We start from the raw sequence: 42,221 nt of genomic DNA on the forward strand, positions 1-42,221 counted from the left end.
CTTTCTTATATTAGGATGAAAGAGCGCTAAAGCGCAACAACATACCTCAAATCAAAAAGGTACGTAGTTGCGCTTCAGCGCTCTTTCTTATATTAGGATGAAAGAGCGCTAAAGCGCAACTACATACCTCAAATCAAAAAGGTACGTAGTTGCGCTTCAGCGCTCTTTCTTATATTAGGATGAAAGAGCGCTAAAGCGCAACTACATACCTAGAAGAGTCCTGGTGTTTCTAAAATCGGCTTGAGCTACGAATGCGTCCGTTGTAATTAACTGTGATTCTGCCATGTTGGGAAACAGTCACAACTGTCTCTACCGTATAGACAGACGAACCGGGTTTGTAACCTTGAAAAGTAAATGTCCAAGTACCATCACCATTGTCAACAAAAGGCGATTCGGCTGATGCGCCGTGCATCGATGCTTCGGCTCGATATTCGCCCAAACCGCCGTTAGTATTCTCTGCTGCTTGACGGGCTAGGTTTTTCGCTCGATTCAGTTCGATATTATTGGAAGTAACTGTAATATCCGTGAATTCACTTTGAGAAGAGCGAAGGGGATTGCTGAAGGCGGGGGAGACTCCCACAGTTAAGGTTGAGAGTGCTAGCAAACAAGCAAGTCGGGTGGTTAGTTTCATAATACAAACTCATTTATAGTTTGTAAACTCTACGGGACTTGCGCTAACTGGCCCGGAATAGAGAAGACGGCGAATTCCATTCGCCCGATTTTCTTCAACCCGCGGAGGCGGGTTTTGTTTGTGTAGACGCGAATTCCATTCGCCCGGTTTTCCTTAAACATATTTTAGGGTGAATTAATTAATTTTTAATTTTCACTTTGGACTCGGCGGGTGTTTCCCCGTCGTTTAAATAGCGGTAACTCATCTTAGAAATATCCCGAATCAATGTTTGAGCTGGCTTCTCGGTTTCCGGCGGATGCTTCACCATCACCGCTACTAAATAACGCTTGCCGTTTGGCAAATCTACCATCCCCGCATCGGCTAGCATTGTATTAATGTTGCCGGTTTTGTGAGCAATCACTGCTCCTTCGCCCAAGCCTCTCGGTAGCAAAGAATCGTTTTTGGTTTGGCGCATGATTTGCAAAATACGATCGCGCGATTTGACAGAAACCAAATTTCCGCGATCGACTTGAGCTATAATATTTATCAAATCCTTCGGGCTGCTAGTATTCGTTCCCTCCAAATCTGGCAACTTATTGTGCAGCACCGTCGCCCTCAATCCCCAGTTGGCAAATTGCTGATTTAAAACCTCCGCACCTCCCAGCAACTCAACCATCATATTTGTCGCGGTATTGTCGCTGACAACAATCATCTTTTTCGCAACTTCCAAAGCCGAATATTTTTCACCCGGTGCGTCGTCTTGCATATCCCCAGAACCGCCGACAATGTGTTCCGGTTTCAGCGTCAGCACCTGATCTAACTGGATTTTGCCCTCATCTACTGCTTGGAAAAAAGCTACTAAGATTGGCACTTTTATCGTGCTCGCTGAAGCAAAAGGAGCATCGCCGTTAAAATTTACATAGCTTCCTGTATCTAAATCAACTAGAAATATTCCCGCTGTCAAAGTGGCATTTTCCGTTGCTATCACCTGAACTTCTGTTTTCAAAGCTGCTATTTCTTGATTCAATTGCAATGCTTCTGGGGTGGCTGGTGCAGCAACTGCGCTATCGGCTGGGTTTTTCTGGCCTGCGGGGGTTTCCTGTGTCGCTACGCCCGATCGACTCACAGCATTCACCACTGACAGCAGCGTACCGCAAATCACCGCCATCCCAACTCCCAAAATCAGCAACCGAGTAGCATATACCAACGGTGGCACGTTCCCAGTTGCAGAGCGTTTGCCCGGTCTCTGATTCGCTTGCGGGCGCGGTTTCGGCACGGGGGCTTTTTTGACCTTGGGGGCTGTTACCGGGTCTGGAATGCTCTCTGGTGGTGCGCTGGCTCGACTTTTACGGGCTGGGGGGGGAGTTGTCGTTTCGGGTTCGCTGATGGGATTGCTGGCCCGAGTGCTGACAGGGGAATTTGGTTCGGGAAAAGCGAACATATCGACAGCAGCGAGGCCTTTTTTGCGAGGTTGGCGGCTCTTCGCCTCCCCAATTTTGGTGGTTTTAGCGGTTTTGGGTTTTCTGGGATTAATTGCTGATTGGGGATTGGACAAAAAGTCCTGCGCGCTCAATTCTGCGGGGGTAGGTGCGGGAGATTTTGCTCTACTTCTGCTGCGGCTTGTTTGCGGTGGGAAAGTCGCAGTTTCTGATGTGGGAATTTCCCCATTGCTGTTTTGCGGTTGGGGAGGGCGGCGACGGCTGGATTTGCCAGACTCGGTTGAAGCGCCGGATTGAGGCGGCTGCGGGCCGGAGTTGGCAGAGGCTATCGAGGACATCACTGATAATATCGATCGTTTGGGAAACCGCTCTGCCACGTCTTACTCCTTCTGCACTGTAAATTTCAAGTTTAAGATTTTTTAGCTTAACAGCCAATCGATTTTAGATTTTAGATTTTAGATTTTAGATTTTAGATTTACTCCACACGCACCCCTGCACCCAATTGTCACCCAAGAAACCGGGTTTCTTGACTAAAAACCTACGCTTTAAGGTAATTTCCCGGCAAGAAACCCGGTTTCTAATACCACGACACCTAGCTATCCGTTGGATTTTCCGGCAACGCCCCATCCAGAGTATCAGAAACTGGCGATCGCGGATAACTTTTCAATCCCCATTCTGTTTGACGAATCGCGCCCCGCAGCATGGCGACTTCATCCACTGTCGGATAAGCCCTGTTGTACAAACGCCGAAATTTTTCCATCCGACTTGCTGCTGTGTGCGGCTGCAAATATCCAATTTTCAGCAGCAGCCCTTCTAGTTGCTGGTAGTATCCCTCCAACTGTTCCAACGGAACACTGTTGGGGAGAGGGGGAGAGGGGGGGATTGGGAGAGGGGGGGATTGGGAGAGGGGGAGAGGGGGGGATTGGGAAAATATTCCCTCTTCCTGATTCCTTGTATCCGTTACATCCGTTACAGAATCTGTTGCCGAACTTCCCTCTTCCTTCTTCCCTCTTCCTTCTTCCTTCTTCCTTCGGAAATCTTCTTCCCGATACAATTCATAGCAGCAAATAGCTACGGCTTGAGCGAGATTTAAGGAAGTGTAAGCATCGCTGCTGGGAATCCGAATCAAGCGCTGGGCGCGGTTTAATTCGGCGTTAGTCAATCCACAATCTTCTCGACCAAAAATTAGGGCGCTGGGGGCTTCTAGCAACCAAGGTAAAGCATCTGCTGGTGATTCTAGCGGCATTGGGTGCGATCGACCATCATCTCCTGTCGTTGCGATCGCCCTGACACATCCTACCAAAGCAGCCGGCAAACTCTCAACTACTATCGCCGTTTCTAGTATTGAGGCGGCGCGCACAGCCATCAACCGGGCTTCTTCCCCTAAATAATCGCACTGGGGATTCACCAAAATTAATTGGTGCAAACCCATATTTTTCATCACGCGGGCCACAGAACCCACATTTAAGGGCCCTGCGGGTTCGACTAAGACGATTCGGATGTTGGCATGGGGCATTGGTAATTGGTAATTGGTAATTGGTAATTGGTAATTGGTAATTGGTAATTGGTAATTGGTAATTGGTAATTGGGCATTGGCTATTAGAAAAATCACTAACAAGTAACAAGTAACCAGTAACCATTCCCGATTCCCGATTCCCGATTCCCGATTCCCGATTCCCGATTCCCGATTCCCGATTCCCCATTCCCTCAAATAATTAAGAAAGACTATAGTTAATTTACCTACTGTCAAAATTAGCATGGCAAAGCAACGATTGAAGTCCGATTTACCGACTAAGATGTGTCCGGTGTGCGATCGACCTTTTACTTGGCGCAAAAAATGGGCCGACTGCTGGGATGAGGTGAAATACTGCTCGGATCGCTGTCGCCGCCGCCGTAATAGCACAGAAAATTAAGAATGTCTTGCCATTTGCCAAACTGAGGCTAAGATTGCAAAGGAAAAATTTCACGGTTAGAAGTATGGCATCGCAACAGGTGCAACCAAAGCTAGTTATTCACGGCGGTGCCGGTAGTTGTCTGCAAAGCAAGGGCGGAATTGAAGCGGTGCGGAAGTCGCTTTACGATGTTTTGGAGGCAGTGTATCCGCTGCTGAAAAATGGCGCAAGTGCCGTAGATGCAGTAGTGCAGGGCTGTCGGTTGTTGGAAGATGACCCGCGATTTAATGCGGGTACGGGTTCTGTGGTACAGTCGGACGGGCAAATTCGGATGAGTGCTTCGCTGATGGACGGTTTGGCGCAGCGTTTCAGTGGCACGATTAATGTGGCTCGCGTTCAAAATCCGATCGAACTTGCTCAATTTTTGCAGACTTCGGACGATCGCGTACTCTCAGATTACGGTGCGGCGGAATTGCTGCGAGAACTTCACTTACCGATTTACGATCCGATGACGGATTTGCGCTTGCACGAGTGGATGCAGGAACGCCAAGGCAATTTTAACAGAGCAATGGCTAATGTGGTCGCGGAACCTGCGGGTGTTGGCACCATCGGCGTTGTAGCTTTGGATACTCAGGGACGCTTGGCTGCTGGAACTTCGACTGGCGGCAAGGGTTTTGAGCGCATCGGGCGGGTTAGCGACTCCGCAATGCCTGCGGGAAATTATGCGACGGGCAATGCGGCGGTTAGCTGTACGGGTATCGGCGAGCACATCATGGATGAGTGTTTGGCGGCGCGAATTGTGATTCGGGTAACGGATGGTTTGAGTTTGAAAGCTGCTTTTGAGCGTTCTTTTGCGGAAGCTGACGATCGCAAACGGGATTTTGGTGCGATCGGGATTGATGCTAATGGTGCGATCGCGATCGGCAAAACTAGCGAGATCATTCTCGGTGCTTTTCACAACGGTACGGAAATGGGCGATACTTTGGAAACAAAGAAGGGAACGTTAGTTTTTGTTGCTTAAATTTGCATAGAAGCGGTGGTTTAGATTCCCGACTTCGCAGGAGTTGTCGGGAATCTCGATCGGCGTTAGTTTAATATCATATCCGGTAGCCTCGTTCCGATTCGGACTTGATATTAAAACGAACGGTAGCTATCCCGTAACGAGCCAAAAACTTCACCCCAAAGTCAGGATTCCCGCCGCCAAATCTACCACTAACCGTTTAGTTTTCAGCCATTCCATCCCGATGATAATTTCTGGTATCTCATCTCCTGCTACCACAGGAATATTAAATTCTTGACCGTCAATTTGCACAGTGCCGATATAAATATTAAAAGTACCTTCTCCTCGTGCAGTCTTCATGGGGTATTCATCATCTACAAGCAGCCAATTAAAATCTAAATCTTGGCTGTTTATCGCCAACCAACCGCTGAATCCCGTATCTAGAAGCGCATCCGCAAATATGACTTCCCCATCAGCCGCTACCAAACTTATTTCAAAAAATAGTTGATTTGTCTCTTCATCAAACTTTCCTTGAATCATAAAATACTGCCACAAACTCCGGTCTCATTCAAGCGCCGAACAACCATTAGTTTTTGGGGAGAATTTGTTAACAGCTTCCCAAAAGCGACGAGTTGATCTTTCTCAACAAAATATTCGCCACTATCAGGATCGATAACAACGTACCAATTGTAGTGAGTCGCCATGAGTTCGTCGCGGACTCGTTCAAAAATCGGGCGACAGCGCTGCCACCGCACTTGGCTTTCAGCTTTTTGTTTTGCTTTCTCTTCGGGAGAAATTGGAGTTTTTTTGTATTTGTCAGAGATGTGGCGGGGTTTCCATCCGGCAGGTGCTGTTATCATAGTTTTTTGTATTGGCTCTGAATCTAGTTTAGCAAAAATCGCCGACTCATTCCGGCTCCAGACTCAGAAATTAAGCGAATTTTTTCCTGCAATCTGGCAAAAACTACTGGGAGCATCTCAGTTTTGCAAGAAGCATTTTTTCTTCACAGTGCTGTCCCCGCTCGCGTGCGTATAAAAGCACGCGAGCGGGGACAGCACTGTAAATGCAAAACTGAGATGCTCCCAAACTACTTCACCGTCACTTTTCCTTGAGCAATTTGCTCAGTACCGCTAGCAATTTTTTGTCTGAGTGCTGCCAGACGCTGCTGTTTCAATGCGCGATTTCTTTCTTCTAGCAGTGGTAATGCTTCGCTAATTAGTTCTTGAACGCTGTCATAGTTGCCAGCTTGTAATTGCGATCGCACGTAATTTTCTTGTTCGGGTTTTAGGGTAACGTTCATTGTCTGGGCCCCTCTAAAAAACCTTAAATCAATTATACTATAATAATTTAATCATCACCATTCACCTCAACGATCTTAAATTCGCAACTGCCAAACTTTAACTGTACCATTATCGCTACCGCTAACCAGAGTGTCGCCCAACTGCCCGATCGCCACCGCCGACACCGGGCCCGAATGTCCTTCCAAAGCGTGCAGCAATTGGCCGCGCAAATTCCAAAGCCTAACAGTACCGTCAAAACAGCCCACAGCAAAATATTTCCCGTCGGGGCTAATGGCGGCGGCGGAAGTGATGCGAATTCCGGTTTGCACCGAATGCAATAATTCGCCTGTTTCCAAATTCCACAGGGCGATCGTTTTGTTGGAATGACAGACTAGAATTTGGCTGTCTGGAGTAATTGCTACATAATTTTCGCTACCAAATGTTCGCCGCACTTCTCCCCCCGGTAATTCCCACAAAGTGACGGTAGCGCGACAGAAACCGCTGGTTGCATTCAGCCCGCTGGCTATTAACATTTTGCCGTTGGGACTCAGGGCGATCGCACTTATGTCATCTCCTTGATAGCCTTTCAAAACTTGCAGCAGTTGGCCGCTGTTGAGGTGTTGCAGCTTGACAGTGCCACAGGTGGTGCCGATCGCCAAAATTTGCCAGTCGGGACTCACAGCGACAGATTCGTGGCGGTGTACGTCTGCTAAACGCTTCATCTGTTCTCCATTTTGCAGGTTCCACAGTTTGACTGTACCCGCGCGCGATCGCGTCAGCAGCGTTTTGCTAGCGGGGCTGAAAGCAACTAGCAACACGGCGGTTGAATGTCCGCAAATAGTCCGCAGCAGTTCCCCGCTGTGCAAACTCCAAACTTTCACTGTACTGTCGTGAGAACCGGTTGCTAGTAATTGTCCGTCGGGACTGATCGCAGCCGAGAGAATGCTGTCTGAATGGTGGAGAGTGGCTTTTAAGACTGCGCCGGATGAGGTTTTTGGTTGTTTTTTATACCCGGCTATTACCAGCCAGTCGATCGCATCCCTCCAATTTTTGAGCGCATTTCGGGGTCGATTTGTCAATATTTCTATGTATCGGTACAAGGTTTTGGATAAGTCAACCTCTACACCCTTGATTTGTTTGTTAAGAAGTACCGCCATCTCGGCGGGGCTGTAACCGCACAGCAAGCCGCACAAGTGCCTTTTTTCCACGGGTGTCAGCCCTCTCCGGGTGTGGGGGGCGAATTCTAGTTTGGCATTGGCTAAGTCGCTGTAGAGCTTTTCGATGTCCCAGTCGTAGGTAGCCCGTGTAAAAGGTTCTTCGGGTCGATCGAGGTTTGAGGGTGTCATTTGTGGCAGTCGCGATCGAGTTCCTAGTCAAATTCCTAACCAAAATCCTAACATTCGCTGTGCGCGATCGGACTGGATTCACCACTAATCTATTTTTAACACAGCAAACAGCCAAAAGAGTTTCGGGTTGAAAATGCGTTTCAATCCTTACCTTTACAGTTTGCAAAACAACTATACATCAAGCGGAGAAATAGAAAATGTCTGGAATTGCGATCGGCTTATTTTTTGCTCTAGGTTTAGTTTTAAGTAGTGCTTTACTTGCTGGTTCCATTTGCTGGATTATTTTTTTATATAAAGAATTGGAGCAATCCAAAAATCAGAAAGACATTTTTCATGCAGCTTGTTGTAGTGCCAATGTATTTATTTGCAGGCTTCCAGTTCGTTTCAAATCTTGCAAGTTCTGTTGGGCCGATGCTTGGTATGTTCATGCCTGGAGCTAGCGAACAGTCACCCTCTCCTTTTCCTTCTGATTTCAACGCTGGTGCATCACCAAGTCAAGAGCAATCTCCTGCTTCTGAGCCTAGTTTTGGTACTGTTGGCGGTCAACAATATGACTTCAATCAATCGATGCAGCTTGGGAAATTAGCCTATGCAAAGGGAGATTATCAAACAGCTTTAATCAATTTTAACAGAGCTGCACAAGCGAATCCCGGCGATGCTGAGGCCCTCAAGGGTGTTGAAGATACCAAAAAGGCGATCGCCCAATCAAATAGCAAATAATCCACATCAACATTCACTTAACATTAACTCAACACAAAATCATGAAACAAACATCAGACAAACTAGAATTCGGTATTTGGAGGTTTGTCTTCTGGCAGTTTTTTCCTTTATTTATTTGCTGTCGTTGGTTTGCTATTGGTGATATTTGTCGAGATAGAAACCATTGCCTTTGATAAAAGTCTCGGTCATCTGACTATCAAGCGGCATAAACCACTGATTGCCAAAACGAAACTTATCAAACACCTGCTTCAAGATATTTCAGGCGTGGAAATACAGGAGATGTCGAGCAGTGAGAGCAATACCTATCGTGTATGTCTGGTGTTGAACTCAGGTAAGAGACGTGTTCCTCTAACTTCTAGTTTCAGCACTGGTTTAGGAAGCAAGCACAAAACAGCCGAAGTCATTGCGACATTCTTGAATATTAGAAATTATGGTCTTGACGGCTTTCCCACAGATAACTCTAACGAACTCAAATGGGACACTATAGAAGAGGAAATTACCCACTGGAAAACAGCAATTAAAAGTGATCCTAATGATGCTGATGCTCGCATGAAATTGGGATTAGCTTTGATGGTTCAAGATGCAACCAACAATAAAGAACAAGCAATGGGCTATCTCAAAGAGGCCGAGGCTTTGTTCAAAGCTCAAGGCTATGACGAGGAAGCAATGCAGGCTGCTCAACTTTACGGTGTGGCTTATTGGGGAATGATGGGAAAGCGAGGTTCAGATTATCAAGATTGATGCACTTAGACTCAACAAACTGATGTTTCCCCACCCACCAGCAACTCAAGAATCATCTCCGGGTACTCAGCCATCTCCTCGACTTGATGCAGCATCTGTACCCGGTAACAAAGATGAATTTAAAAAATTAATAAAACTTGGCTATGTCTGCTACGCGCAAAGAGACTATCAAACGGCTTTAATCAATTTTAACAGAGCTTTGCAGGTGCTTCCGGGCGATGCTTATGCTGTCAAGGCTGTTGGCAATACCAAGATGGCGCTCGTCGGCCGCCGGACTAAATAATCCGTGCATAACAAATTGCGTACAGCAGAGAAATCAGTAATTTAGATCGTTCTCAAAAATAACAGGATAAGCTTATGAAAGTTCTCAAGCAAACACCAACTAAACTAATAATTCAAAACTCTAGCATCTGGGACGGTTTAGTCTTAATTTCTCCCTTCATTATAATTGGATTATTGCAGATCATCTTGGCATCCAACTGGATCGGTGGAGGCATATTTCTGTTATTCTCCCTGTGTTTGTTGGATGGCGCGATATCTGAAATTTATATCTTTGATAAAACTTTGGGGAAAATGACCGTTAAACGACGGGGTTTGTCGCTTAATCATGTTGTCGAACGATCGATTCGCGATATTTGTGCAGTCGAATTAGCCGAAATAGAAGATGGCGAGGGAAATTATAGCTACTATGTTGAGTTATTGATGTTGGGGTGCGATCGCATTTGTTTGAGAAGCAATTCAGTAACAGAACAATGCCAAATGGCTGACTTAATCCGCAGCTATGTCTCGACGTGCGATCGCAGTCATAGCACTGAAGCAATATCTTTGCCAAGCAAGTGCACCCGAGGCATTGTCAAATAATTTGTGCATGATAAAATGGACACAATAGAGAAAATACCTATTCAAGCTTTTGTGTCATCAAAAAAATGAACTCATGAAAAAACTCAAGGGAACGCCTTTTAATGAACTAAAAATTACAAGATCTAACATCTGGCTGGACTTGTTATCTAGCTTGCCCTTCATTCTCATTGGATTGTGGCTGGCTTTTAATGCAACAAATACAACTCTAAGTTGCCAACGCATAGAATCTAAACAAGGCAATTGTAAACTCACAGGATGGAGCTTTTTGGGTTCAAATATTCAAGAAATATCTCTGGATAATTTAGTGGGAGGCAAAGTTACCACAGGTAGGAAGCGTAGCACCAGAGTTGAACTGTTAACCAAATCGGGGGAAATTCCGTTTACGGATGGCTACACTGCTTGGGGGGATAAAAATGATATTGCTAATAAAATCAATGATTTTGTTGCAAATCCCGATCGCAAATCGTTGAATGTAAGTCAAGACGATCGTTGGTTTCTATGGACATTAGGGAGCATATGTGTGGTGACGGGGGTATTAGAATATGTTTGGAAGCGCGAAAAATTAAATCTATAGCTTTGATAAAACTTTCGGTAAAATGACTGTTGAACAACGGGGTTGGTGGGTGAATAATTTTACCGGATACTTCTATTGCGAGATTTATGAGTAGAAGTAGGTACTGGAAAATATAAAAATTAACGTATTCGCTACTATAGCCTTTATCAAAAAAGTGAGGTATACCCTGTTTGGCCTGTTTGCCCAATGCCCTATTTGGCCTGTTTGGCCAATGCCCATGAGTACCTCATCTTTCTGAGAAAGGCTATATTTCGTAATTTCGTAGAAAAACCCGTTTCTAGGCTGAATTTTCAAGAATACAATTATGACTTTTATGAAGTTAATCAATGACATTTATGAATTGACCTGAAAAGAAAACTGTTGCATAATTGTAGTTAAGAGCTTTGCTATAGAAATCATATAATAACGAAAGTTCTTAGTCCCTAGTCTGGTAATTTTTGTAACCCCGTCAATCACTTACATTGGAGATTATACCTAACATGAAAGTTATTAAAAAAAACGAACATCTTCTAATGCTTAATAATTTATGGGAAATGATTTATAGTGCGATATCTCCTACCATATGGGTGACGGGATTTTCAGGAATACCTTTATTTATGATGTTCTTGATTATGGCATCTACTGGAGTGGAAAGACTTTCCTGCAAAAAGATTGAGCCAAAAAGCGCAAATTGCGAACTCAGTAGGTCAACTTTTATGGGATTAAATAAAGGCGAAGTAACCTCGATAGATCAAGTTCAGGGAGCTAGATTTGAGACAAGCAAGACCACCGATAGTGATGGCAAACCCATGACTGTGAACAATGTATTTTTGGTAAGCAAGGAATGGGAGTTTTTGTTGACAAATCAAAGTGCCAAGGATGCAAATTCGTTTAATAAATATATACAAACCTCGACCGGAGTGTTGGTGATAGAAACAGACAATCGGTTATTTGGTTTTGGAATAATGCTTTTTCCCAGTTTGTTTTTAGTTATTGGTTTTAGGGTATTTTCTGGTGTATTGCGTTATTTTATTGTTGAAACTTACATTTTTGATAAAGATGCAAGTACCTTAACTCTTAAGAAAAAAGGAATATGGGTGAAGGAAGTTGCCGAACGATCGCTCAGCGAAATTTCGGAGGTTAAATTAGAAACAATATACGGCGAAAACAGTATGTTATGGGAGGTTTGTTTGCTAATGAATGAGGGCGATCGCCTATCTTTAGGCAGTAGCTCAAATCAGAAAGAGCAACAAAAAATGGCTGATTCGATTCGCAGCCACCTCAATGGTTGATCCCTCTGAATATATACATAGACTTCAAGAGCAATCTGGAAAATTTTGCAGACTATCAATTAATTAAACGGGAGTGGATACCGATGATGAAAATAATTGAAAAAACCGAACATCTTCTCAAGCTTAAAAATGGATTAAGTTTGTCTGGTTTGCTATTTCCTACTGTATGGGTTACAGGATTTTCAGGAATACCCTTGTTAATGATATTTATCACGATGTCCTCTTCTGGAGTGGAAAGACTTTCGTGCACAAAAATTGAGCCAAAAATCGTAAGTTGCGAAATGAGTACATCAAGTTTTATGGGATTAGTTAAAGGGGAATTAGAGTCCATCCAACAAGTCAAGGAGGCTAGAGTTGACAAAATAGAGACTACTGATAGCGATGGGAATTCAACTTTCAAACAGAATGTATTTCTGGCAACTAACCAAGGAGATGTTTATCTACCGTACCAAACTGTTAAGGATGCAGAGTTGTTCAATAAATATATACAAACCTCTGTCAGTAAATTAGTAATAGAAAAAGATAATCGGCTAGCAAATTTCGGCTCGATACTTTTTCAGGGCAGCTTTGTCGTTATTGGTTTCGCTGCAATATATTTTGTGTTCCATAATTTATTCAGTGTTGAAACTTATATTTTTGATAAAAATGCAAGTATCCTAACTATTAAAAAAAGGGGGATAAGGGTGAATGAAGTGACCGAAAAATCGCTCAGTGAAATTTCTGAAGTCGAATTAAAAACAGTTCACGTACACAAAACAGAACATATGGACAGCTATACCTGGTACGATGTGCATTTGCTAATGAATGTGGGAGATAGCCTATGTTTAAGCGGTGGCTTGAATCGGGAAGAGCAACAAAAAATGGCTGACTTGATTTGCAGCTATTTGGACAAGCGATCGCACTAAATGAATGCACCTGCGACTTTAAGTACGCGCGGCGCAGCTATCCCTCTTGGCTGAATCGCCCAAATCAATAATTAACGATACTTAGGTAGGCGCCAATAAACTTTACATTCTGTTACATTATAAAGTTTTCTTCATTTTTGTTTGCCATTACTTCCTGTACGATCGCGCTAGAAAGCTAACGTTTCACTCCCAATGAGATAATTAATATTTTTTAATATTCCTGTCCTTAAATCACGGAAAGCTATCTGAAACGCAGCCGCAGGTGAACTCGCGACATTTGTTGTCGGTTAGACATTTTAGTGCTAGCCTATTAGCAAGATAAAAAGGGTTATCCTATAGGATCGCTTCCAATAATATATAACTTAACAATTTGACGTAGCCTGGTCGGGAAGTCGATCTGTAACATCAGTTTTGGATTTAAAAGGTGAAGTAAATGAAAATAATCAAGTACACAGCAACGGAACTAATAATTCAGACTAAAAGCATATTAGATTTTTGGTTCCCTAGTTGTTTATTAATGACATTTGGACTGATCGGGCTGACTTTTGACTATCATGCAGCAACTTTGAGCTGCCAGCGATCGCACGAAAAACAAGGAAATTGTCAGTTGGTGCGATCGCACTTACTGGGATCGAACATCCAAGAAATTCAGCTTGCTGCTTTGCAGGGAGCTAAAGTAGAAAGATTTGGCTCCAAAAGCAGAGTTGTACTTGTGACGAATGTTGGCGATGTTCCTTTTAGTGCTAACTCGACTAACTGGGGGAATAAAGACGCTGCTGCTTCGGACATCAATTTTTATCTTAAAAATGCAAAATCTCGCTTGCTGCGCTTAAGCCAAGACGATCGCTGGTTGGGATGGACAGGAGGCATATTTTTGCTCGCAGGAGTCGGAGTCATCGCCTTGGGAAATAAAGAAACCTACAGCTTCGATGGAACTTCCAACACCTTGACTGTTAAACGGCGGGGTTTGTTGGCCCGTAAAGTAATTAAACGCTCTCTGTTCGAGATTTATGGGGTGGAAGTCGATCGCACAAAAGATCGGGATCATGATGTTTGGTACCAAGTTAGACTGTTAGTTAGTGGAGGAGATCGCATATCCCTTCCCCACACTATGAGCCCTTACAAGCAAGTAGAAATCGCCAAAGCGATTAACAACTACCTCCACGCGCGATCGCACGAAAGTATTTGTAGTGATGATTGCAGTCAGAGTGAAAATTCTGTCGGCTAAAGTCTTCACTACAAACCTAGTTATTTGTTTCCATCTTTCAACTTCCAACCTGGTTTGACAACTTGGCGGGAACGGGCAATTACTAAACAATCATTCGGCACATCTTCCGTCACCGCAGAACCTGCGGCCACAGTCACATCTTCCCCCACAGTTATCGGTGCAACTAGCACGCTGTTTGCACCGATTTTAGTACGATCGCCTATTTGAGTTTTGTGCTTATTTTTGCCGTCGTAATTGGCGGTAATTGTCCCAGCGCCGATGTTGACTTTTTCTCCCAAAGTCGCGTCGCCTAAATAAGACAAGTGAGCGACATTAGTTCGATCGCCAATTTGAGTATTTTTCAATTCTACAAAATTGCCCACGCGACAGTTGGCGCCTATTTGCGCGTGTCCCCGCAGGTGTGCGTAGGGGCCAATTCGCGAATTTTCTGCCACAATACTGTCAGAAATTACTGAATAAAGCACAGTCACGTTTTCCTTGATTTGACTGTTTTCAATCAAACTACCGGGCCCGATGCGACTCCCAGAGGCGATCGAAGTTTTACCCCGCAAGTGAGTTTGCGGTTCAATTACGACATCCGACTGCAACTCTACGGTATCGTCGATCGTGATGCTGTTGGCATCGATCAGCGTCACGCCCGCTTTCATCCACTTATCCTTTACCCGCGCTTGCAAAATATCGGAAGCTGTGGCTAAATGTTTGCGATCGTTAATTCCCAAGATTTCTTGATAATCTTCAACATCCACCGCCATCACGGGAGAGAGAATACTTACCGTATCAGTTAGGTAATATTCTTTTTGGTCATTGTCTGCTTTCAAATCTGGCAAAATTTTCTCTAAATGCGGCCAGTGAAAACAATAAACACCTGCATTGATTCGCTGGTTTTGCTTTTGAGTTGTTGTACAATCGCGGTCTTCGACAATTTGCTGGACTAAGTTTTGACTGTCAGTAAATACTCGCCCATATCCTTGAGGATTCGGCAAATTAGCTGTCAATATAGTAGCAGAGTTTTGGTGCTGTTGGTGAATTGCCATCAATTGTTTGATAGTTTCTGCCCTCAGCAAAGGTACATCCCCATTTAATACCAGCAAATCTCCTGGAAATCCCTTTAAGTGAGGCAGCAATTGCTGGATGGCGTGACCGGTTCCCAATTGTTCGGTTTGTTCGACAAATTCTAGGGGAGGAAATTGAGAATTGTCCGATTTTTCATGAGCTTCCATCAGAGATTGTTTAACGAGTTCACCTCGATAACCGACTATGACAAGTCGCCGGGAAATTTCTATTTCTTGACAACTTTGGAGGACTCGCTCAACTAGCGATCGACCACCCAATTCGTGGAGAACTTTGGGCAAGTCAGATTTCATGCGCGTGCCGCGTCCAGCAGCTAAAATTGCTATTGCTATCATTGTGCGATCGAGCTATTTGCTATAAAAAATTGACTAAATGATGATATCACTCGCTGTCCGTCGATGGCACTGCGATCGCACAATTTTTTAATCTCCAATCTCGAATCCGGGCGCGGCAAGTCTTTTTGCAGCCTGATGTCGGTTTGAGGGGCGATGCTTGCGGTATCTTGGAGTTGCGCGCCCGAGATCGAATTTCTGAGGGCTGAAGTCCGAACGATCAAACCTGAGTTCGTTTCGTAGTAAGGACTTCAGTCCTTCCCCAAGAGATGCGAGGGGGAGCGAGGGTGATAATTTGCATCTTTGAGCTTGAATTTACCGAGATAGATTATACTATTCGTTGAATTTCAGTTATGGTGTTTTTAACTCAAAAAAACTATTAGTTGCTTCTTCCTCCTTCCTTCTTCCTTCTTCCGACTTTCTTCTTCCTTCTTCCTTCTTCCTTCTTCCTTCTTCCTTCTTCCTTCCTTTCTGCATTATCAGGTGTCCAGCTATGACAGAGCTTAATTTTCAGGAACTTGCCAAGCAGGGAAATCCACAGGCGATCGCATCTTGGCTCAACAGCCAGTTGCCATCTGAAGGGATCGCAGCCTCCGCGAATCTCGACGGCGACTGTTTGGATGTAATTCTGGAGGCAGAGCAACTACCGATAGAAGATACATTAGTTGATTTTGTCCGTGAAAAACTGACGGATTTGCAGCCGAATTCGATTCGCAAAGTGAAGGTTGAGGGGCGAGAAAGCGGTGAGATTGGGGCTGCTTGGAGTCAAGAGTTTAGTTTGGAGAGCAGCATTTTGGAACCACAAAGCTTTGCGGGAGAATCTGTCCCTAATATTGCGGTTGCTAATGTTGCTAATATGGACGATCGCACAGAAAGAGAGAGTACAGATATGGATGAGGAGAAATCGCCGGAATTGGCTGCATTTGAGAACCGATTGCGATCGACTTTCATTGTCGTCGGGCTGGTAACGGGTTTGTTGGCGATCGCCGTGGTGGCATTTGTCAGTAAGATGTTAAACGAGCCGCCAGCAACTGCTCTGAAGAATCCAGATGAAACTGCCAATGTAGCAAGAGTACCGGATACCTTTCGAGAAGCCGTTAACAGCGCCCTCAAAGCAGCAGAGTTAGGGCGATCGGCAAAAACGAAGGAAGATTGGACGATCGTTGTCGATCGCTGGCAAGAAGCGGTATCGTTGATGAGAAGAGTACCCGTGTCCAGCGCCAACCACGAACTAGCTCAGACAAAAGTAATCGAGTATCAAAAATATCTGCTTTACGCTCAAGAATCAGCAGTAAATCCACCTCCCCCAGAGCCAACTCCCGCAACAGCCGAAAAAGCAACTTCTAAGAAAGCCAATTCCGAAAAAGCCGAACCGGAGAAAGCAACTTCTAAGAAAGCCAATTCCGAAAAAGAAAGCTCCGAAAAACCTAATCCTAAGAAAGCTAATTCCGAAAAAGCCGAACCGGAGAAAGCAAATCCTTCTCGATAAATTAGGTACGTTGTTGCGCTTGGGCGCTCTTTCTTATATATATGTAAGAGCGCTGAAGCGCAACTACATACCTAAAAATTAGCCTAGATCTTCCAAAAAGCCGAACCGGAGAACGAAAGGTACGTTGTTGCGCTTGGGCGCTCTTTCCTATATATCTTAAAGAGCGCTGAAGCGCAACTACATACCTAAGAATTAGCCTAGATTAAGCGCTCTTTCCTATATATCTCAAAGAGCGCTAAAGCGCAACTACATACCTAAGAATTAGCCGAGATTAAGCGCTCTTTCCTATATATCTCAAAGAGCGCTGAAGCGCAACTACATACCTAAGAATTAGCCTAGTTCAAGCGCTCTTTCCTATATATCTCAAAGAGCAATTAGCCGAGATATTCTGCTTTCTTGGGTATTTATGAATTACCGAGAGATGTCCTAGCACAAATTTGAATAGTTATGAATGACAATAATTTAATCGTTTCCCCTGAATGGTTGGCCGCCAATACCGAAAATCCGCAAGTGGTAATTGTAGACTGTCGGTTTGCTCTCGCCGATCGAAAATTGGGACAAAAACAATATCAAGAAAGTCACATTCCCGGATCTTTCTATTTAGATTTAAACGAAGATCTGGCGAGTGTAGTTGGCACCCACGGCGGCAGACACCCGCTGCCCAATATTGCAGAATTAGCTAATAAATTCAGCGCTATCGGCATTAATTCCTCAGAAACTTTAGTCGTGGCTTATGACGATTCGCGACTAGCTTTTGCGTCTCGCTTGTGGTGGCTGATGCGATACATGGGACACAGCAAAGTCGCTTTGTTAGACGGCGGTTTCAGTGCTTGGAAAGCGGCGGGATATCCGGTAACAGATACTTGGACAGAAACCCGCGATGGTAAATTTGTAGTGCAATTGCAGCCGAATATGGCGGTTGATATCGAGGCTGTAAAAGAGCGAAAAGACTTGCCGGAGACAGTTTTGGTTGATTCGCGAGAAAGTGAGAGATACGAGGGCTTGCGGGAGCCGATCGACCCTATTGCAGGCCACATTCCGGGTGCTGTCAACTACCCTTGGCAAGGAGTGACCGAGGAAACTGGAAAAGTGCGATCGATCTCCGAACAAAAACAGCGGTGGACGGAATTAGAAAAAGCGGAAGAAATCATCGTTTACTGCGGTTCCGGCGTGACAGCTTGCGTTAATTTACTGTCCTTAGAAATCGCCGGAATTCCCGATGCTAAACTCTATGTCGGTAGCTGGAGTGACTGGTGTTCCTATCAGCTATAACCCGGCGGTTAAAACCTTGTTTGTACAACATTTTCTTCAACCCACGGAGGTGGGTTTTGTATGTATAGACGCGGTTTCAACCGCCACGTTTCCTAAAAATCGAAATAAATATAAGGTAAACCGCCTTCCGGCGCCAACACCCAAACCGCATACAAACAAAGCGGCACTAATACCAATTTCACCGGCCAATTTAACTCCAACTTCAAACCCCGACTCAAAATATAATTCCCCAGCATAGCAGCAGCCACAGCAGCCAACATCCAAGTTAAATGTATTCTTTCCAAGCCCAAAGCTTCCACATAAACTTTATGCGAAAACTGCACATCAGCAGGATGTCCCCACAAATGCGAAATCGCCCATCCCGAATTCTTTAAATCGGGAAGCCGGAAAAATATCCAACTACCAAAAACCATTGTTTGAGTTAACAGCCAACCCATTGCCATTCCGATCGGATTTTCCCACAAAAAGTCGATCCGCAACTTCTTAAAAGTCACATCCGTCACCCGGTGCACCGCCAAAGCCAAACCGTGCAAACCCCCCCACACTATAAATCCCCAAGCTGCACCGTGCCAAATTCCCGCAATTAACATGACAAGAGACAAATTGAAACAAGTGCGCCACAAACCAACGCGCGAACCTCCCAAGGGAAAATACAAATAATTCCGCAGCCAATCCCCCAAAGTCATGTGCCAGCGCCGCCAAAAATCAGCGATGCTCGTACTAAAATAAGGAAAATCAAAATTTGGTGGTAAGTACCAACCCAACAGCAAAGCAGTACCGCGCGCCATGTCAACGTAGCCGCTAAAATCGAGATAAAGTTGCAGCCCGTAAGCAAAAATCGCCAGCCACAAATCCTCGCTACCCGCGCGCTGCAAGTTGGTAAAACTTAAATCGACATAAATTCCCAAGTTGTCGGCGAAAAGACCTTTTTTTACTGCACCAAAGGCGATCGTCCAAAGGGCCTCAGAAATGCGATCGGGCGTCGGAAATTTCTGGGATTTCAGTTGATATATCAAGTTATGATAGCGAGTAATCGGCCCGGAAATCAGTTTCGCAAAAAACAACTTGTAAGCAGCAAAGTGCAGCAGCGAAGTAGCAGCCGGCGCGCCTCGGTACACATCAATCAAATAAGCAATGCACTCAAAGCAAAAGAAACTCAATCCCAGGGGTGCGATGACGTGAGTTTTCACCCAGTTAGCGCTGTCTAAAGCAACAGGCCAATTTAACAAAGTGCCGATCGAATTCAAGAAAAAAGGTACATACTTAAAACCCAGCAGCAGCAAAACATTCAGCCCTATTCCCAGCCACAGTACCAACAAGCGCCGGCGATTCCAAGATTCATTAGCAATCCGCCAATCCAAAGGTTCCCCGATCGCCATCGCCAAGCAGTAATTAAACACAACACCGATTAACAGCAGAGGAATATACCAAATTTGCAGCGAAGCATAAAAAATCAGACTTCCCGCCAGCATGACAAACAGCCGCCACCACCGCAGGGGAACCAACCAGTAAGCCACGAACAAAACTAATAGAAACAGGGCATATTGAAGGGAAATGAAAGTCATGCGATTTTAGATTTTGGATTTGGGATTTTAGAATTGGGAAGGGCTGATTATGTGTGGGTTGGGAGCGCGGGGCTACTGTTTCATTGTTTTTTAAATCGAGACTAAAGCTAATACTAACTATTAAAAATCATGCCAAAGTATTCGTAGGGTGCGTCGCCACCGACAAGCCCTTGCATCAAGAGCGACAATCTCACAGCGACGCACCTTATATTATTTCAAAAAAGTTTGGCTACAATATAATTATTGGGTTTGTTTACACTCGGCGAGGGATGGCACTGGTGCGTCGCTATGAAATTGTCGATTTTTTTTAGGGATTGTGAATGGCGACACACCCTACAGTTGCTACTGAGAACGCATATATTTTACAGCACAAGAGTTAAATGCTGTTGCAAATTAAAGAAACTTCGTTTTTGTAAACGCGGTTTCCTATCGTGTCGGCTCGATTAACCGCACTACAAACGGTTCGCAGTAAGGACTTCAGTCCGCTCTCCTGCTGCGGAATGGGAGGCGCACTACAAACCATTTTGGTTATGGTAATCGATCGAACACGATATCCATACCTCGGAACTTCACCATCGTTGGCGGCGCAGGTCGCAGTACAATGGATTTCTGCCCGCAAGTCTTTCACCAAATAGCGAAAAACTCTTTTGCTCTTTCACGATCGCAACTTTTGGTGCCCGATCGCGCGCAGCCGATCGCAAATTCTCGATCGCCCGCCCTGTTTCCTCTGGTTGAGATTCCGAGATTTCCGCAGATACTTCTGAATCTCCAGCATAGGCGATCGGCAAATTCACCAAAAAAGTCGAACCCACCCCGGGCGAACTTTCTATTTTAATACTCCCCCCCAGAAATTCAGCCATTTTTCTACACAGAGACAATCCCAATCCTGTGCCTTTCACCCCCTTCTGCAAGTGATTTTCCACTTGAACAAATTCTTCAAAAATCCGCGTTTGGTCGGCGGTTGGAATTCCAATACCCGTATCAGCCACTGAAAAAGTAACCATTCCCCCCTTTCCCATTTCGGCCGCAACTCTGACTTCTCCCGCTTCGGTAAATTTCAGCGCATTAGAAATCAGATTACGCAAAATCTGAGAAACTTTTCCCTCATCAGTGGTAAGAGTTGGTAGTTCCAAAGGCACTTCAAAAATTAGACTGACGGGCGAGTTTTGTGGTAGTAGGGGGCGCATCATTCCGCGCAGCGCGCTGAACAAATCTTCGACTTCAAAATCAGCCACGCGAACCGTTACTTTTCCGGCTTCCACCTTGGCTAAATCTAACGAGTCATCAACAAGTTCTGCGAGAGACTCGGCAGATTTGCGAATAAAATTTAACTGCTTGTCTTGTTCGGGCGAAAGTTCTCCGTCGATGCGATTTAACAAGATTTCGGAAATACTGAGAATTGTCGTTAGCGGAGTGCGAAACTCGTGGCTCATGTTGGAGAGAAAGCTGGTTTTGAGTTCGCCCTCTCGCTGGAGAGATTCGGCTTTATCGTTCAATTCGGCATAAAGTGCGACGACTCCGCGATTCGTATCTTCTAGTTCTTGATTTAATTGTACGAGTTCTTCTTGACGCTGGCGGAGTTCGTCTAAAGTACGCAGCAATTCTTGATTTTGCTGCTGAATTTCCGCATAGGGATCTTCAGGAATTTGGCGCGCTAGTTTATCAAGTAATTTGTTGAGCTCGATCGCACTCAGCGCAGGCATCTGCTTAGAAAACTGCTTGATTAATTGTACAGCCGTCCCGCGATCGCGCGCCGAATCGATTTGCACCTCATCCATCAACCGCTTTGCTGCTGCTAAACCGAGGCCCGCACCAGTTTGCGATCGAAAATTGGGGCCTAAAACCTGCGCTAAATCAGCAATTCCCGGCCCGCTATCAGAAATCCGAGTCCGAAAAACCTGTGGCGATTCCCCTTCCACAAAAAATTCTACTTTACCACCACCTGCATATTTAAAAGCATTGCGAGCAATTTCGGAAACTGCTGTAGCGATGCGGGTTTGTGTTTGGGAATCGAATCCCAACAATGCGCCTATTTGGCGAGCTCTTTGGCGTACTTGTACGATGTCTTGTTCAAAGCGGACTTCCGTTGTCAGAATTGGGTAAATCATGCCATTTTCGCATTGAAGCATTGGGGATTGTCGATCGGGAAATCACTCATGACGATCGTGATTTATAGTTCGCCTACAGTTTCATGCTTGTTAGGAAATATTCTCAAGCTGCTTGTCTTACCTTGGCTACTACAACTGTCATGTCATCGCGAGTGCGTTTAAAGTCTCGGTACAGTACGGCTGCAATTAAAGCCGGATGTCTCGCAGCCAAACCCGGGTAGCGGTTTAAATCCCACTGTGCCGCCAAACCATCGGAGTGCATAATTAACAAGGAATGGGACGACCAAGGATAGACAAATTCTGCTACTTTTCGCATCATATGTCCAACAGTGCCGTTGTGGGAAACCATGCTGCGGGTTTGGTTATCTGTGAACACTACACCAGTAATGTTGCCAACTCCGGCAAAACAGATGGTTTTTTGAGTACGATCGATCAGGGCGATCGCAGCAGCCGCTCCTCTGGTATTTTTTAAAGCAGCGTGAGCCTTCTCTAAAATAGCTTTCGGCCCGAGTTTAGCATTTTCCCCAAAAACTCGCACAGCTTCCTGCGACGCTTCCTGGGCCAAAACCCCGTAGCCAAGCCCATCAGCGACTAAAATCAGATTTTTGTTCAGATGATTTTGCGTCGCCCAGGAATCGCCACAAATCTGCTCTCCTACTTTCGGCAAGCGAACAACCCCAAATTCCAAGTAATTGCCGTTTTCCGAGGCTTCCACGCGATTCTGGGTAGGGGAGAGTCGCATTAACAAAGCAGTCCCCAGTTTCGGTACAGAATGAATATCAAAAAAACTAGAAAGGCGTTGAATCGCGCCGAGTCCGGTTCCCAGAGTTCCCGCAGTCGAAAAACCATCCCGCAAACACTGACCGACATTTGCCATACCCGGCCCCCGGTCTAGCGCTACTATTTGAATGCTATATCCTGCCGCTGTTTGTACGGTTTGCAGCAAAATTTCTCCTTCGCGGGCGTGTTTGACAACGTTTTTTGCTGCTTCGGCGATCGCAATTGCCACTTTACCGCGATCGGTCTCATTAAATCCAACTTCCGCCGCGAGGGCGACTGCAATTCGTCGCGCTTCTCCGACTTGACTTTCTTCTGTTACGGGTAAGGCTATGACATTTATCATTATTTGTGTAGTTCTAATCTTAAGCTGTCGCGCCAAAAAGTCAGTTGACAGTGGACAGTTGACAGTGGACAGTTGACAGTTATCATGAGTGATCTCAGAAACCGGGTTTCTTAGAAAATTTATCGCCACTCAATGCAAAATTCGTATAAACCCGGTTTCTCGCCCTCATCAGTCAGCAGTAATCAGTGATTAGTGACACCTCAGAAACCTGGTTTCTTAAAAGATTTATCGCCACTCAATACAAAACTCGTAGAAACCCGGTTTCTCGCCCCTCATCAATCGTTTTATAAACCGAATTTCTTCCTATATTTCTAGTTACCAAACACAAAACTCCTAGAAACCCGCTTTGTCCCCCCATCTCCCAATCTCCCCCTCTCCCCCTCCCCCTCTCTCCCCTTCTCATTTCCAACGGACGATCGCAATTTTAGTACCCTTACCCACCTTAGAAACAATCTCAAATTCGTGCATCAACCGCTTAGAACCGCTGAGCCCCAAACCCAAACCACGATCGGAAGTATAACCATCAGTCATCGCCAATTCAATATCTGGAATTCCCGGGCCCTTGTCTTCAAATATCAGCCGCAGCCCTTTGCGAGTACCTAATTGGAGCGTTTCTAGAGTTACAGTTCCCCCCTTGCCGTAGTCTACAGTATTGCGGGCAAGTTCGCTGGCTGCGGTAACAATTTTCGTTTGGTCTACCAAGCCGAATCCCATTGCTACAGCCAAGTTTCGCACTTGCTGCCGGACGTGGACTATATCGGAGGACGATCGAATTTCTAGTGTCTCACGTTTTGACATGGCGCGGCTACTCTAGTAAAATAGAACTTCTCCACAAAACATAGAAGTTGCACTCCTCACCCTAGTTCCTTTTCAGTTGACAGTTGACAGTTGACAATTGACAGTTGTTACGAAGGAAGAAGGAAGAAGAAGGAAGAAGGAAGAAGGAAGAGTTGACAGTTTACAGTTGACAATCAAAAATCTTAAATCCCCAATCCCCAATCCAAAATCCAAAATCCAAAATCCAAAATCCAAAATCCAAAATCCAAAATCGTTTGACAGTTGACCGCACGAGTAGCACTTGACAATCATAAGGAAGAGGATTGGAGTCATGAATAGTCTTCTTTTAATTTCTCGCAATCGGGGATCCGGCTTTCAACCCATTCTTTCTGGCAATAAATCTTCACTGTCTCAAAAACGTATTTACAAACAAACCTGTTTTTTAATTCTCTCTCTCTTACCGGACAATTCATCGATTATTTACACCTCTGAATCAGACAAGCCCAAGGATTTTCGCAATAAATTCATCCCCTTCTCAACGCTTAAAGCTGTCCGAACTCCTGTCAAAGAAAGCCCCAATTCAACCAGCGTAATCGCCACCCATGGTAGCGATATTGTTGAGAATGCGGCCGATAAAAGAATCTACGATTTCCAGGGAAGAGATTTCTATTAAAACTCCTTTGACTCCAGTTTTTACTATGCGGTTTGTCAGGTCGTCTTGCAACGTCATTGCCAAGCGATCGTGCATATCTACTTGGATTGTTACTAGCAGAAATTCTCCCATTTGCAGGATAGGAATCCGTTCCATAAATTCACCTCTATTTGAGTTTTGAATTAAATGAATTTTTAGCAGCAATAAACACAACAGAGCGGTTTTCAATGTAAATAACAGAGGAATTACCAATTACCAATTACCAATTACCAATTACCAATTACCAATTACCAATTACCAATTACCAATTACCAATTACCAATTACCAATTACCAATTACCACCCATTACTATATTTTATCTTTCCTCTTTAATATTTTTGATAGTTAAACCTTGGCGTTGCAAAGCTACTTTAAAAGCATCTGCCAAAGTCGCTTTGGTCAGAATATCCTGCAAGTCAACTCCCAAATGAACGATGGTTTGAGCGATTTGCGGGCGAATGCCGCTAATGATGCACTCAGTACCCATCAAACGGGCGGCGGCTACAGTTTTCAATAAATGTTGAGCGACTAAAGTATCAACAGTAGGCACCCCTGTAATATCTAAAATCGCAAATTCTGATCCTGTTTCCATGATTTCCTGCAACAGAGTTTCCATGACTATTTGAGTGCGAGCGCTGTCAAGAGTTCCAATCATTGGTAAAGCGAGAATACCTTGCCAAAGTTTGACTACAGGTGTTGACAATTCGAGCATTTCTTGCTGCTGGCGTTCGATGACTTCTTCGCGAGCTTTGAGAAAGATTTCTGTCACCCAAAGAACAATGGCTTTTTGAAGCATAATATAAAACTGGCTATCTCTGATGGGGTAAAGCCCCTCTGAACGCGCGATCGCGAAACTTCGGCCAGCAGCAGCCGCATATTTTCCCACTCTGGTGTCTGGATGTCGCTCAAGTTACCGTGTCCCACAGCTATTTGGAGCAATTGCAGGAACTCTTGACACTCCGATCGCAATTCTTTGGCTCTCATCAAGTCGTCCCGCCGCAGCCCGGTGTTTTGCAGTTCTTTGAGCCAGTCTGCTAGTAACTCAGCTTTGTTTTTTTCGAGGATTTCCGCGATCGTGTTATTGCTTGTGAGTTCCATTAAAATTATCTCCTGCTTAGCAATTTGGATAAAATTGTACGAGCGATCGCACTCTTGGTATTTTGGATGGGGTAACTTCTGAGTTTAGCTCACTGTTTGCTGTTTGCGATCGGGGGTTAAACGCCTAACTGCAAAATGCGTTTGACGATCGCACTGGTAGAACTCGGAACTTCTATTTCGATCAAGGAAATCTTGCCACCTCCGGCGATAACTGCCGGTGCTTCCGGCAAACTTTCGAGTTGATAGTCACCTCCTTTAACGTATATCTCAGGCTTCAGGATACTTATCAGTTTAGTAGCTGTAATTTCGGAAAAAATTACCACGCCGTCTACTGGTTTGAGAGCAGCCAGCACTTCCGCTCGCTGAATTTCCGGTACGATCGGGCGGGGTGGCAATCCCGGCTGCTGCGGTTTGATAGTTTGCACGCTAACATCGCTATTCAAGCCCACCACGAGCGATCGCCCCAAAGCTTTTGCCGCCTGCAAATAGCGGACGTGCCCCGCGTGCAGGATATCGAAGCAGCCATTAGTAAACACCATCGGACGCCACTTTTGAGGATCGGAGGCGATCGATCTTTCAAGTTCTCCCAACGTGTAAACACCCGAAATCATTACAGTCATAACTAAAAAAATGCACGGCGATGAATCATCCTAGCAAAAAATGTGAGATAAGAGCGCGTTTGCCATTGAACGAGCCAGCGATCGAACTGCCAATAATTAGTAATTGGTAATTAGTAATTGGTAATTAGTAATTGATCGCTCTTAAGGAGAAAGCAACAAACAAGAATGCCCTTCTGCTGCGCTTTCCGGCAAACAGAACGAAAAAGGGGAAAATAGCTACTCCTGTATCTCTCCTCCCACCAAAAAAACCGATACTTGCTTTCCCACAGCCGCCAGCAGCCCCAAATTTGAGACTAAGAGTTCAAACTCCCAGATTCATCTATCGAGTAATAAAAATTTCGATTTTCAAGAGCGCGGTAGGCGATGAGGAATGACTTATTCTGTATGGGTTCGATCGCGATCCGAAAGTTGCATTGTTTTTGTCAATAGGTACAAATCCTACAATCGAAAACGGAAGATCTCAAATCGATCGAGTGACTGCCGTGTTGTGCAGTTGGTAATTGGAGGTTCAAAAGATTGGGAAACAATTATTTCTTTCAGATCTCTGTGAGATCAATTACTATAAGACAGGGGATGAAAGTGCCACGCCATCTGGCAAGCGAGAAATATAGCGGTGAAACACACCTAAATCTTACCAAAAATTTGGGTCTAAAGCCCCATCCTTTTAGGACAGCTTTAATTCTGCCAGAACTGTGTTAGAGTTTTTATATCCGGTTCGGTAACGTAAATGTTAGTATTTGAAGCCAAGCTAGAAGGAAAAAGCGAGCAGTACGAACGGCTAGACGAAGCCATTCGTACTGCTCGCTTCATTCGTAATAGCTGCATCAGATACTGGATGGATACGAAAGGGGTGGGTCGCTACGACTTAAGCGCTTATTGCGTAGTTCTTGCCAAGGAATTTCCTTGGGCCACCAAGCTTAATTCAATGGCTAGGCAGGCTTCCGCAGAAAGAGCTTGGTCATCAATTGCGCGGTTCTTCGACAACTGCAAAAAGGCAAAACCAGGAAAGAAAGGTTTTCCGCGCTTCAAAAAGCACTCGTCGCACGGTTCTGTAGAATACAAGACTTGTGGGTGGAAACTTTCTGAAGACAGAAGAAGCATCAACTTCAGTGATGGCTTCAAAGCAGGTTGTTTCAAGTTATGGGGAAGTCGCGACTTGCACGAATATCAGCTAAATCAAATTAAACGGGTGCGCGTAGTTTGTCGGGCAGACGGCTACTATGTGCAATTTTGTATTGACGCTGAACGCAACGAAAAGCGTGAACCGACCAGGAAAACTATCGGTTTGGATGTAGGGCTAACTCATTTCTACACGGACTCTGACGGTAATACCGTCGAGAACCCGCGTCATCTAAGAAAATCAGAGAAGTCGCTAAAACGACTTAATCGGAGACTCTCCAGAACCAAAAAGGGTTCCAAAAACAGAGATAAGGCGAGAAATCGCTTGAACAAAAAACACCTTAAGGTAAGTAGGCGACGTAAAGACTTTGCTGTGAAATTGGCAAGGTGCGTAGTCCAGTCTAACGACTTGGTAGCCTATGAAGACTTGCAGGTGAAGAACATGGTCAAAAACAAAAAGCTATCCAAGTCGATATCTGATGCGGCTTGGACAACTTTTAGAAATTGGATTGAATATTTTGGCAAAGTGTTTGGGGTAAGCTGTTCGACATTCAAACTGCACTATTTGTGTGCCAGACCCCATACTGTAAGGGGTTGAGGCAATAAATTTAAATGACTAACAGCTTAGCAACTGGTGGGAGGAAATTTGAGGCGATTACCCGATCGAGCTATTTTGGTGGAAAATAATCTGAAGTACCAACCTGTGCAAGCATCTTGTTGGGACTTCCCAAATCATCAAATGGGGGACGGTTTGATTCGTCTTTCGCGTGCGGAGTTTCCCGTCTCAGCAGCCCTTTTCAGATTCAGGACTCCTGTTTGCACAGATTCGGGACTTAACCTCTGCGATGGTGTGGCACCGGCCGCGCGATCTCCCCAAACGAAGCAATCAGTGAGGAAGAGCAATTGAACCCTCTCATCAGTCAACTCATTAAACAAAATTTCGTTTAATCTAACAGTGTAGAATTATCTAACAGCAATTATGAAAGCAACTAACAGCCGTCAATTTTCTTCAGTAGCTGCTCGCACTCTCAAAGTAGTCGGGATTATCTTGATTCTCTCTGCCTTGCTTAACAGCATTGTTCTATCGCTGCCGGGAGAAATCTCGGACATGAGCAATCGAGGCTGGCAGTTGGCCGCAGCAACTCAGATAGTTGACCGGGGCATTATTCCTTTGATGGGTATCGCCCTGCTGATGACGGGCTTTTGGGTGGACAGCAGCAGTGGAGTCTCTATTGACCGGCGCAATGTTTGGGTTGATTTGCGATTTTGGGCACTATTGATTTCCAGCTTGTTAGGGCTAATTTACCTATTGCTGGTTCCCGTTCATCTCAACAATACTCGCCTGGAACTCAAAGATGCCCTGGTTCTACTCGATAAGGAAGCCGGACAAGCAGAAGCTAAACTAGATGCCCAAATTAAAAGCGAGCAGTATAAATCTGAGTTAGAACAGCGTAAAAGCCTTCTCCGCACCCAGATAGGCACGCTACTGCAAGACGACGGGAAGCTGCAACAAGAACTCAAGAATCCAAATCTTCCCAAGGAATTGAAAACCGTGCTTCAGGAGTCAAAAAATGACCCGAAAGCCCTCGATAAGTTCTTGGAACAGCAAGCCCAAGAACTGCCAAATCAAGCTCGCAAAGAGATTGGTACCCAGAAGCAACAAAAAGAGAAAGAGTTGAGAACTCGATCGAGAAATTCGAGTTTGCAGACTGGAATCAACAGTTTGCTGTTGGCGATCGGCTACATTACTGTTGGTTGGAGTGGACTCAGAAGTATGGGAATTCTGCGGTTCGGTCACCGCAAAAATTGATCGGCCCGACTGCTCGGAACGCGCAAGTCGAGATATCCCTAAGAAATACTTGATCTGCTGAATATAGCAACTGCACCTAGTAGTTAGGACGCTGTTAATTGCTGAAACCATCGTTCTTCTTGCATTTTCACATCTTCCTTCTTCCTTCTTCCTTCTTCTTCTTGCTTCTTGCTTCTTCCTTCTTGCTTCTTGCTTCTTCCTTCTTCCTTCTTCCTTCTTGCTTCTTCCTTCTTGCTTCTTCCTTCTTCCTTCTTCCTTCTTGCTTCTTCCTTCTTCCTTCTTCCTTCTTCCTTCTGCTATAGTTTGCCCTTACTGAAAGCTGGGAATGTTCTCAATTTATATTCTGACTTACAACGAAGAGATTGATATCGCCGCTTGCATTGAATCGGCACTGCTTTGTGACGATATCATTGTAGTTGATTCTTTCAGCAGCGATCGCACCCTTGAGATTGTTCAAAACTATCCCGTGCAAACAGTGCAGCATCGCTTTGAAACTCACGGACGCCAGCGGACTTGGATGCTCCGAGAAGTAGAATGCAAGTACGAATGGGTTTACATCCTCGAAGCTGACGAGCGGATGACGCCTGCACTGTTTGCTGAATGCTTAAAGGCGATCGAAAGTCAAGAATATATAGGTTATTACGTAGCTGAAAAAGTAATATTTATGGAGCGCTGGATTCGTCGCAGCACTCAATATCCGCGCTATCAAATGCGCCTGTTTCGCAAAGACCAAGTATGGTTTACTGACTACGGTCACACTGAACGGGAAGTCTGCAACGGGCCCACTCACTTTTTGAAGGAAACCTACCCTCACTATACTTGCAGCAAAGGTCTTTCTCGCTGGATTGAAAAGCACAACCGCTACTCGACTGACGAGGCGGCGGAAACTCTCCGCCAATTAGCAGCCGGTCAAGTAAATTGGTGGGATTTATTGTTTGGCGCATCGGAGGTGGAAAGGCGCCGCGCTTTGAAAGATTTTTCTTTGCGTTTGCCTTTGCGGCCTGTGGTGCGCTTTTTCTATATGTATATTTTACTCGGCGGATTTCTTGACGGTCAAGCTGGATTGGCTTGGTGCACGCTACAAGCTTTTTATGAATATCTAATTTTGCTCAAAGTTTGGGAAATGAAGCATATGCCACTGCCGAATTTGAAAGCAGGGGAAGAACAGTCTATTTCCGAAGTAGTGAAAGTTGAGCCGTCTAAAGTTTCTTATAATCTTGGTGCTTCCGATACTCGCAGTTGAAAATTGGGAATTGGGAATTGGTAATTGGGAATTGGGAATTGGACACTGATTGAGTTGCTAGGGTGCTAGAAAACCCAGCCCTGTCAGGCGTGGTGAATTTGAACCAGAGAAAAAGTATAAAACCGCTATTTCAGCTCAAATCCGTTAGCATCGGAATGATAATTTTCTCTCGTCTTTCTCTGATTCTTCTGTGGTTGAATAATTCCGCAGTTACCGGATTTGAGCTGAATAGTTTTTATTCGGTCGCGTAATTGTGTACGTTCGTACACGAAAAAACTAGCGAAATTCATTAAGGTTTTTTTTTGCCGAAGATGAACGGCCGATAACTCGCGATCGACTAAAACAAGTCCGCCGCCAGATGCCGTCGCTGCAACACCGAGTTTTTCTGGGATCTCGAATCCGGTAGCATGGGAATGATAAATTTCTCTCCTCTTTCTCTGCTTCTTCTGTGGTTGAATAATTCCGCAGTTACCCGATTTGAAATCGCGAGCCGATTTTTCTCTCCTTCAAACAAGAAACTTTGCTATATGGAGTTACAGAAAAAACCCGGTTTCTTGAAGAACCGGGTTTCTGAATAACCTCAAAGTTTGATGCTTAATCAAGTTTTGATTGTTAACTCAAAACTCTCACAACTTAAAACTCTTGAGATTTTGCTCCTGTTTTTTCCCGATCGATCTTTAAGATCAACACACCCAAAGGCGGCAAACACAAGTCGATCGAATAAGCGCTGTTGTGGAACCACCACTCATCAGTCCACTTACCTCCCAAATTCCCCATATTGCTGCCGCCGTACTCCCGCGCGTCGCTGTTAAACAACTCCGTATAGAAACCCGGTTCCGGCACTCCGACGCGATAGTGAGAGTGTGGCTGTGGCGTAAAATTGCACACAGTAATCACAAACTGATCGCCATCCTTCTCGCGGCGCACAAAGGCCACCACGCTGTGTCTGTTGTCGCTGCAATCAATCCACTCAAACCCATCCTCAGCAAAATCTTGACTGTAAAGTGCCGTTTCGCTGCGGTACAAATTGTTCAAATCCTTGAAAAATAGCTTCAACTTTTGGTGTGGCTCAAATTGCAGCAACTGCCACTCCAAATCGCCCCAAACGTTCCACTCTTGCCACTGGCCGAACTCCATCCCCATAAACATGGTTTTCTTTCCGGGATGGGCAAACATAAAGGTAAACAAACACCGCACGTTTGCAAACTTTTGCCATTCGTCCCCTGGCATTTTCCCGATGATGTGGGCCTTGCCGTGGACAACTTCATCGTGGGACAAAGCCAACATAAAATTCTCGCTGTGGTTGTACCACATACTAAAAGTTATGTTGTTCTGGTGGAACTGCCGGAACCACGGATCCATGTGGTAGTAGTCGAGCATATCGTGCATCCAACCCATGTTCCATTTCAGGTTGAAGCCCAAACCGCCTACATAAGTCGGCCAAGATACCATCGGCCAAGAGGTAGATTCTTCGGCGATCGACAATGCGCCTGGGAAATAGCTAAAAATGACGTGATTTGTCTGGCGCAGAAAATCTGCCGCCTCGATATTTTCGCGTCCACCGTACTGGTTGGTCAGCCATTCTCCGGGTTCGCGGCAGTAATCTAAGTACAACATCGAGGCTACTGCGTCTACGCGAATGCCGTCGATGTGATACTTGTCAAACCAGAACAGAGCATTTGATACTAGGAAATTCCGCACTTCGTTGCGGCCGTAGTTAAATACTAGGGTTCCCCACTCTTTGTGCTCGCCCTTGCGGGGATCGGCGTGTTCGTACAAGTGAGTTCCGTCAAAGAAGGCTAAACCGTGACCGTCTTTGGGGAAATGTCCCGGCACCCAATCTACCAGTACGCCTATCCCTGCGGCGTGGCACTGGTCAACAAAATACATGAAATCTTCTGGTGTGCCGTAGCGGGATGTTGGGGCGAAATAGCCTGTTACTTGATAGCCCCAGGAACCGTCGAAGGGATGTTCGGCAATGGGCAACATTTCGATGTGGGTGAATCCTAAGTCTTTGACGTAGGGAATTAGCCGATCGGCCAATTCGCGGTAAGTCAAAAAGCGCGCCCCCGGATTCAGTTCCGAAACGGCAACTGCTGGTTGTATTTCTCCGTTTGGCAGTACGGCAGGTTCGGCTGTACCCGCGTGCAGCCAAGAACCGATGTGGCATTCGTAAACCGAAACCGGCTGCGTCAGTTGGTCTGTGTGCCGCCGCTGTTCGATCCAAGCGCTATCGTGCCAAGTGTAGGTATCTAAGTCGGTGACTATTGAGGCTGTTTTGGGCCGTACCTCTTGCTGGAAACCGTAGGGGTCGGACTTTTCGTAGGGATGTCCGTCTTGGTTTTTCACTTCGTATTTGTAGTGAGTTCCGTAGGATAGTCCCGGAATGAATAATTCCCAGATGCCGTTTTGGGATTTCCGCATTTGATGTTTGCGGCCGTCCCACAGGTTGAAATCTCCTAAGACTGAGACGTTACGGGCATTTGGAGCCCAAACTGCAAAATATACTCCTGTAATGCCGTCTACTTCGGTGAAGTGGGCTCCTAGTTTTTCGTAAATCCGGTGGTGGTTGCCTTCTGAGAATAGGTGAAGGTCAAATTCTGTGAGTTTGGGCGATCGAAAGGCGTAGGGGTCGTAGATAAAGCGTTCGTGTTCCCCTTCTTTGACTCGCAGTTGATAGTTTGCTAGTTCTGGGGTGTCGATCGTACATTCAAAAAAGTGATGGTGATGCTCTGATTTCATCGGGTATTCGGCCCTCGCTTCAGGCAAAACTACCGATACTGCTTCGGCATTCGGCAGATAAGCTCGGACGACCCAGACTTTTTTGCCATTTTCTTCGATCGCGTGGGGGCCTAGCACTTCAAATGGATCGTGGTGCTGATTCCAAACAATCCGGTCTATCTGTTCAAAGGGGACGGTCGCGGGCATAAAACTACTTACCTCAATCTTTTGACTAAATGGCGGCTTTCAAAACCTAGAGCGGAGCTGCACTTTACATTTGGATACATTTTTGATCGCTAATGCTACCACGCTTACTGCAACCCTTGCGCGCGCTCTTGCCTTGCTGGCGACCAAGCTGTGCTTTTACTGCTAAGGGCTAACATCTAAGTATAGAAATATTAAAACAAATTGAAAAATTTATATTTTTTAGATAATATCCTTGACTTTTTTTAACCTGTGTGATATAAAATTTTGGCAAATTATGGTTAATGTGCCAAACCAAGGTGGTCAAGGTGGGTGAGTTTGGCCGAGAACTCAATGTTGATTAATTAGTGGAATTTTCAGGCTGGGGCGATCGCCCGACAGGTATCTTTTAAAATCCCGGAGGCAGGGTTTCGCCGCAAACTTCGTGAATTTGGGCAATGCGCTCCAACAGCCAAGGATACTCAACCTGGTATTGAGGAATCAAAGCTAAAGGACTCAGCAGCGCGGCAGCAGTAATATCTGCCACGCTCAAGGAGTCGCCTACCAAATAGGAACCATCTTGCCAGCGACGCTGCAACAGGCCTAAAGCAGCGCTCAGGCGCAACTCGGCGAGTTTTGCCGAAGCGTGGTTAATGCCGAACTGGCGGCGCGCCAACTGAATCACTAACTGGCTCAAAACAGACGGGTCGATTTCCTTGCCCGCACCGGCGCGAAACTCGTAGTAAACAAATCGAGTGGCAATGCCGATGCTTTCATCGAGCCAGTCTTCCAGCATCCAAGCCTCTGCTTGCAAACTCTCGTCTGCCGGCAACAGCGGCGTTGAAGGAAAACTAGACTCGATCCAGTGGAAAATTTGCGTCGAGTCTGCGATCGCCCCTGGTTGACCTTCAAGTTGAGGCAGCAGTACCGGCACTGTCCTCAAACCCCCCGTGAGAGGCTTGAGTTTCAAAACGTGCAGGCCCGGAGTCAAATTTTCTACTTGAAAGGGGATGCCCTTGTAACCCAGCGCTAAGCGGACTTTGCGGCAGTAAGGGGAGGTACTGAACTGTAGTAAAAGCATCTGACAAAAAATAACACCCAACTTGAGGCCTAGACTGATGAGATTGAAAAATGCGAAGAGCGAACCATTTTTCACCCTTGAGGCTAGGCCCGTTGGGGTTTTACTCCGCGATCGCCTAGTTAGGGCTTTTTAGGAGAGGGAGAAGCACCGCCTGCTGGAGGCTTGTCTGCCCCAGGAGACTTTTCAGCCCCAGGAGACTTTTCAGCGCCAGGAGTAGCCTTTGGACTTTCCTTTGGTGTTGCTGGAGCAGAAACAGGAGGAGGAGTAGTACCGCCACCAGGAGTGGGGCTAGCGCCACCGCCACTGCCGGCATCACCGCCGCAAGCGCCGAGGGCTGCTGCAATGCCAATTACCAAAGTCAAACGAATTAATCCCTTGTTCATAAACACTCCTTAACATTCAAAACCCATCGCAAGGAAGGGAATAGTGTACTTGAGAAACAATGCTGGCACGAATAGATCGACGATTCGCTCGTTGATTACAATACTGCATTTATTAATAAATTTCACATTGATTCTGGCGAACCGGCAAAAAATTCATTTTTTTGGCAAATCTAGAAGTCAAAGAGACCAGTGGTAGGATGGGTTGGTTGGTTTGTGAGGTATCTTTGGTAAGGATAACCGAGATTTCCAGAAATTGGCGATCGGCAACCGCAAAAACTCCTAACCTCACTCAAGCTGAAGCTGCCCTCTATACGTATTGGTGAACTCTGTCAGTAACCCAGCCCTAAACGGACTGAGCTTGTAAGAGAAATCGAGCAAGCTGTACTGACCAGCCTAAGTCTTAACTGACTACGTTATTTGGGTCACGACACCGGAGAATGCGACGCTAGTTTTCCGCTCTGTCGTTGGTAGTTAAACAGTCTTAAGGTCACTGAGACAGTATTGCCAGCCTAACAAGCCCTTATAACATTGACCGACAAGCGAACATTACCCGGAAGGGATTAGGAGACAACCAGATCTCCACGGAGGGGCAACCATACCCCTCCAACCCCGAAAGGGGCAGATAAAGATTCAAGGCGATTGAAACCGCTCTTGGAGTTTTCCTCTCAGATCTAAAGATACTGAGTTTCCCACTTACCGAGTGTTTTTTATGACCGCTGCTATCAGATCCCCGGATTCTCCCCGCCGCTCCCGATCGACCGGCAAGCCCACCACAGACGCCGCCAAAAGCAAAGTTACTTCTATTGCCCGAGCTAGACGGGCAAAAACTGGGCCCCAATTGCCTAACTACTCCCCAGCGGACGAACAGGCCAAACCTCGCGCGCAAGGATCGGTGCTGAAAGTGATGCCCGATCGCCAGTCGCATCCGATGTGGCTGCGATCGCTCCTGCGGGTGGAGCGCGCCTCCTGGGCCGCATTGGTGCTGCTGTTGGGCGGCGCTCTGACTCTCTACGGTTTGACTGTTTACGGCGAGCAGCGCTGGAGTCAAGAGTATCAAAAGCTGGAAACTCTGCGCCGGGGCGAACAGCAGTTGAGTGCTGCTAGCGAAGTCTTGAAACACCAACTTGCTAAAGAAGCTGAAAATCCAGAAACCGGTTTGGCTGCACAGAAGCCTGCGGACACGATTTTCTTGCGCCCGGCCCCGGAAAACCGATCGCCCGGTGCGGCGGCACCAAACTCTGAAGAACCTGCTCTCAAGAAGCGATCGGGTGGGGAAACGCCGCTGGGCTATTGAGGCAATGTCGATTTGAGATTTGAGATTTGAGATTTTAGATTGACTCGCAGCGCCGTGAATCTGGAGGCTTGAATCTTGAGTCTAAAATTTGGGGATGCACAAACATTGTCTGTCGGAACTGCGGTACCCGTTTTTGGGCAATGTCAACGCGGAGAGGGCCCTCTTGGGGATGTGTCCGAGGGTCTTGCTTCGGGTTTGATTTTTGTGAAAGTGCCGATCGATTTTGGCCCTACCTACCCTCGGTTAAAGTTTTCAAATATTATTTGAAAATAATAAAGAGAAGTTCAAAAAAATAATGCTACAGTAAGCAGCAAATCCCAATTTAATATTTATAAATTATTCGCAATTCTTCAATTATTCAATTCATAAATCTAAAATCTAAAATCTAAAATCTAAAATGGTAGAACTTGTCGGTAAATTTAGAATGCTATGAGCTACGATCCCCGTTTTGACCGCTACAGATCGCCGAATTTTAAACGTCCAAAAGCGTCGAGCGATTCCCTACGGGATAGCTACGCTTCACGCACTTGGTGGGGCAAACCAGTCAAACCCAGAGTTGCGGCTACGGCTAGCAGCCCGCCTAGGCCACCCCTGGAGCGTTTAAAACGCAACAAGTTCCGCTTGTGGGTTGTGTGGGTGGTGTTGATGCTCGGGGGGCTGGGGCTAGCTGTAAATTTGTTTTATTTGCAGGTGACGCGAGCTCCGGCGCTACGCAAACAGGCTCTTCAGCAGCAAACTCTCAAAACGAAGCCGTTTGTGCCGAGACGCCCGATCGTCGATCGCGCGGGGAATGTGTTGGCGATCGACAGACAGGTGTACACTCTCTACGCTCACCCGAAGTTGTTCAAGCACTCGAAGGCGGAGATTGCTGCTAAATTGGCTCCGATGCTGCCGATTGAAGTAGCCCCTGGCAATACGGCGGAAACTGAACTGCTGCGAAGGTTTAATCTGGCAGAAAGTGGTATTACGATTGCTAGTTCTTTGGCTCAAGAGGTGGCGGATCGCGTGGGGCAGATGCAAATTAAAGATAGTCCCGTGGATGGGCTGGAGTTGGTGCGGCAGCAGCAGCGTTTTTACCCGCAGCAGGAGTTGGCGGCGGATGTTCTGGGTTATGTGGATGGGGAACGGAAGGGACAGGCGGGGGTGGAATACAGCCAGCAGAATTTGCTGGAACGATCGATGCCGTCGATTCAATTTAGTAAGTCGATCGACGGGCGTTGGCTTCCCGATCGACTGACGGCGGGTTTTGTGCAGCTTGATGACTTGAAATTGCAATTGACGATCGACAGTCGCTTGCAGCGGGCGGCCCGGATTGCTCTGAAGGAGAAAATGCTGAAACACGAGGCGAAGCGCGGCGCGGTGATTGTGATGGATGCCCGCAACGGGGAGTTGCTGTCGGTGGTGGCTGAACCTTCCTACGATCCGAATCAATATTTTAATTTCGATTTGTCGCGCTATAAAAATTGGGCTGTAACTGATGTTTATGAGCCTGGTTCGACTTTTAAACCGATTAATGTGGCGATCGCCCTGGAAGCCGGTGCGGTCAAACCTAACACTGTGTTTAACGACGAAGGTCGGATTTATATGGATATCTGGACTATCCAAAATTCCGATTACAAACAAGCAGGCGCCCGCGGCCCTTCGACTGTTACCCAGATTTTAAAACATTCTAGTAATGTGGGGATGGTTCACATAATGAACACGATGAAATCTTCTCTTTACTATCAAGCTTTAGAAAAATTGGGACTGGGACAAACTGCGGGTACAGATTTGCCTTTTGAAGTAACGAGTCAGCTTAAAAATCGAGAGCAATTTATCAATTCTCCGGTGGAAGTTGCTACTACTGCTTTTGGTCAAGGTTTTTCGATTACTCCGATGCAGTTGGTGCAGCTTAATGGGGCTTTGGCTAACGGTGGCAAGTTGGTAACTCCTCATGTTGTGCGGGGACTTTTCGATCGCGAAGGTCAACCTTTTTGGAAGTTGCCGAGGGCTGTTCCGAAGCAGGTTTTTTCGCCACAAACTACCAAGAAGGTTTTGGAAATGATGGAAACTGTGGTGGATGGTGGTACGGGGAAAGCTGCACAAATTCCTGGCTATCGGATTGCTGGGAAAACGGGGACGGCTCAAAAAGCTAGTGCTGGTAGGGGTTATTCTGATAAGGCGATTATTACTAGCTTTGTGGGGATCATGCCTGTGGAGGCTCCTCGGTATGTGGTGCTGGCGGTGATTGATGAGCCTAAGGGTGGTGGTACGGGGGGAGTTGTGGCGGCGCCGATTGTGGAGTCGGTGATGGAGGCGCTGATTAATATTGAGAAGATTGCGCCGAGTAAGAAGTAGGAAGCAGAAATCTTGGCGGTTGGAAACCGCGTCTACACAAACGATGTCCGCCTCCGCGGACGAAGAAATATGGAATTTGAGAAATCTTGGCGGTTGGAAACCGCGTCTACACAAACGATGTCCGCCTCCGCGGACGAAGAAATATGGAATTTGAGAAATCCCGGCGGTTGGAAACCGCGTCTACACAAACGATGTCCGCCTCCGCGGACTAAGAAATATGATGGAATTTGAGTTGAAATTCCCGGCGGTTGGAAACCGCGTCTACACAAACCATGTCCGCCTCCGCGGACGAAGAAATATGGAATTTGAGAAATCCCGGCGGTTGGAAACCGCGCCTACACAAACGATGTCCGCCTCCGCGGACGAAGAAATATGGAATTTGAGAGAAATGTGCGATTGACTCTTCAACCCGCGGAGGCGGGTTTTGTTTGTGTAGACGCGGTTTCAACCGCCGGGATTTTGGGTTGATCGGTGATATATCGATCGCCGAATTCGATGTAACTGAATTCAGTAACAGAATCTATTTTTGTTATTGTCTGGATTGGGTTTTCTTTGTCTTTCGGAGGTGCGTGTATGTCCTAAAAGTGTAGAGATGATGACGCATCGATCGCCTTTTGGAAGATTTGGATGAGATAGTGTGAGGTTTCCTTTTGCTAGAATGCTTGTGAGGCCGCATTCGTCAGTTTTGTTATACACTGGGCAACCTTGGTAATTGAACATGGCTCGCCAGACTGTTCCATTTTCTTTTACTTCATTTGTGTTCTCATTGACCTTCCGCAATGTTGTGTCATTTTGATTTATCCTAATCTGATATTCTAGATTTTTCCATTGGTTGGCTGGTACTTGGGCTGGTGTAATCTCGGCTTTGTGGACTGCTACTTGTAGGTTTTCTCCTACTTGCTTGAAGCTGCTTTGCCATGAGGTTTTGTCGCGTTTGGCGTTGCTTTGGGCAAGTTCCATTGCCCAAGAAGCCCGATCGACTGATACCTTCAAACGCTGGTTATTGATGAACATTAGCCAAGAGGGGCTGGCGATCGCACAAAATATCCCCAGTATTGCGATAATTATCAATGTCTCAAGCATTGTAAAACCGGCGTTAGGTGCTGTGGATCTGCGTTTGGGGGTTTTATTTGTTGACACGTAAGTACACTCAGTGATTTTTTGTTTAAAAAAAATAGCTGGAAGGCTCTATTTTTGTTGGGAGTATTTTAACTTTGAGCGTGGTTACTGTATAGGTCGCTTAAATAAAATTTACATAAAAAATTAGGATCTGGTAGGGGCGGTGTGGATGAGGATCGCCATTTGGGAGAAATTGCAGGTATTGATGCGATCGCCCGCTGTGGATGAGAGCTTGCGGGGCTGCTAAATTTGCGATCGTACTAATGCTCGAAAGGCTTTCATGGCGACGTTTCTGCCGGCTGTTTTGCTTTGTTCGATATACTGGGGGACGAGATGGGCGATCGGTATGCCTCTAATCATTAATTTATTGGACAAGACTGGACAATGCGTACATGGCGATCCATAATACTAATATGGCAAAGTACGTGAAACCAAATGAAGCAGCTAACACTTTGGGAGTTTGCCTCCGAACCCTCAGACGATGGGAAGCAGAAGGTAAAATCAACACAATCAAAACACCGTCAGGTCAAAGACGGTACGACATCGAAAAGTTCATCAAAAAAGAATCAGAACCAGAGGGAGGACGCGCCACTGTTATCTATGCTCGCGTCTCTACCCGACCTCAAAAAGCAGACCTCGATCGACAAGTTGAACGATTATCAGCGCTCTACCCAGGCGCTGAAATTGTTAAGGAAGTGGGAGGAGGACTCAATCTTAGGCGGAAAGGACTCATCACCCTTTTGGGACGAGTTCTGCGAGGTGATATCGCAATTATTGTGGTTGCCCACAAAGACCGACTTGCAAGATTCGGATTTGACATTATCGAATGGCTTTGTGAGCAATTTGACTGCAAAATCGTGGTTCTCAACCAAATCAGTCTCTCTCCACACGCCGAACTCGTTCAAGATATCGTCGCAATCCTCCACAGCTTTTCAAGCCGACTTTACTCCATTAGAAGGCTTGAAAACCAAATCAAGCAGGAGTTACAAGTCGAATCCAAGGCACAAGAAGGAGAAGAGATCGCCCAACAAAACACTTAAGATTCGAGTTTATCCTGAGTTAGCGCTGCACCAAAAATGGAAGTCTTGGCTATCAGCATCGCGTTACTGCTACAACAAGGCTATTGCAACCTTGAAAGCAGGCGAAAAAATAACCAGTGCTTATTCTTTGAGGGACTACGTGCTAGGACTAGACTTACCTGATTGGGTCAAGTCTGCACCGTCCCACCCAAAAGAAAATGCTATTTTTGACGCTTGGGATGCCTGGAAACAAGCCAAGTCCGTCAAAGGAGAAGCAAGTTTTAGGAGTTGTCGTCAACCATCGCAATCAATCAAATTCCACAGGGTTAACTTCAACGGCGAGACTTGGTTTCCATCCCTAGTCAAAGGACTTAGCTTGAGAACTACAGAGCCAATTCAAAAGACCGAGTTTGCGACCCAACTTATTAGAGACAAAAAGCGATGGTTCGCTTGTATCCCAGTGATAGAAGAGGTGAGGACAAAGGAACTAGACAAGGTAATTGCACTTGACCCTGGCGTTAGAACCTTTTTAACTGGCTACGACGGTGACTCATTTCAAGAATTTGGCAAGGCAGACATTGGACGCATTCAAAGATTGTGTTCTCACCTTGACAAACTAATGGGACGTGCGTCAAAAGCTGGTAGAAAGCAGAAGCGCCGGATGCTAGAAGCTGCAAGCAAGTTGAGAATCAGGATTCGCGACTTGATTGACGAGTGTCACAAGCAGGTGGTTAATTACCTGACAAGTCAATACAAAGTCATCTTGCTGCCTACATTTGAAACATCACAAATGGTTGTTAAGTCAAAGCGCAAGTTACGCACCAAGACTGCTAGACAGATGCTCACTTGGGGGCATTATCGTTTTGAATGCCACCTCAAGCAATCAGCTAAAAAACGAGGTGTTGTTGTTATTGACGTTAACGAATCCTACACTAGCAAAACTTGCACCAAGTGCGGACACAAGCATTCAAAACTTGGTGGTTCAAAAACATTTAAATGCCCTAGCTGCGGTCACGAACATGACCGAGATTGGGGCGGCGCTCGAAACATTATGATTCGAGCTTTGAGGGACGGCTCCTTTGCTCTCTCTATCAATAGTGAGAGTATTGCTATCGCGTATGCCCTGTTTGTCCAGGGTTGTGCAGCGTAACACCGTCAGGGAAGCTGGGAAATTGGAAACTGCGATCGGCCTTTACATATTTCTATACTTTGCCAACTTTGTGTTCGGGTGCACTTGGTTGGCTACTTTTTCATCAAGTGGTTACTATCAAAGAATTTTGATAATTCTCCGGCTGCAATTCTATTTGCTACTTCATTGGGATGTTGGTCGGTTTTGTGTACCCAAAGCTTGGAATCCTGTTGGCCAACGAATCCATCAAATAAATCGACAAACGGAATTTTTAAAGACGCACAATAGTCTTCTATTGTTTTGTGAATATGTCTGAATGGATAGCTATCATCTAGTTTAAAGAGTACAGGGTATACTGCAACTACAAGCTGGTTCTGAGTCCAGTTTTTACAGATTCCCAACCGGGGCTACCTTCTAAATAACCATCTAGATAGTGACGAACCATCTCTTTATAGAGCATGGGTTTTTCAATACTTCCGATCAAAGCGTTGATAAAAAATGAGTTTTTTCTAACTTCAGCCAGCACCTTTGGTCTAGAAATAAAGTTAATTGTTCCTGTTCTGTCTGCATCATTTAAAAATACTACGATTACTACTACGTCTGGTTTGAATTTTATTACGTATTCCTCAAGCAACTTGATTTGTTCTTTGGTGGATGTTCCTGAAATACCAAAATTTAGAACCTGGGTATTGGGATATTTGGATTGTATTGCGCGTTCAAAACTTATTGGTAAGGTATCGTTGTCTTTTACACCCATCCCAAGGGTAAA

Annotated in this window: 42 protein-coding genes and 1 pseudogene; 20 read left to right on the forward strand and 23 right to left on the reverse strand. The window is 45.7% G+C overall.

The genetic code is table 11. The features are described from left to right. Nucleotides 1-229: 229 nt before the first annotated feature. The 3 genes from JGK20_RS26250 to JGK20_RS26260 form a co-directional block, all read right to left on the reverse strand. Nucleotides 230-631, reverse strand: a complete 402-nt coding sequence (locus JGK20_RS26250; protein WP_293181316.1) for a hypothetical protein — start codon at nucleotides 629-631, stop codon at nucleotides 230-232. A 178-nt stretch (nucleotides 632-809) separates the two neighbouring features. Continuing rightward, nucleotides 810-2,426 (reverse strand): serine hydrolase, encoded by a 1,617-nt coding sequence (locus JGK20_RS26255; RefSeq protein ID WP_293232659.1) that lies wholly within the window; start codon nucleotides 2,424-2,426, stop codon nucleotides 810-812. Nucleotides 2,427-2,641: 215 nt separating this feature from the next. Then, nucleotides 2,642-3,565, reverse strand: coding sequence for an RNA methyltransferase (locus JGK20_RS26260; RefSeq protein ID WP_293232687.1), 924 nt, complete (start codon nucleotides 3,563-3,565; stop codon nucleotides 2,642-2,644). A gap of 241 nt (nucleotides 3,566-3,806) precedes the next feature. Here JGK20_RS26260 and JGK20_RS26265 point away from each other — a divergent pair, with 241 nt between their 5' ends. Both JGK20_RS26265 and JGK20_RS26270 read left to right on the forward strand, forming a co-directional pair. Further along, nucleotides 3,807-3,962, forward strand: a complete 156-nt coding sequence (locus tag JGK20_RS26265) for a DUF2256 domain-containing protein (protein WP_265237541.1) — start codon at nucleotides 3,807-3,809, stop codon at nucleotides 3,960-3,962. Nucleotides 3,963-4,026: 64 nt separating this feature from the next. Continuing rightward, nucleotides 4,027-4,962, forward strand: a complete 936-nt coding sequence (locus tag JGK20_RS26270) for an isoaspartyl peptidase/L-asparaginase (RefSeq protein WP_293232661.1) — start codon at nucleotides 4,027-4,029, stop codon at nucleotides 4,960-4,962. 153 nt (nucleotides 4,963-5,115) lie between these two features. Here the strand turns inward: JGK20_RS26270 and JGK20_RS26275 are convergent, their stop codons facing one another. The 4 genes from JGK20_RS26275 to JGK20_RS26290 all read right to left on the reverse strand — a co-directional run bounded on the left by JGK20_RS26275 (nucleotide 5,116) and on the right by JGK20_RS26290 (nucleotide 7,567). Beyond that, complete coding sequence (locus JGK20_RS26275) at nucleotides 5,116-5,481, reverse strand: aspartyl protease (RefSeq protein WP_293191276.1); 366 nt, start codon at nucleotides 5,479-5,481, stop codon at nucleotides 5,116-5,118. Then, the gene (locus tag JGK20_RS26280; protein WP_293191274.1) at nucleotides 5,478-5,801 is read right to left on the reverse strand and encodes a hypothetical protein; all 324 of its coding nucleotides are present in this window, start codon (nucleotides 5,799-5,801) and stop codon (nucleotides 5,478-5,480) included. The genes JGK20_RS26275 and JGK20_RS26280 overlap by 4 nt, the downstream gene beginning before the upstream one ends. Before the next feature lie 227 nt (nucleotides 5,802-6,028). Beyond that, complete coding sequence (locus tag JGK20_RS26285) at nucleotides 6,029-6,241, reverse strand: type II toxin-antitoxin system ParD family antitoxin (protein WP_293191272.1); 213 nt, start codon at nucleotides 6,239-6,241, stop codon at nucleotides 6,029-6,031. 75 nt (nucleotides 6,242-6,316) lie between these two features. Then, nucleotides 6,317-7,567 carry a WD40 repeat domain-containing protein gene (locus JGK20_RS26290; protein ID WP_293232663.1) on the reverse strand — a complete coding sequence of 417 codons (1,251 nt, stop codon included), beginning with the start codon at nucleotides 7,565-7,567 and terminating at the stop codon, nucleotides 6,317-6,319. 249 nt (nucleotides 7,568-7,816) lie between these two features. Between JGK20_RS26290 and JGK20_RS26295 the strand changes: the two genes are divergently transcribed. From JGK20_RS26295 to JGK20_RS26330, 8 genes are all read left to right on the forward strand, one after another. After that, complete coding sequence (locus tag JGK20_RS26295) at nucleotides 7,817-8,287, forward strand: hypothetical protein (protein WP_293232665.1); 471 nt, start codon at nucleotides 7,817-7,819, stop codon at nucleotides 8,285-8,287. Nucleotides 8,288-8,371: 84 nt separating this feature from the next. Continuing rightward, complete coding sequence (locus tag JGK20_RS26300; protein WP_293232667.1) at nucleotides 8,372-9,028, forward strand: hypothetical protein; 657 nt, start codon at nucleotides 8,372-8,374, stop codon at nucleotides 9,026-9,028. A 22-nt stretch (nucleotides 9,029-9,050) separates the two neighbouring features. After that, nucleotides 9,051-9,311, forward strand: coding sequence for a tetratricopeptide repeat protein (locus JGK20_RS26305; RefSeq protein ID WP_293181339.1), 261 nt, complete (start codon nucleotides 9,051-9,053; stop codon nucleotides 9,309-9,311). Between the two features lie 74 nt (nucleotides 9,312-9,385). After that, nucleotides 9,386-9,889, forward strand: coding sequence for a hypothetical protein (locus JGK20_RS26310; protein WP_293181342.1), 504 nt, complete (start codon nucleotides 9,386-9,388; stop codon nucleotides 9,887-9,889). A gap of 73 nt (nucleotides 9,890-9,962) precedes the next feature. Continuing rightward, entirely contained in the window at nucleotides 9,963-10,463 is a 501-nt protein-coding gene (locus JGK20_RS26315; RefSeq protein ID WP_293181345.1) for a hypothetical protein, read from the forward strand. A 479-nt stretch (nucleotides 10,464-10,942) separates the two neighbouring features. After that, complete coding sequence (locus tag JGK20_RS26320) at nucleotides 10,943-11,734, forward strand: hypothetical protein (RefSeq protein ID WP_293206497.1); 792 nt, start codon at nucleotides 10,943-10,945, stop codon at nucleotides 11,732-11,734. 83 nt (nucleotides 11,735-11,817) lie between these two features. Continuing rightward, a complete protein-coding gene (locus JGK20_RS26325; protein ID WP_293181351.1) occupies nucleotides 11,818-12,639 on the forward strand; it encodes a hypothetical protein in 822 nt (273 codons plus the stop codon). A gap of 517 nt (nucleotides 12,640-13,156) precedes the next feature. Further along, nucleotides 13,157-13,867, forward strand: a complete 711-nt coding sequence (locus tag JGK20_RS26330) for a hypothetical protein (protein WP_293206500.1) — start codon at nucleotides 13,157-13,159, stop codon at nucleotides 13,865-13,867. A gap of 20 nt (nucleotides 13,868-13,887) precedes the next feature. On the opposite strand, the gene glmU is transcribed toward JGK20_RS26330, so the two are convergent. The 3 genes from glmU to JGK20_RS26345 all read right to left on the reverse strand — a co-directional run bounded on the left by glmU (nucleotide 13,888) and on the right by JGK20_RS26345 (nucleotide 15,747). Next, nucleotides 13,888-15,273 (reverse strand): bifunctional UDP-N-acetylglucosamine diphosphorylase/glucosamine-1-phosphate N-acetyltransferase GlmU, encoded by a 1,386-nt coding sequence (glmU, locus tag JGK20_RS26335; RefSeq protein WP_293211241.1) that lies wholly within the window; start codon nucleotides 15,271-15,273, stop codon nucleotides 13,888-13,890. Next, entirely contained in the window at nucleotides 15,270-15,494 is a 225-nt protein-coding gene (locus tag JGK20_RS26340; protein WP_293181360.1) for a hypothetical protein, read from the reverse strand. Before JGK20_RS26340 ends, glmU begins: the two co-directional genes overlap by 4 nt. Nucleotides 15,495-15,621: 127 nt before the next feature. Continuing rightward, nucleotides 15,622-15,747, reverse strand: a complete 126-nt coding sequence (locus tag JGK20_RS26345; RefSeq protein ID WP_293197143.1) for a hypothetical protein — start codon at nucleotides 15,745-15,747, stop codon at nucleotides 15,622-15,624. Nucleotides 15,748-15,763: 16 nt separating this feature from the next. Here JGK20_RS26345 and JGK20_RS26350 point away from each other — a divergent pair, with 16 nt between their 5' ends. Beyond that, nucleotides 15,764-16,759 (forward strand): hypothetical protein, encoded by a 996-nt coding sequence (locus tag JGK20_RS26350; protein WP_293181366.1) that lies wholly within the window; start codon nucleotides 15,764-15,766, stop codon nucleotides 16,757-16,759. A gap of 447 nt (nucleotides 16,760-17,206) precedes the next feature. Then, entirely contained in the window at nucleotides 17,207-18,031 is an 825-nt protein-coding gene (locus JGK20_RS26355; protein WP_293181369.1) for a sulfurtransferase, read from the forward strand. Nucleotides 18,032-18,123: 92 nt separating this feature from the next. On the opposite strand, the gene JGK20_RS26360 is transcribed toward JGK20_RS26355, so the two are convergent. The 4 genes from JGK20_RS26360 to JGK20_RS26375 form a co-directional block, all read right to left on the reverse strand. After that, nucleotides 18,124-19,596: an MBOAT family protein gene (locus tag JGK20_RS26360; protein ID WP_293191254.1), complete on the reverse strand. Its 1,473-nt coding sequence runs from the start codon at nucleotides 19,594-19,596 to the stop codon at nucleotides 18,124-18,126. Nucleotides 19,597-20,165: 569 nt separating this feature from the next. Further along, the gene (locus tag JGK20_RS26365) at nucleotides 20,166-21,704 is read right to left on the reverse strand and encodes an ATP-binding protein (protein ID WP_293232669.1); all 1,539 of its coding nucleotides are present in this window, start codon (nucleotides 21,702-21,704) and stop codon (nucleotides 20,166-20,168) included. Nucleotides 21,705-21,807: 103 nt separating this feature from the next. Next, a complete protein-coding gene (locus tag JGK20_RS26370; RefSeq protein ID WP_293181378.1) occupies nucleotides 21,808-22,827 on the reverse strand; it encodes an ATP-binding SpoIIE family protein phosphatase in 1,020 nt (339 codons plus the stop codon). 399 nt (nucleotides 22,828-23,226) lie between these two features. Next, nucleotides 23,227-23,625: an anti-sigma regulatory factor gene (locus JGK20_RS26375; RefSeq protein ID WP_293191250.1), complete on the reverse strand. Its 399-nt coding sequence runs from the start codon at nucleotides 23,623-23,625 to the stop codon at nucleotides 23,227-23,229. A gap of 97 nt (nucleotides 23,626-23,722) precedes the next feature. Here JGK20_RS26375 and JGK20_RS26380 point away from each other — a divergent pair, with 97 nt between their 5' ends. Then, entirely contained in the window at nucleotides 23,723-23,890 is a 168-nt protein-coding gene (locus JGK20_RS26380) for a hypothetical protein (protein WP_293197146.1), read from the forward strand. Between the two features lie 294 nt (nucleotides 23,891-24,184). Here the strand turns inward: JGK20_RS26380 and JGK20_RS26385 are convergent, their stop codons facing one another. The 4 genes from JGK20_RS26385 to JGK20_RS26400 all read right to left on the reverse strand — a co-directional run bounded on the left by JGK20_RS26385 (nucleotide 24,185) and on the right by JGK20_RS26400 (nucleotide 26,005). Then, nucleotides 24,185-24,412 (reverse strand): hypothetical protein, encoded by a 228-nt coding sequence (locus tag JGK20_RS26385; RefSeq protein ID WP_293232671.1) that lies wholly within the window; start codon nucleotides 24,410-24,412, stop codon nucleotides 24,185-24,187. A 200-nt stretch (nucleotides 24,413-24,612) separates the two neighbouring features. Beyond that, nucleotides 24,613-25,092 carry an STAS domain-containing protein gene (locus tag JGK20_RS26390; protein WP_293232673.1) on the reverse strand — a complete coding sequence of 160 codons (480 nt, stop codon included), beginning with the start codon at nucleotides 25,090-25,092 and terminating at the stop codon, nucleotides 24,613-24,615. Continuing rightward, nucleotides 25,062-25,394, reverse strand: coding sequence for an RsbRD N-terminal domain-containing protein (locus tag JGK20_RS26395; protein WP_293232675.1), 333 nt, complete (start codon nucleotides 25,392-25,394; stop codon nucleotides 25,062-25,064). The genes JGK20_RS26390 and JGK20_RS26395 overlap by 31 nt, the downstream gene beginning before the upstream one ends. Nucleotides 25,395-25,510: 116 nt before the next feature. Continuing rightward, a complete protein-coding gene (locus JGK20_RS26400; protein WP_293181456.1) occupies nucleotides 25,511-26,005 on the reverse strand; it encodes an adenylyltransferase/cytidyltransferase family protein in 495 nt (164 codons plus the stop codon). A gap of 736 nt (nucleotides 26,006-26,741) precedes the next feature. On the opposite strand from JGK20_RS26400, the pseudogene JGK20_RS26405 reads away from it, so the two are divergent. The 3 genes and pseudogenes from JGK20_RS26405 to JGK20_RS26415 form a co-directional block, all read left to right on the forward strand. Further along, nucleotides 26,742-27,668, forward strand: a pseudogene (locus tag JGK20_RS26405) (transposase); the annotation flags it as partial. 444 nt (nucleotides 27,669-28,112) lie between these two features. Continuing rightward, the gene (locus tag JGK20_RS26410) at nucleotides 28,113-28,943 is read left to right on the forward strand and encodes an HpsJ family protein (RefSeq protein ID WP_293232677.1); all 831 of its coding nucleotides are present in this window, start codon (nucleotides 28,113-28,115) and stop codon (nucleotides 28,941-28,943) included. Nucleotides 28,944-29,268: 325 nt separating this feature from the next. Then, nucleotides 29,269-30,186, forward strand: coding sequence for a glycosyltransferase family 2 protein (locus tag JGK20_RS26415; protein WP_293191248.1), 918 nt, complete (start codon nucleotides 29,269-29,271; stop codon nucleotides 30,184-30,186). A 633-nt stretch (nucleotides 30,187-30,819) separates the two neighbouring features. Here JGK20_RS26415 and glgB read toward each other — a convergent pair. From glgB to JGK20_RS26430, 3 genes are all read right to left on the reverse strand, one after another. Next, entirely contained in the window at nucleotides 30,820-33,114 is a 2,295-nt protein-coding gene (glgB, locus tag JGK20_RS26420) for a 1,4-alpha-glucan branching enzyme (protein WP_293225834.1), read from the reverse strand. Nucleotides 33,115-33,499: 385 nt separating this feature from the next. Next, nucleotides 33,500-34,171, reverse strand: a complete 672-nt coding sequence (locus JGK20_RS26425) for a glutathione S-transferase family protein (protein WP_293232679.1) — start codon at nucleotides 34,169-34,171, stop codon at nucleotides 33,500-33,502. 119 nt (nucleotides 34,172-34,290) lie between these two features. After that, on the reverse strand, nucleotides 34,291-34,554 hold the full coding sequence (locus JGK20_RS26430; protein WP_293181399.1) for a serine protease: 264 nt from the start codon (nucleotides 34,552-34,554) through the stop codon (nucleotides 34,291-34,293). A 709-nt stretch (nucleotides 34,555-35,263) separates the two neighbouring features. Between JGK20_RS26430 and JGK20_RS26435 the strand changes: the two genes are divergently transcribed. Together JGK20_RS26435 and JGK20_RS26440 are read left to right on the forward strand one after the other, a co-directional pair. Further along, entirely contained in the window at nucleotides 35,264-35,848 is a 585-nt protein-coding gene (locus JGK20_RS26435) for a hypothetical protein (protein WP_293181402.1), read from the forward strand. A gap of 429 nt (nucleotides 35,849-36,277) precedes the next feature. After that, entirely contained in the window at nucleotides 36,278-38,185 is a 1,908-nt protein-coding gene (locus JGK20_RS26440; protein WP_293232681.1) for a penicillin-binding protein 2, read from the forward strand. A 507-nt stretch (nucleotides 38,186-38,692) separates the two neighbouring features. Here JGK20_RS26440 and JGK20_RS26445 read toward each other — a convergent pair. Next, a complete protein-coding gene (locus tag JGK20_RS26445) occupies nucleotides 38,693-39,325 on the reverse strand; it encodes a type II secretion system protein (RefSeq protein WP_293317407.1) in 633 nt (210 codons plus the stop codon). 392 nt (nucleotides 39,326-39,717) lie between these two features. Between JGK20_RS26445 and JGK20_RS26450 the strand changes: the two genes are divergently transcribed. Then, nucleotides 39,718-40,344 (forward strand): IS607 family transposase, encoded by a 627-nt coding sequence (locus JGK20_RS26450; RefSeq protein ID WP_293221015.1) that lies wholly within the window; start codon nucleotides 39,718-39,720, stop codon nucleotides 40,342-40,344. After that, on the forward strand, nucleotides 40,265-41,473 hold the full coding sequence (locus tag JGK20_RS26455; protein WP_293214494.1) for a transposase: 1,209 nt from the start codon (nucleotides 40,265-40,267) through the stop codon (nucleotides 41,471-41,473). The genes JGK20_RS26450 and JGK20_RS26455 overlap by 80 nt, the downstream gene beginning before the upstream one ends. A gap of 340 nt (nucleotides 41,474-41,813) precedes the next feature. On the opposite strand, the gene JGK20_RS26460 is transcribed toward JGK20_RS26455, so the two are convergent. Next, nucleotides 41,814-42,221 (reverse strand): hypothetical protein (locus JGK20_RS26460; RefSeq protein WP_293232685.1); only part of this gene is annotated, 408 nt, incomplete at its 5' end.

It is taken from the genome of Microcoleus sp. PH2017_05_CCC_O_A (assembly GCF_020738785.1).
In the GTDB taxonomy this organism is placed as follows: domain Bacteria; phylum Cyanobacteriota; class Cyanobacteriia; order Cyanobacteriales; family Microcoleaceae; genus Microcoleus.

Excerpts from the sequence above, each read along its gene's own strand:
- JGK20_RS26260 (WP_293232687.1), bottom strand. The coding sequence starts at position 3,565 with ATGCCCCATGCCAACATCCGAATCGTCTTAGTCGAACCCGCAGGGCCC.
- JGK20_RS26275 (WP_293191276.1), bottom strand. The coding sequence starts at position 5,481 with ATGATTCAAGGAAAGTTTGATGAAGAGACAAATCAACTATTTTTTGAA.
- JGK20_RS26370 (WP_293181378.1), bottom strand. The coding sequence starts at position 22,827 with ATGATAAATGTCATAGCCTTACCCGTAACAGAAGAAAGTCAAGTCGGA.
- JGK20_RS26435 (WP_293181402.1), top strand. The coding sequence starts at position 35,264 with ATGACCGCTGCTATCAGATCCCCGGATTCTCCCCGCCGCTCCCGATCG.
- JGK20_RS26305 (WP_293181339.1), top strand. The coding sequence starts at position 9,051 with ATGTTTCCCCACCCACCAGCAACTCAAGAATCATCTCCGGGTACTCAG.
- JGK20_RS26350 (WP_293181366.1), top strand. The coding sequence starts at position 15,764 with ATGACAGAGCTTAATTTTCAGGAACTTGCCAAGCAGGGAAATCCACAG.
- JGK20_RS26325 (WP_293181351.1), top strand. The coding sequence starts at position 11,818 with ATGATGAAAATAATTGAAAAAACCGAACATCTTCTCAAGCTTAAAAAT.
- JGK20_RS26320 (WP_293206497.1), top strand. The coding sequence starts at position 10,943 with ATGAAAGTTATTAAAAAAAACGAACATCTTCTAATGCTTAATAATTTA.
- JGK20_RS26280 (WP_293191274.1), bottom strand. The coding sequence starts at position 5,801 with ATGATAACAGCACCTGCCGGATGGAAACCCCGCCACATCTCTGACAAA.
- JGK20_RS26385 (WP_293232671.1), bottom strand. The coding sequence starts at position 24,412 with ATGGAACGGATTCCTATCCTGCAAATGGGAGAATTTCTGCTAGTAACA.
- JGK20_RS26450 (WP_293221015.1), top strand. The coding sequence starts at position 39,718 with ATGGCAAAGTACGTGAAACCAAATGAAGCAGCTAACACTTTGGGAGTT.
- JGK20_RS26355 (WP_293181369.1), top strand. The coding sequence starts at position 17,207 with ATGAATGACAATAATTTAATCGTTTCCCCTGAATGGTTGGCCGCCAAT.
- JGK20_RS26430 (WP_293181399.1), bottom strand. The coding sequence starts at position 34,554 with ATGAACAAGGGATTAATTCGTTTGACTTTGGTAATTGGCATTGCAGCA.
- JGK20_RS26365 (WP_293232669.1), bottom strand. The coding sequence starts at position 21,704 with ATGATTTACCCAATTCTGACAACGGAAGTCCGCTTTGAACAAGACATC.
- glgB (WP_293225834.1), bottom strand. The coding sequence starts at position 33,114 with ATGCCCGCGACCGTCCCCTTTGAACAGATAGACCGGATTGTTTGGAAT.
- JGK20_RS26410 (WP_293232677.1), top strand. The coding sequence starts at position 28,113 with ATGAAAGCAACTAACAGCCGTCAATTTTCTTCAGTAGCTGCTCGCACT.
- JGK20_RS26375 (WP_293191250.1), bottom strand. The coding sequence starts at position 23,625 with ATGTCAAAACGTGAGACACTAGAAATTCGATCGTCCTCCGATATAGTC.
- JGK20_RS26270 (WP_293232661.1), top strand. The coding sequence starts at position 4,027 with ATGGCATCGCAACAGGTGCAACCAAAGCTAGTTATTCACGGCGGTGCC.
- JGK20_RS26285 (WP_293191272.1), bottom strand. The coding sequence starts at position 6,241 with ATGAACGTTACCCTAAAACCCGAACAAGAAAATTACGTGCGATCGCAA.
- JGK20_RS26440 (WP_293232681.1), top strand. The coding sequence starts at position 36,278 with ATGAGCTACGATCCCCGTTTTGACCGCTACAGATCGCCGAATTTTAAA.
- JGK20_RS26290 (WP_293232663.1), bottom strand. The coding sequence starts at position 7,567 with ATGACACCCTCAAACCTCGATCGACCCGAAGAACCTTTTACACGGGCT.
- JGK20_RS26425 (WP_293232679.1), bottom strand. The coding sequence starts at position 34,171 with ATGCTTTTACTACAGTTCAGTACCTCCCCTTACTGCCGCAAAGTCCGC.
- JGK20_RS26360 (WP_293191254.1), bottom strand. The coding sequence starts at position 19,596 with ATGACTTTCATTTCCCTTCAATATGCCCTGTTTCTATTAGTTTTGTTC.
- JGK20_RS26400 (WP_293181456.1), bottom strand. The coding sequence starts at position 26,005 with ATGATTTCGGGTGTTTACACGTTGGGAGAACTTGAAAGATCGATCGCC.
- JGK20_RS26415 (WP_293191248.1), top strand. The coding sequence starts at position 29,269 with ATGTTCTCAATTTATATTCTGACTTACAACGAAGAGATTGATATCGCC.
- JGK20_RS26315 (WP_293181345.1), top strand. The coding sequence starts at position 9,963 with ATGAAAAAACTCAAGGGAACGCCTTTTAATGAACTAAAAATTACAAGA.
- JGK20_RS26345 (WP_293197143.1), bottom strand. The coding sequence starts at position 15,747 with ATGCAGAAAGGAAGGAAGAAGGAAGAAGGAAGAAGGAAGAAGGAAGAA.
- JGK20_RS26390 (WP_293232673.1), bottom strand. The coding sequence starts at position 25,092 with ATGCTTCAAAAAGCCATTGTTCTTTGGGTGACAGAAATCTTTCTCAAA.
- JGK20_RS26250 (WP_293181316.1), bottom strand. The coding sequence starts at position 631 with ATGAAACTAACCACCCGACTTGCTTGTTTGCTAGCACTCTCAACCTTA.
- JGK20_RS26395 (WP_293232675.1), bottom strand. The coding sequence starts at position 25,394 with ATGGAACTCACAAGCAATAACACGATCGCGGAAATCCTCGAAAAAAAC.
- JGK20_RS26265 (WP_265237541.1), top strand. The coding sequence starts at position 3,807 with ATGGCAAAGCAACGATTGAAGTCCGATTTACCGACTAAGATGTGTCCG.
- JGK20_RS26330 (WP_293206500.1), top strand. The coding sequence starts at position 13,157 with ATGACATTTGGACTGATCGGGCTGACTTTTGACTATCATGCAGCAACT.
- glmU (WP_293211241.1), bottom strand. The coding sequence starts at position 15,273 with ATGATAGCAATAGCAATTTTAGCTGCTGGACGCGGCACGCGCATGAAA.
- JGK20_RS26310 (WP_293181342.1), top strand. The coding sequence starts at position 9,386 with ATGAAAGTTCTCAAGCAAACACCAACTAAACTAATAATTCAAAACTCT.